This is a genomic window from Amycolatopsis bullii (assembly GCF_014654205.1).
GTDB classification, from domain to species: domain Bacteria; phylum Actinomycetota; class Actinomycetes; order Mycobacteriales; family Pseudonocardiaceae; genus Amycolatopsis; species Amycolatopsis plumensis.
This window is the reverse complement of record NZ_BNAW01000063.1, coordinates 1-50,673: the sequence shown is the minus strand read 5'-3', so window position 1 is coordinate 50,673 and position 50,673 is coordinate 1. Positions and strand designations below refer to the sequence as shown.

The following is a 50,673-nucleotide window of genomic DNA, read 5'->3' as shown; positions in this document are numbered from 1 at the left end:
CGCGATGTCTACCGGCCGCCACGGTTCTGCCCGCCACCGCGCAAGCGGCGCTGTACTGCGTTTTCGCCGGGTACGCGGCGGTGCTGCGGACACGGCGGCCGGGCGTGCCGTGCGGGTGTTTCGGCGCGGAGAAGGTGTCGTGGGTGGTGGTGTGCCGGGCGGTCGTGCTCGCCGCGGGCAGCGCCGGGTGCGCGGTGCTCGGCGCGCCGGGACCGGGCCCGGACCGCTGGGCGTGCGTGGCCGCCGGCGTGGTCCTCGCGATGGCGAACCACCTGATTCCGGCGTGGCGCGCAGCCGGCGGCCGAAAACCCGGCCGCGCTTTTCGATGATTCTTCCACGGTTCGTGGACCGCCGATTGTTCGCCGGAAAATCACCGGCGGGTGTCCTTTTCATGCCCTATCGGGGAATGCGGACGCCCGCCGCGCGCAGCTCGGCTTCGAAACGCCCCGCCGGGCAGCACCGCCGGCGAGCCGACTCACGGCGGTTCGTCCACCCGCTCCCCGCGGGCGGGCGGGCCCGGGGCCGCGCCGGCATCCGGCGGCGGCCGCGCCGATCGGGAGGCGAAGACGGCGGACGAACGCGGCGCCTTCGGTACCGGACGACCCGAACGCGACGGTGTCCGGATTGTGCCGTCCGCCACCTTGTTACTTAGGTAAGCCTGACCTTATGGTCCTCCTGTGTCCCTCGTCCCCCACCCCGCCGGCACCGGTGTCCACGCCCGTGCGGTCGACGTCGCCTACGGCACCGACGTCGTCGTGCGTGCCGCGTCCGTCTCCCTGCACGCCGGGACCGTGACCGCGCTGATCGGCCCGAACGGCAGCGGGAAGTCGACGTTGCTGCGCACGCTCGCCCGGCTGCACCCGCCGGTCGCCGGCTCGGTCGCCTTCGCCGACGGCGCCGACCTGCGCGCACTGTCCGGAAAGGACGTTGCCAAGCGGATCACCCTGCTGTCGCAGCACCGGACGGCGCCGGGCGGGGTGTGCGTCCGGGAGCTGGTGGAATACGGCAGGCACCCGCACCGGTCGCGGTGGAGCGGCCGGGACCCCGGTGGCCCCGCCGCCGTCGCTCGCGCGCTGGAGCTCACCGGCCTGTCCGCCCTCGCCGACCGGCCGGTGCAGGCCCTCTCCGGCGGGCAGGCCCAGCGGGTGTGGCTCGCCGCCTGCCTGGCCCAGGACACCGCGCTGCTGCTGCTCGACGAACCCACGACCTACCTCGACCTGCGGTACCAGGTCGAGATCCTCGACGTCGTCCGCGACCTCGCCGACCGGCACGGTGTCGGGGTCGGCGTGGTGCTGCACGACCTCGACCAGGCCGCGGCGGTCGCCGACCGGGTGCTGCTGCTCGAAGGCGGCCGGGTCACCGCCGAGGGCGCCCCCGCCGACGTGCTGACGCCGGAAAACCTCACCCGCGCCTACGGCATCCGCGTGGAGGTCGTGACCGATCCGGCCGACGGGCGGATCCACACCCGCGCGGTGGGCCGCTTCAACGACGCGCGCACCGCGTCGGTCTGATCCGAGGAAACAGGAGAAACATGCGTATCACCCGGCTGCTGCTCGGCCTGTCCGCGGCCGTCACGTTCTTCGTGGCGGGCTGCGGCACCACCGAGGCCCCCACCGGCAACGCGGCCGCCACCGGTGGCGCCGGCCCTGTCACCGTCGTCGACTCGCGCGGCAAGGAGGTGAAGCTGGCCCACCCGGCCCGGCGCGTCGCGGCGACCGAGTGGAACGCCGTCGAGCACCTCGTGTCGCTCGGCGTCATGCCGGTCGGCGTCGCCGACATCAAGGGCTACGGCCAGTGGGTCAGCGCCGAGAAGCTCGACGGCACCCCGAAGGACATCGGCACCCGCGGCGAACCGAGCCTCGACACGCTCGGCTCGCTGGGCCTGGACCTCGTGGTCGTCACCGACAGCGTGACCGAAGGAGCCCTGGACCAGATCGAGGCGAAGGTCCCGGTCATCGTCATCACCGGAGGCAACGCCAAGGACCCGATCGCCGGGATGTACGCCAACCTGGACACCATCGCCAAGGCGACCGGGACCGAATCCCGGGCCGCGCAGCTGAAATCCGCATTCGAGCAGAAGCTCACCGCCGGGCGGTCCGAAGTGGAGAAACTGGGCGCCCTGGGGCAGAAAGTCGCCTTCTCCGACGCCTACGTCACTTCCGGCGCGGTCAGCATCCGCCCGTACACCAAGGGCGCGCTGGTGTCCGCGGTGTTCGGCAGGCTCGGCCTCGAGACGGCCTGGCCGATGGACGGCGACGCGGTCTACGGTCTCGCGCAGGCCGACGTCGAAGGCCTGACCAAGCTGCCCGACGTGCGGTTCTGGTACCTCGCCAACAACGCCGAGGGCGACCCGTACTCCCAGCAGCTGGCCGGCAACGCGATCTGGCAGAACCTCCCGTTCGTCAAGAGCGGCAAGGTGCACCGCTTCCCGGACTCCCTCTGGATGTTCGGCGGGCCGAAGTCCATGGCGCAGTTCGTCGACGCCGCCGTCGACGCATTGAAGAACTAGCTGTGGTCACGCTGACCGAGCCGCCCGTGGCCGCCGTCCGGCGCCGCGGGCGGCTCGCGCTGCTCGGCGGCGGGCTCGCCGCGCTCGTCCTGCTGGGTTCGGCCGTGCACCTGACGCAGGGCACCGCGAACCTGGACACGCTGGACGTGCTGCGGCTCGTGTTCGGCGGCGGCACCGGCGACACGGCCGCGGTGGTCGTCGAATCACGGTTGCCGCGCCTGCTCGCGGCGCTGGTCGTCGGGAGCGCGCTCGGCGTGGCCGGCGCGGTGCTGCAATCGGTGTCCCGCAACACCTTGGCGTCGCCGGACACCCTGGCCGTCAACGCCGGGGCACACCTGGCTGTCGTCGCCGTGGCCGCCTTCGGCGTCTCGCTGCCCCTGCTCGGCGCGACCGGGATCGCCTTCGCGGGCGGGCTGGCCGCGGCGGCGGTCGTGCTCGCGCTGTCCGGCACCGGCGGCACCGGGATCGTGCGGCTGGTGCTGGCCGGGACGGCGATCGCACTGGCCCTCGTCTCGGTCACCCAGGTCCTGTTGCTGTTGTACTCCCAGGAAACGCGCGGTCTCTTCGCCTGGGGCGAAGGCTCGCTGGAGCAGAACGGGCTCGCCGGCGTCCGCACGCTCGGCCCGGTCGCCGGCGTCGCGCTGGCCGCGTTGCTCGGCATGGCCCGGCGGCTCGACCTGATCCACGCCGGCGACGACCACGCCAGGACGCTGGGTGTCCACATCGGACGCGTCCGCGGCACCGCGATCGCGCTGGCCGTGCTGCTGGCCGCGACGGCGGTGACCCTGGCCGGCCCGATCGGGTTCGTCGGCCTCGCCGCGCCGGCCGTGGCCCGGCTGCTGGCTTCCGCGGTGCCGGGCCTGCACCGGCACGCGGCCCTGCTGCCCTGTTCGGCGGCGCTGGGCGCGGTTCTCCTGCTGGGCGCCGACGTGCTGCTCCGCGCGATCATCGGCCCGCAACGCGCGCTGGAGGTGCCGACGGGCGTCGTCACGACGATCCTCGGCGCGCTCTTCCTGGTGGTGCTGGCCCGGACGGCCCGGATCACCACCGCGACCGCCGAACCGCCCGCGGCCGGCGCGCGGGGCGGGGTGAACGGGGGCCGGTACCGTCTCGTGCTGGGCGTGCTGGTACTCGGGGTGCTCGGCGCCGCCGTCGGGGCGGTCCTGCTCGGCGACGCGAAACTGCTGCTGGGCGACGTCGTCAACTGGGTGACCGGCCGGGCGGGCCCGATCGTCACCGGGGTGCTGGACACCCGCGTCCCCCGCGTCGCGGCCGCCCTGCTGGCGGGCGCGGCACTGGCGCTGGGCGGCGCGCTCACCCAGGCGGTCGCGCGCAATCCGCTGGCCGAGCCCGGAATGATCGGGGTCGTCGGCGGCGCGGGCCTCGGCGCGGTCGCCGTCATCACGGCCGTGTCCGGGGTCGGGTTCTGGACCCTGACCGGGTCCGCCGGCCTGGGCGCCGCCCTCGCGATGGCCCTGGTCTTCGCCGTGGCGGCCCGGGGCGGCTTCGCCAGTGAACGCCTGGTGCTGATCGGCTTCGGCGTGCACGCGGCGGCGCAGGCGCTGGTGACGCTGCTGATCACCCTGTCCGATCCGTGGAACGAGACCAAGGCGCTGACCTGGTTGGGCGGCTCGACCTACGGCCGGGCCTTCCCGCACCTGGTGCCGATGGCGCTGGCGCTGCTGCTGGTGGTGCCGGTGCTGGTCCGCCTGCGGCGGGAACTCGACCTGCTGTCGCTGGACGACGAAACACCGCGGGCGCTGGGCGTGCCCGTGGCCCGGACCCGGTTGCTGCTGCTGTCGTGCGCGGTTCTGCTGACCGGCGCGGCCGTCGCGGGTATCGGGGTGCTGACGTTCGTCGGGCTGGTCGCCCCGCACGCGGCCCGCGCGCTCGTCGGCAGCCGGCATTCCCGCCTGCTGCCCGCCGCGGCGTTGCTGGGCGCGATCGGCGTCTGCGCGGCCGACACCGCCGGCCGCACGGTCATCGCCCCGGGGCAGCTCCCGGCCGGCCTGATGACCGCGATCATCGGCGCGCCCTACTTCGTGTGGCTGCTGTACCGCCACCGCACGAAGGCCGCCCGGGGACGCTGAACCCGCTGCCCTACTCCGGCTTGAGGATCTCCGTGGGCAGCCCGAGGGTCTCGACGATCCGCGCCACGGCGTCGCCGACCCGCACGAAGTCGTCGCCCAGCGGATCCGTCACCAGCCGGCGGACCGTGGCGACGTGCGCGGGTGCCGAGGCGGCCAGGTGCGCGCGGCCGGCGTCGGTCAACGTCGCGGTCGTGAACCGGCGGCCCTGGCCGGTGCGGACCTCGCGCGTCACCCACCCGCGGTCCTCCAGGCGCGCCACGGCGTGCGAGATCCGCGGCAGCGACCCGTTGGCCATCTCCGCGATCTCGCTCATCCGCAGACTTTCCCCCGGCACGGCGGACAGGCGCGCCAGGATCATGTAGCCCAGCAGCGTCAGGTCGGCGTCGCGCAGCAGCTGGCTTTCGAGCGCGCCCGGCAGCGTGAGGAGGACCTTCGCCAGGTTGATCCACGCCCGCCGCTCGTCTTCGCCGAGCCAGCGGACCGGCTCCTCTCCACTCACGCCTTGACTTTAACACGCAACCCAACCTACCGTCTGGGTTGCGTGTTAAAGTCAAGGAGGAGCGATGACCACCATCCCCCGGCGCACCACGACCACCGCTCTGCGTCTCGGCTTCGCCTTCCTGGCGGCCGCCGCGGCGAACACCGGCATCGCCCTCGGGGCGCTGGCGCTCGACGACGGCGGGATCGCCATGGGCCTGTCCCCCGCGGTCTACCTGCCGGCCACCGCCGTCGGGCTGCTGCTGGGCACCGTCGGCTGGTTCGTGCTCGCCCGCCGGGCACCGCACGCCCTGCGCGTGGTCGTCCCCGCGGTGCTCGTGCTCACCTGGGTCCCGGACCTGCTGCTGTTCACCGCGGGCGCCACCGCCGCCAACGTCTTCGGCCTGATGCTCATGCACCTGGTCGTCACCACGGCCGTCGTCACGGCGCTGCGCCCGACCCTGGCGAACCGCTAGCCCACCGGGCCGCCGAGAGGATCGTGCGGGAGCTCAGCCTGCCCTTTTCCGGTTCCCGCCCGGCCTGCCCGGCGGCCACCGCGGCGGTCAGCGCGCCGACGGCGTCCTCGGGCCGGTAGATCGTTTCCAGCAGCGTGAACCGCTGCAGCTCGGCGACGGTGGCGGCGCCCCGCCGGTCCAGTTCCGCCAGCAGCGCCCGCCGCAGCGGCAGCAGCTGCGGGGTGAGCGAGATGTCGACCAGCGTCCCCTCGGCGTCCGCCGGGTCGCGGTACCGGATGCCCGCGAACTCGTCCGCCGCCCACAGCTCGGTTTTGAACGTCGCGAGGTGCCGGCTGTCGGCGGTCGCGAACACCAGGGCCCGCGCGGTCCCGTCGTCGGCCACGAGGTCCACGGCGACCGCGCACCCGAGCCCCGCCGCCCGCAGCCGGTCCCGGTGATCGGTGCCCGGCTCGGCCGAGAGCAGGACCTCGTGCGCCTTGCCGCGCACCAGGCCCGGCGGCCAGGGGCCGCACAGGTGCGCCAGCATCGGCCCGGACACCTCGACTTCCCGGAGATCACCCGCCGTCCGGACGGCCAGCCCCGCCGGAGCCCCGCCCGGCGCGGGCCGGCCGACGAGCACCACGGCCAGGGGGTGCTCGGCCAGCCGGTCGGCGAACTCCCCGAAGACCCGGAAGGCATCGGCGGCGAACTCGCCGCATTCGACGTAGGTTCCGCCACGCGGCGACCGCAGCACGGTCGCGGTCCAGGCGTCGAGGTACCGCACCAGCACGTCCCGTTCGACGGAACCGTGCGGGTCAGGACGCCCGACGCGCTCGGCCACGCTTCCGGTTGTACCGCACTCGCCGTCCGGTCACCAGACACGCCCTAGGTGAGGCCGAGCGCCCGCGAAAGCTGAGTGGTCCACCAGCGGAGCTGGGGGCCGCTCGTCGCGGCCGCCCGGCCGGTGACGCCGGCGCTGCGGCGGAACACGGGCCCGTAGAGCGACTCGGCGACGAGGGCCTGGTGGAGTGCGGCGACGGCGAGCCTGGTGTCCTCGACCGGGACGCGCACGGCGTCGGGCCGCAGTGCGTGCAGCGCGTCGACGACCGGGGCGAGCATCCCCGAGCCCCGGTCCCGCCACCCGGCGGCGTGCAACGCCACCGCCAGTTCGCCGTAGCCACCGCGGTAGAACGCGGCCAGGGCTTCGACGAGCTCCCCGAGATCGGCCCCGCGGCCGAGCCAGGACGCCAGCACTTCCCCGACTCCGGCGCGGATCTTCCGGCCGCCGTGCCGCAACAACGCTTCCAGGAGGTGGTCGCGGCTGCCGAAGTGGTGGTGGACCCCGGCGTCGGTCATGCCGACGCGGGTGGCGACGGCCCGGACCTGGACGGCGGCGACACCCCCTTCGGCCAGGAGCCGCTCGGCCGTGTCCAGGATCAGGCGCCGGGCCTCATCGGGAGGGCGGCGCACCCGCGAAGACGTCACACCGCACCATACCTTGACCAGCCAAGGTATGTTACCTTGACGTCACAAGGTAGGGGGGCTCATGGTCGAACTCACCGGCACCGGGGAGCGGCGCATCACGCGCCCGGACGCGGTCCTCCGCGGACAGGAGACCGGCGCCGGCCCGGCCGTTCTGCTGCTGCACGCCGGCGGCGAGCGGCGGCGGGTCTGGACGCCGGTCATCGAGGTCCTCGTCGACGCGGGGTTCCGGTGCGTGGCCTTCGATCAGCGCGGCCACGGGGACAGTGACGGCGCCCCGCGGACGCTCGCGCTCTGTGCGGACGACGTCGCCGCCATGCTCCACGCCGAACCGCCGGGGTGCGTGGTCGTCGGCGCCTCGCTGGGCGGGCTCGCGGCCATCGCCGCCTTGGACGATCCGGCGGTCCGCGCCAGGGTGGCGGGTCTGGTGCTGGTGGACGTCGTGCCCGGCCTGGATCCCGGCCGCGTTCGCGGCTTCCTCGCCGCCGGCGGCCTGCTCGGCACCCACGCGCCACTGGTCGACGACGTGCTCGACCAGGTCCCCCGGCTGCGGGAGAGCACCGCGCGGCTCGACCGGCCCCTCCTGCTGGTGCGCGGCGGCACCGGCTCACCCGTCACCGACGACGACGTCGACCGGTTGCGGCAGCTGGCTCCGCACACCGAGGTGACCCGCATCCCCGGCGCCGGGCACCTCGTCGCCCGGGACCAGCCGGTGGCGCTGGCCGAAACCATCGCCGCCGCCACCGCCGAGTGGCCGGCGCTCGCGTTCCTCCGCGATCTCGGCGCGGAGCAGGTGGGCCACCCGGGCGGAAACCTCCTCGACCACCTCCGGCGCGTGGCCGGCCAGGTGACCGAGTGGGGCGGCAGCCGGCGCGTACGCCTCGCGGCGCTGTGCCACGCCACCTACGGCACCGACGGCTTCCCGCACCCCCTCCTGCCCCCGGATCGGCGAGCCGGCCTGCGCACGGCCATCGGCCACGACGCCGAAGCCCTCGTCCACCTGTACGACGCCTGCGATCGCGGCCGGACTTACGCCCACCTGGGTGCAACCCCGCTCCCGCTCACGAACCGGTTCACCGGCGAGGTCACCCCGTTGGCGGACGAGGACCTTGCGGACTTCGCCCTGCTCACCATCGCGAACGAACTCGACGTGGCTCGGAATGCTCAGCTGACCGCCGAAGCCCGTGGTGCCATCCGGGGGCTCATTGTCGCGTTGGGGGCTTATGTTCCCGACCTCAGCAGCCGGGCCCTCGCCGATCCGTCCCTGAACTGACCGCCCGACGACAAAGGAGGCCTCCGGCGTACCGAAGGCCTCCTTCACCGCAGCAGGACTCAGCCGCGCAGGGCGCTGCCCGCCTGCCAGGCGCTCCAGCTGATGGCCCAGTCGCCGTGGCCGTTGTTGATGGCCAGCTGCGGGCCGCCCGAGTTGGTGACCTCGACGACGTCGCCGGCGTTGAAGTTGTCGAAGAACCACTTGGCGTTCTCGGTGTTCATGTTGAGGCAGCCGTTGGAGACGTTGTCGCTGCCCTGCACGCCGACCGTCTTCAGGTTCTCGTGCAGGTACTCGCCGTCGGCGGAGATGCGGACGTTCCAGTTCTCCGGCGCGCTGTAGTACCCCGGGTCGCCTTCGCACACGCCGTAGGTGCAGGAGTCCATGATCTTGTGCGCCTCCTTGCCCAGCACGACGTGCGTGCCGTTGAAGGTCGGCGTCGGACCCCGCGGCGGGGTGTCGGCGGTCTTGCCCATGCTGGTCGGCGCGGTCTTCACCAGCTGGCCGTTGTGGAACGCCTTGATCTGGTGGGTCTTGCCGTCCGCCTTGGCGATCCAGGAGTCGTGCACCTTGTAGCTGGCCGAGACGTCCTGGCCGCCGTACAGGCCACCCCCGATCGGCATGCCGAACGTCGTGGTCTCGAGCTTGACGGTCGAGCCGGCCTTCCAGTAGTCCTTGGGCCGGTAGTGCACTTCGCGCTTGTTCACCCAGTACCAGCCGCCGTCCTGCGCGGGCGAGGACGTCACCTTGAAGGACTTCTCCACGGTGGCCTTGTCGGCGATGTCGCGGTCGAACTTCAGGCCGATGATCAGGCCGACGCCGAAGTCACCGGACGCCGGCTGGAACAGCGCCGGAGTGGCGACCCCGGACGGCTTGATCGTGTGCACCTCGCCGCGCTGCTCGGTCGCCGCCCCCGCCTGGTTCACCGCGGTGGCGACCACCTGGTAGGTGGCGCCGTACCGGAGGTTGTCCTTGCTGGTCCAGGTCGTCTTGTCCGGCGAGAGCTCGCCCTTGACGCCGTTGCCGGTCTGCGGGTTCGTCACCGCGACCGCCTGCAACGTGCCCCCCGAGGCCTTCACGACGATCGGGTCCTTCGGACTCAGCTGGTCCCCGCCGGCGGGGAGGAACGCCACGGTCGCCGCCGGTACCCCGGGTGTCGTCGCCGTTCCGGCCACGCCGACCGCGCCGATCGCCTGCGCGGTACCCCCGGTCTCGGCCTGTCCACTACACGCTGCCAGCATCAAGCCCGCCAGGCCGAGCCCGGCTATGCGGATCACTCTCACGATCACCAGACGTTCCACACGGCCCGAAGTTGCGTAACGATCCGATCTCTCGAAGACGGTGAACGCCGGGCGACGGCGTTACTTCGCATCGTGCAGGACGCGGTACCGCAGGTGCGTGACGCCGCGGCCTTCGAGCCGCCGGACGAGCTCCAGCTCGACGTGGCCGAGCCCGGTCGGCTCGAACAGCCGCCGCCCGCCGCCCAGCAGCACGGGGATGAGGTGCAGTTCGATTTCGTCGAGCTGGCCCGCCGCCAGCAGCGCCTGTGCCGCGCCCGCGCCGTGGACCATCACGCCCCGGTCACCCGCCGCTTCCCGGGCCTCGTCGGCGCAGGCGTCGACGTCGGTGTAGAACTTCGCGCTGCCCGGCGGCTCGTCGCCCGGGTCGACGTGGTGGGTGAGCACGTGGATCGGCACGCCGTCGTGGTGGTCGCCGTTCCACCGGCCGGCCAGCTCGAACGTGCGGCGCCCGGAGATCAGCGCGCCCGTCGCCTCCGCCTCGGCGTAGACCTGCCCGTTGATCCCGCCGGACCTGCGGTCGTCGAGCCAGTCGAACAGCCGCCAGCCGTCCTTGCCGAGTTCCTGGCCCGTGCGGTCGTCCGGTCCGGCGATGTACCCGTCGACCGACATCGACATGTACAGCCGCACTGGCGTTCTTCCGATGTGCTGCGTCGTCATTCGCAATATCTCCTTCGCGTGCCCTGGTTCGGCGCTGAAGCTTCTCATCCCCGCGTCGAATGCGCGACGCCGGATTCGACAATCGGCTCCGGAATTCTCCTCCTTCGGATCGAGTGTCCCGATCCCGCACCTCTTGAATACGCGCGAACGATCTGGCAACCTCGAGATTGCGGTGTTCACCGTTCCCCGATGCTCCGTTCGACGCGGAAATGTTCTGCCGGCTCGATTGTTAGCGCTAACAACCTCTGTCGTCCGAAGGAGAACCACCATGAGTCCGACCGGTCAGACCCCACCCCGGGCCGCGCGCCACCACCGGCATCGCCGCCGGTGGCGCGCCGCGATCACCTTGCTCACGACCGTCCTCGCGGCCACCACGGCGGTCGCGCTCGCCCCGAACGCCGCGTGGGCGGCCACCGTCGACACGAACGCGTGGTACGTACTGGTCAACCGCAACAGCGGCAAAGCACTGGACGTTTCCGGGGCGGCCACCGCCGACGGAGCGGTGATCCAGCAGTGGTCGCGCCACGACGGAGCCAACCAGCAGTGGCAGTTCGCGGACTCCGGCAACGGCTACTACCGGCTGAAGTCGAAGAACTCCGGCAAGGTTCTCGACGTCGGCAACCGGTCGACCGCCGACGGCGCGAAAATCCAGCAGTGGACCGACCTGAACGGAACCAACCAGCAGTTCCGCCTCGCCGACTCCGACGGCGGCTATGTCCGGCTGATCAACCGTAACAGCGGGAAAGCCGCGGAGGTGACGGGCGCGTCGACCGCGGACGGCGCGGCCGTCGTCCAGTACGGCGACCGGCAGGCGACCGATCAGCAGTGGCAGCTCGTCCGGCTGGGCGACACCGGCTCGTGCGCGCTTCCGTCGGCCTACCGCTGGTCCTCGACGGGCCCGCTCGCGAACCCCAAGGCGGGCTGGGTCGCGCTCAAGGACTTCAGCAACGTCGTCTACAACGGAAAGCACCTGGTCTACGGTTCGACGACCGACGCGAACGGGTCCTACGGCTCGATGGCGTTCAGTCCCTTCACCACCTGGTCCGACATGGCCTCGGCCGGCCAGACCGGAATGACCATCGGCACCGTCGCCCCGACGCTGTTGTACTTCGCCCCGAAGAACATCTGGGTACTGGCCTACCAGTGGGGCCCGACCACCTTCTCCTACCGGACGTCGACCGACCCGGCCAACGCGAACGGCTGGTCGGCACCGCAGGAGCTGTTCACCGGCACCATTCCCGGCGGAGCCCCGCTCGACCAGACGCTCATCGGCGACGGCACGAACATGTACCTGTTCTTCGCCGGTGACAACGGCAAGATCTACCGCGCCAGCATGCCGATCGGGAATTTCCCGGGCAGTTTCGGCTCGTCGTACACGACGATCATGAGCGACACGACGGCGAACCTGTTCGAAGCGGTCGAGGTCTACAAGGTCCAGGGTCAGAACCAGTACCTGATGCTCGTCGAGGCAATGGGCGCGAACGGCCGCTTCTTCCGGTCGTTCACCGCCACCAGCCTGAACGGCACGTGGACCCCGCAGGCGGCCACCGAAGGCAACCCCTTCGCCGGGAAGGCCAACAGCGGCGCCACCTGGACCAACGACATCAGCCACGGCGACCTCGTGCGCAGCAACCCCGACCAGACCAAGACGATCGACCCCTGCAACCTGCAACTGCTCTACCAAGGCCGAGATCCCCGCTCCGACGGGACCGACTACAACCACCTGCCCTGGCGGCCGGGCGTGCTGACGCTGCAGCGCTGAGAGGTGGTGGTGCGGACCGCACTTCCCCTGCGGCCGCACCACCACCCGACGCACACTCTACCACTGATTCGAACTCGTGTTCGACCCGGAGGTCTGCCGGGGAACGGCACTGAGCCGCCGAGTCCCATCTTGACGCGGTCGCCGTTATCGTTCACAGTCCTCTGGTGCCCCCGGCCGCACCGCCGGCCGACCCCCATCCCCCATCCCTCCGTGATTTCCCCACCGCTTCGCCGCCGAAAGTGTTAACGCTAACAGTTCGCCGGCCGTCACCGTTGACGAAAGGAAAGCTGCATGTCCCTGGGATCTGCGAGCACCGCGAGCCGGCGCCGCCGGTGGCGGGCGGGTTCGGCCGCCGCGGCCGTCGTGACCGTCGTGAGCGGGCTGCTCACGGTGGCCCCCACGGCGGCGTCGGCCGCCACTGTGGACACCACCGCCTGGTACGTCCTGGTGAACCGCAACAGCGGCAAGGCCCTCGACGTCAACGGCGCGGCCACCACCGACGGCGCCGGCCTCATCCAGTGGAGCCGCACCAACGCCACCAACCAGCAATTCCAGTTCGTGGACGCCGGCGGCGGCTACTACAAGCTGCGCGCGCGGCACTCCGGCAAGCTCGCCGACGTCCAGGGTGCCTCCACCGCCGACGGCGCTCCCGTGGTGCAGTGGACCGACAACGGCGGCACCAACCAGCAGTTCAGCCTCGCCGACGCCGCCACCGGCTACGTCCGGCTGGTCAACCGCAACAGCGGCAAGGCCCTCGACGTCCAGGGCGCCTCGACCGCCGACGGCGCGGGCGTCGTGCAGCAGACCGGCACCGGCGCGAACGACCAGCAGTGGCAACTCGTCCGGGTCGACGGCGGCAGCGCCACCTGCACGCTGCCCTCGACCTACCGCTGGAGCTCGACCGGGCCGCTGGCCACCCCGAAGCAGGGCTGGGTTTCCCTCAAAGACTTCACCAACGTCGTCCACAACGGCAAGCACGTCGTCTACGCCACCACGCACGACACCGGTTCGAGCTGGAAGTCGATGAGTTTCAGCCCCTTCACGAACTGGTCGGACATGGCGTCCACCGCCCAGAACTCGATGTCCTTCAACGCCGTCGCGCCGACGCTGTTCTACTTCGCCCCGAAGAACACCTGGGTGCTCGCCTACCAGTGGGGCGGCCCGACCTTCTCCTACCGCACCTCGAGCGACCCCACCAACCCCAACGGCTGGTCCGCGCCGCAGACGCTGTTCACCGGCACCCTCCCCAGCGGAGCCCCCATCGACCAGACCATCATCGGCGACGACACGAACATGTACCTGTTCTTCGCCGACGACAACGGCAGCATCTACCGCGCCACCATGCCCATCGGGAACTTCCCGGGCAGCTTCGGCTCGAGCTACACGAAGATCATGAGCGACACCGCACTCAACCTCTTCGAAGCCCCCGAGGTCTACAAGATCCAAGGCCAGAACCAGTACCTCATGATCGTCGAGGCCCGGGGAACGAACGAGCGGCGCTTCTTCCGCTCCTTCACCGCCACCAGCCTGAACGGCACGTGGACCCCGCAAGCCGCCACCGAAAGCAACCCCTTCGCCGGCAAGGCCAACAGCGGCGCCACCTGGACCAACGACATCAGCCACGGCGACCTGGTCCGCACCAACCCCGACCAGACCAAAACCGTCGACCCCTGCAACCTGCAGTTCCTCTACCAAGGCCGCGATCCCCAATCCGACGGCACCGACTACGGCCTCCTGCCCTACAAGCCGGGCGTGCTGACCCTGCAGCGCTGAAATCGGAATGACGGAGGCGGGCCCGCCGCCCGGCCGAGCCCGCCTCCACCCATTCCCGAAATCGGAAAAGCTCGCAAGTCCCCTCACCGTGAACGGCAGCCGTTTGCTTCCGCAAGCTCATAGAGGACGAGTCGCAGTGCCACGAGTTCCTCCAGAAGCTTGAGAGCCTCCCGGAGTCCGGCCCGGCCGTGTCGCGAAGCGTGCTCGGTCGCGCGAAGTTCACCCGACTGGGGTGTTCTCGGCCGCAAGGTGTGACAAAACACCAGCGCCCCGCGATGTCCACGTCGAAGCCGAAGGGAGCGTGGTCGATGCCGGACAGGCAAGTACGGCTGCTGCACGACGTCCGGTCCGTCTCGATCGGCACCGGCCCCACCCGCGAGGAACTGCGCTACTCCGGCATCACGATCCACCGCATCGACGGGGGTGCCGTGATCGGGGAGACCTGGATCCCGTTCGGGCCCGCTCCGACGTACGCCGACGACGAGGCACTGCTCACCGCCTGGCACGCCGCCCTCGACTGGAGCCGCTCGCCGACCGACACCCCGTCGATGTGACCGTAAAGATCGCCGACCGCAGGCACTCCCCGGTCCTTCGACGTTTTCCGGATCGCCGGAGGCGTCCTTCAATAGATTTCGAAATGAACGCCTCCGCGTGCGTTGTCAACGTTGACAACGAATGTCGTCCGGACAATTTCCTGTCATAGCGCGCTATTGCGCGGCGCAGTATCATCCGGCGCGGCAACACGCGGGAAACCGCGACAGTTCCGAATTCGCAGTCCGCACCACGAGGGAAAGGGACGGAAAATGCGCAAGACCATCAAGTCGCTCGCCGCGCTGGCCGCTGCCGCCGCGCTTCCCCTGACGATGAGCGGTACGGCGTGGGCCGACATCCCCTTTGACCAGCCGGTCAACGGGCGCGCCACCTACTACAACGACGCCGGCTTCGGCGCCTGCGGCACGCAGATCAACGCCGCCACCCAGCTGCTCGTCGCGGCGCCGGCCGCCTACTGGACCACGGCCAACCCGAACAACGACCCGCTGTGCCGGGGCGTGTCCGTCCGGGTCTCCTACAACGGCCGGACCATCACCGTGCCCGTGGCCGACAAGTGCCCGAGCTGCGACAGCGCGCACATCGACCTGAGCGCTCCGGCGTTCGCCCAGCTCGCGGACCCCGCACTGGGCACCATCCCGGTGACCTGGTCGTTCGTCCGCTCGTGACCCGGCGGAACACCCGGAGGAACGGCATGAACCAGCTCAGGAAACTCCTGCTCGTCGCCACCGTCGCCGCCGCCGTCATCGCCGGAGGACCGGCCGCCCCGGCGACCGCGGCCGGCGCCAGGAAGGGCGTCAGCGCGGCCGCCTTCCCCGGCGTCACCACCGCGCTCGGCGACGTCGGCGCCCGGTGGTTCTACACCTGGGCCGCGGATCCCCAGGGCATCACCGCACCGGCCGGGACGGAGTTCGTCCCGATGATCTGGGGCCGCGGTTCGGTCACCCCGGAGCAGCTGCAGCGGGCGAAGGCGTCCGGGAGCACCCTGCTCGCGTTCAACGAACCCGACCTGGCCGGCCAAGCCGAGATGCCGGTCGAGACCGCGCTCGACCTCTGGCCGCAGCTGCAGGCGACGGGCCTGCGGCTGGGCGCGCCGGCCGTGGCCTACGGCGGGGACACCCCCGGGGGCTGGCTCGACCGGTTCATGAGCGGCGCGGCCGCGCGCGGCTACCGCGTCGACTTCATCCCGCTGCACTGGTACGGCGGCGACTTCTCGGCCGCCGCCACCGGGCAGCTGCAGTCGTACCTGCAAGCGGTGTACAACCGCTACCACCTGCCGATCTGGGTGACCGAGTACGCGCTGATCGACTTCTCCGGCCCCACCCCGCGCTACCCGTCCGCCGCGGAACAAGCCGACTTCGTCAGCCGGTCCACCGCGATGCTGAACGGGTTGCCGTTCGTCGAGCGCTACGCCTGGTTCTCGCTGTCGACGTCGACCACCCCGACCGGCCTCTACACGGGGACCACCCCGAACGCCAGCGGCGCCGCCTACCGGGCCGCCGGCTGACCCCTCACCCGCACCGGAACCGAACGGAGGTCCATCCCGCATGTTCAAGCGGCTCTTCGCCACGGCCGCGGCGCTCGTCGTCGCCCTGACCGCCGGTTCGCCGGCGAGCCCGGCCACCGCGGCGGGCAACCACACGGTGACGTTCGTCAACCACACCGGCCAGACCGTCTGGCTGGGCAGCACCGTGAACGCCGACGGGTCGGTCAACTTCGCGAGCCTGCCGACGCTGGCCGACGGGCAGTCGGCGACCGTCACGATCCCCGAAACGTCCGCGCCCGGCCACTGGCGGGGCAAGTTCTTCGCCCGCCAGGGGTGCACGGGCACCTCGGGCCGGGACTTCCACTGCCTGGTCGGCGACTGCGGCGTGTTCGCCGACCACTGTGCGACCGGCGAGCAGCCGGCCAGCCTGGCCGAGTTCAACTTCGACACCGCCGACGGCCTCGCCCCGTGGTACGACGTCAGTTACGTCAACGCTTTCTCCGTCCCGATCACGATCGAGCCGGTCAACGCGGCGGTGCCGCCGGGTTCGGCGTCGTGCGGCACCGCGGGCTGCCCCGAGAACCTGCTGCCCTACTGCCCGGCCGCGAACCGGCAGTACTCCCCGTCCGGCACGCTGATCAACTGCGTCAACCCGAACCGCGACGCGCCCACGAGCTACAGCGACGCGATCAAGTCGCACTGCCCCAAGGCGTACGCGTGGTCCAAACAGGACACCGAGCCGGGCAACCAGACGATGTACCAGTGCGCTTCCTGCACCGGCTTCACGATCACCTTCCACCGCGGTTCGTAGCAGCGACGCCGGGACACGGGCGGTGACTCCCCGCCCGTGTCCCGGCGCTGCGGTCATCGGGATCTCCTGCAGCACCGTCCCGCACGCTCGACGAGCTCCGGCTCACCCGCGGGCGAACTGCGCGTCGAGCCCCGCGCCGAGCCGGCGGAAGGCGCGCTCGGCGGCGGTCCTCGCGTCCCGGTGCGTGCGTTCGAGCGGGCGGCCGTCGAGCAGCAGCTGGGTGATGTGGGTGGCGAGACATCGTTGGGTGGCTGTGATCTGCGCGGCGATCAGCCGCGCGCTCAGCTCGTCGCCGACGGGGGTGGTTTCGAGGAGCGCGGCCGCCAGAGCGTCTTCGCCGCGGGCGAGCCAGTGGCCCAGCGCGTGCGCGAGACCCGGGGTGGTCCGGATCATGCGCGCCAGGCCCAGCACCTGGGCGTCGTCGGTCAGGCCGGTGATCGGATCGTGGCGATCGAGACCGGCGATGAAGTGCCGGCGCAGCGCTTCCTTGGCGGGGGAAGTACTTGAACAGCGTCCGCTTGGACACTTCGGCAGCGGCGGCGATCTCCACGGTGGACACCGCGTCGTAGCCGCGAGCGAGGAAGAGTTCGATCGCCGCGGCGGAGATCGCCGCTCGGGTGCGGAGCCTCTTGCGCTCGCGCAATCCGCCCCGGGACGTCTCGCGGGTTCGGCTTGGAGATCGCGCGGCAGGCGCTGGCCGCGGGCGATGCGGTGGTGGCGACCGCGCGAAACCCGGAGCGGGTCGCGGCGGCGCTCGAGGGGCACGGGCAGCGGCTGCTCGCGCTGCCGCTGGACGTGACCGACGAACACCGGGCCCAGCACGTGGCAGCGGCGGCCGTCGACCGGTTCGGGCGGATCGACGTGCTGGTCAACAACGCCGGTCGCGGGCTGTTCGGAGCGGTCGAGGAGACCACGCCCGAGGAGGCGCGAGCCGTGTTCGACACCAACGTGTTCGCGGTGCTGTCGGTGACGCGGGCGGTCCTGCCCGTCATGCGCCGCCAGCGCACCGGCCACCTGCTGGCGATCAGTTCGATGGGCGGTTTCTCCGCCGGGGCTCGGTTCGGCGCGTACGCGGCCAGCAAGTTCGCGCTCGAGGCACTGCACGAGGCGATGCACGAGGAGCTGGCGCCGTTCGGCGTCAAGGTCACCATCGTCGAGCCCGGGGTGCTGGCCACCGGTTTCGCCACGGCCGGCTCCGGCCAGGTGGCGCACCCGATCGACGACTACGCGTCCACCTTGCCGACCTACGGCGGCGAGGAAGACGACGATCCCGCCGGCGATCCCGCCGCGGCCGCCGCGGCGATCCGGGCCGTCACCGAGCTGGCAGACCCGCCGCTGCGGCTGCCGATAGGTCGCGACGCGATCGCCCGGATGCGCGCCAAGCTCGCCCACGTCGCCGCGGACCTCGACACCGCCGGATGCTCGTGAGCGGCGCACCAGCGCCACCGCGCCCGTGGCCCCGGCTCGGAGCCGGGGCCACGCGCCACGCGGAAGGACACCCGGCCACGCCGATCACGCTTGGTGGAGCGGCCGCCGCCGCTCCGGCGGTCGGCTGCGGTATGTGTGTCCGCTCCTGCCGCGGAGCCACCGTCGTGGGCAAGCTCAGCCGTGCGACGGCCCGACGCCACAGTCGAACAGCACCCCGGCCGTGGCCGCGTCCGGGCCGATCCGGGCGGGCGGCACCGGACGGCAGTGCTTCGCCTCCCAGGCGACCCGCCGGGGCAGTTCCCCCGCGTCGGCCGCCGCCGCGGTGGTCCGCTTCGCCCCGGCGCGGGCGATGTCGACGAACACCTGCGGCAGCAGCACGAACCGCAGCTTCCCGGCCGCGACCCACTGCGGAAGCTCCGCGGCCGGCGGCGCCGGGTCGAAGCCGAGGTAGCCGCCGAGCGGCGCGACGCGCGCCTCGGTGTTCAGCACGAACGGGTCCGCGCCATACGTACCGCCCTCGACGGCCAGGGTGATTTCGGTGGACGACGTCTGCGCGAACGCGAGCACCTGGCGCTGACCGGGGCTGAGCCGGTACGCGTTGTCGATGAACCGGACGTACCCGGCCGCGGCGCCCGCATCGGTGCTGACGCTGAAGACGGTGTGCGGCGCGGCCGCCGAGGACGGCCCGGCGACCGGGTCGGCGCTCTCCAGGACGCTGCCCGGCCGCACCGCGGTGTCGGCGACGAAGGCCGCGGGTCCGGCCACGACGGCGACCAAGCCGATCGCCGCCGCGACGCGGGAAGCCCGCACCAGCGCCGCGACGACCACGAGAAACGCCAGGACCAGCACGGTGTACCGCAGCCACGGCAGCCAGTCCGGCGTCCGGTCGAGCAGGACGTAGGCGAGCACCGCCGTCGCCACCACCGCGGCCGGCAGGACGAACCGGGCCCGGCCGCGGGACCAGCTCGAAGCCGTGACCAGCCCCGCGGCGGCGAGCGCCGCGACGGCCGGAGCCAGTTCGGCGGTGTAGTAGGCGTGGAAGATGCCGCCGGTGACCGAGAAGACCGTGGCGCCGGCGAGCAGCCAGCCACCCCACAGCACCCAGCCCGCCTTCGTCCGCGGTGCGGCCCCGCGAGCGCGGCACGCGGCGACGGCCAAGGACGCCACGGCGAGCGGCAGCAGCCAGGCGATCTGTCCGCCGACCTCCGCGTCGAACAGCCGCAGCGGTCCGGGGTCGCCGCCGAGCGCCGCGCCGGCCGTGGCGCTGTAGCCGCCGCCGACGCCGGTCGTGCCGCCGAGCAGCCGCGTCACGCCGTTGTAGCCGAAGGCCAGCTGCCACACCGAGCCGTCCGTGGTGCTGCCGACGAACGGCTTGGCGCCGGGCCAGGCGGTGACGGCGAGGGTCCACGCCAGCGACACGAAAAGCGTCACCGCGCCGGCCACGCCGAGCCGGGCCAGCCTCCGGCCGCGTGAGCCGGGCGCCGCGACGAAGTACGCCGACGCGAGGCCCGGGAGCACGATCCACGCGGCGAGCATCTTCGTGAGGAAACCCAGTCCGACGAAGACACCTGCCCACACCAGCCACCGGGCGTTGTCGATCGCCCGGGTGACGCTGTAGGCGGCGAGCAGCAGGAGGAGCACCAAAAGCGTGTCCGGCAGGTTGTCGCGGTTGATCGCCGCGGTGATCGGCGTCAGCGCGAAGAACGCCGCGGCGAGCAGCGCGGTCCGCGCGCCGGCCCAGCGGCGCACCACCCGATGCAGCACGAGCACGGCCGCCACGCCCTCGACGACCTGGACCAGCGCGATCGCCCACGGGTGGAACCCGAAGACGGCCACGCCGAGCGCCTGCGTCCAGAAGGCGAGCGGCGGTTTGTCGACCGTGACGACGCCCGCCGGGTCGAAGCCCGCGAAGAAGAACGCCGTGGCGTTGTGCGACATCGAATGCACGGCCGCCGCGTAGTACGGCTGCAGCGGGCGGCTCCACAGGGCCCAGCCCCACACCACAGCGGCAACGGCCGCGATCGCCGCCACCGCGATCCGCTCGCCCCGCCCGGTCCGCTCGGTCCGCCCCTCGGCCGTCACCGCCATGTCTCCCCCTCCGGTCCCTGCCGGGAACGCTAGGGCGGCAGGCCGCCGGAATCCTCAAGCTCCGGATTGAAGTGGGCGTCCACCCGTGGGTTGACCGCGGCGCGGTACGGAAGGAGCCCTATTTCAGCACGCTGACCGCACGGGCGATGACGAGCAACGACGTCAGCAGCGCCGCGACGCTCTGCACCGCCATCAGCACCTTCGCCCGCGACGACAACGGCATCGTGTCCGTGGGACTGAACGCCGTCGAGTTGGTCACCGACACGTACAGGTAGTCCAGCAGCGTCGGCACCCAGTCGGACTTGACGCTGGAGCCCTCGGCGACTTCCACGACGGTGTCGGCGTTCTCGTCCTGGGAGAACCGGAAGTCGGCCGGCGGCAGGTCGGCTCGGCCGGCCTGGGTGCGCTTGACCGGGCCGCCACGATCCAGCTCCCAGTAGGCGAGACCGAAGGCGATCACGTTGGTCAGCCACACCTGCAGCGCCCCCAGCAGCAGGGCCTGACCGCTGTCGGCCGCGCCGGCGACCAGGTCGTGGACGAGCAGCGCCAGGGCGCCCAGGTTGGTGATGCCGATGACCACGACGAGCGTCAGGGACAGCACCCGGGAGGCCCTGGTCTGCCGGGTGACCCGCCGCGGGTTGAGCGCGACCAGCGGGATCAGGAGCACGATCTCCAGCGCGGGCACCACGAACCGCGGAACGACGAGGAGCTGTTCCGGCAGCGCCAGGTAGAGCGCGATGGCCACGAGCGTCGCGACGGCGGCCGGCAGCCGGGCCTCCCCGCGGCGCTGGTGGCGGGGATGGCGGCTCCGGGCCGCGGCCCCATCGGCCGGCATGGCGGCACCTCCTCGTGCACGGCCGCGGACCGGCCCTGTTCGTCGGAACGCCAGCCTAGCCTCCGGTGGGCCGTACCCACCGCCGGTTGCCGCACGGAGCGGGCAAACCGTCCATTCCGGACCATCCGGCGGCCGGAAAACCATCGGCACGGCGTCGCGGCGATCGGCTACGACAGGTGCCGCACGAACCAGTCGCGCGCCGCCTGCGAGGCCACGGCGAAGCCCTCGCCGGTGTAGGCGTCGAAGTGACCACCGGGCAGGAAGACGATGTCCTTCGGCCCGCCGCGCTCGTGTAGGCGACGGCCGCGAGGTTGCCGCCGGTCAGGCCGTCTTCGCTGCCGACGATCATCAACAGCGGTGTCGGCGTGACCTCCGGCAGGTACTTCGCCGGCTCGTAGCAGTAGTAGTTGTCCAAGCTGCGCAGCGTCACTTCGTTGGGCCAGCCGGGATCGAGCTCTTCCCGCGCCCTGCTGAACCACGCGTGGGAGTCGCGGGTCGGCAGCCCCACCAGCCGGCCGGGGCCGGTCCCGATCACCGGGATGATCGCGGCGGCCGCACCCCGGGCACGGGCCCGGCGGTCGGCCGTGAACACGTCCGGGCCGACGACCTGGTTGTCCACCCGGGCCAGGTTGGCGTAGGTCGCCCGGCCGCTGATGAACGGTGCCTGGGTGACCACGGCCTTCACCCGCCGGTCCATCGCCGCGACGACGTAGGCGTGCGCGCCCGAGAAGCTGGTTCCCCACACGCCGATGCGCTCAGGGTCCACTTCGGACCGGTTCTGGGCGCAGGTGATGGCGTGCCGGTAGTCGCCGACCTGAACCCACGGGTCGATCTCGTGCCGCGGCTGTCCCGGCGCCGGCTCGGAGTCGCCCCAGCCGCGGTTGTCGTACACCAGCACGGCCAGCCCGGCCGCGGCGAACACCTCCGCGAACCGGTCGAGGTACATCCGCCGCGTCGAGCTCCAGCCGTGGGCCATCACCACACACGGCGCCGGCTCCGTGGTCCCTTCGGCCTCGTAGAACCACCCTCGCAGCAACGCTCCTTCGGCATCGAATTCGATGTCGTGACGCATCATTTCTCCTCGGGAACCCGTTGACGGATTTGCTTGCCCACGAAGCCGGCGACGTCGTCGATCTCCCGCCCGCGGACGTCGTGCCCGAGTCCGGAGTGGACTCGCACCTCGGCGGTGGCGTGGCGAGCGAGCCACCGTTCGGTCCGGACGAGCGCCCCGGCCGGGATGACCCGGTCCTCCCGCCCGCGTCCCCAGTAGACGGGCGGCCGCGTGACGCTCAGCGATGCGTCGCCGGGCTGCTCGTCCCGCACGACGAACCCCGCCAGGTTCACGCAGTAGGCGAACCGGTGCGGCGCCAGCCGCATGAGCTGGTGCACCATCGCTGCGCCTTGCGAAAAGCCGAGCAGCCCGATCGACGGTGCCTCGACGGTCTCCAGCCACGAGAGCACGTCCAGCGCCGCCGCGTTCGCCACCGCCGGCCGAGGATCACCGATCGGGTTGCCCGCACTGGGGAACCACGCGTACCCACCGGCTTCGGGAATCCGCGCCCGCACCGAGGCGACCACGACCTCGTCCGGCAGGCGCGGGGTGATCAGCCGGTACAGGTGCGTCTCGTCGTAGCTCCAGCCGTGCAGCATCACCAGCAGCGGCCGTGATCCGCGAACACGCTCCTCTTCGGACCACAGCACGGCCTCGCGGTCCATTCCCGGTTGCTGGTTCATCGTGCGGTGAACTCGGTCAGCGGGTCGGTGTGCACCGGGGCCCACCCGAGCTCACGCTGCGCCTTGGCCGAGGTCAGCTGCTGGTCGAGCGCGAAGGCGTCGGCGATCGGGCCCATCCGCTCGCGGGCCTCGTCCAGGGACAGGGAAACGGTCTTCCCGTCGAGCCCGGCGGCGTGGGCGCACGCCTCGGCGACCTCCTTGGCCGTCGGGTTGACCCCGCCCACCCCGAGGTACACCGAGCCCGCCGGCGCGGACAGCGCCGCCACGTAGAGCCGGGCGAGGTCGTCGAGGTGGATCAGGGCCCAGTGGTTGCCGCCGTCGCCGAGGTACGGGATCGCGCCGCTTTCCTTGCCCGGCTGGACGAAGAAGATGTCGATCAGGCGGTTGTCGCCGCCGTAGAGGAGGCCGGGCTGGACGATGACGGGCCGTCCGCCGTCGGCGGCCCGGGCCAGCACCGCGTCTTCGACGGCCCGCCGCCAGGCCACGATCGCCGGCGGGTTCCACGGCGCGCTCTCGTCCCGGACCCCGTCGGTGTCGCCGTAGACCCAGCTGCCGCCGGTGTGCACGTAGGTGCCGCCTCCGACGCCGTCCTGCATCGCGGTGGCGGCCGCCAGGTCCTCCTCGCCGCTGGTGGCCTGGGCGAGGTGGATCACGGCTTCCGCCCGCGCCGCCGCCTGGTTGAGCACGTCGAGGTCGGTCAGGCCACCGCGGACCGCGCTCGCGCCGGCGGCGACCACGGCGGTCTCGGCGCGCTCGCTGCGCGCGAGCGCCTCGACGGTGTGCCCCTGCCGGACCAGCTCGCCGATCGTCGCGCGGCCGATGTAGCCCGAGCCGCCCGTGAGGAAGATCTTCATCACTGTCCCTTCACCCGTGTTTTCGTTCCTCCTCCACGGTGGCCGGTGCCCCCGCGGTGCGTCCAAGACCCGTTCCGCGCGCTGTGATGCCGCGACGGCATCACGAAACTGCGATGATGGGCGGCGACGGGAGCGGGAGGTGCGCCGAGGTGGACTTCGACCTGCGGAAGCTGCGGTACTTCGTCGCGGTGGCCGAAGAGCTGCACTTCGGGCGGGCCGCCGCGCGGCTGCACATCGCCCAGCCGGCGTTGTCGCGCCAGATCCGTGCCCTCGAGAACGAGCTGAAGACACCCTTGTTCGTCCGCGACCGCCGGACCACGGTCCTCACCGCGGCGGGTGAACAGCTCCTCGCCGACGCCCGGGACCTGCTGGCGGCGGCCGAAGCCGTGCACCGGCGGGTCTCGGCCGCGGCCGAGGCGAAGCCGGTGCTCACGGTCGGGTTCATGCCGGGCATCGTGGTCACCCCGGCGGTCCGGGCGCTGGCCCGGCGGCGGCCGGACGCCGGCGTCCGGCTGCTGCGCACCAGCTGGCACGACCAGGTGGAGGTCCTGCACGACGGCCGGGTGGACGTCAGCATCATCAGGCTGCCGGCCGACCAGCGCGGGCTGACCGTGCGGCCGCTGTTCACCGAACCCCGCGTCGTGATGGTGCCCGCCGGGCACCGGCTGGCCGGGAAGGAGTCCGTGTCGGTCGCCGAACTCGCCGACGAGCACCTGCTGCAGGACCCCGACGCCGTCCCGGAGTGGCGGGACATCGCACTCGAACTGCGCAAACCCGACCGTCCCGAAGTCCCGCGCATCCACAGCGTCGAAGAGAAACTGGAACTGGTCGCCGCCGGGGCGGGAATCAGCGTCATCCCGTTGTCGACGGCGACGTTCTACACCCGCCCGGACGTCCTCGGCATCCCGGTCGAAGACATCGGGCCGAACCAGGTGTCCCTGGCTTGGCTCGCGACGCGCCGGTCACCCCTGATCGACGCCTTCCTCGACGCCGCGGCAAGCCTGGTGCCCTAGTCCGGCCGGCAGGACAAAGCGCCCGCTTACAATGGGACGACCGGGCCGGCCGTCGTGGCCACCGCCCGGGCGCGAGCGGGAGGACCACCGGATGACGATGTCGCTGTCGGCCGAGCTCTGGCCGGACGTGCAGCCGGAGACCGCCCGGCGGCTGATGCTGGCCGGGGTGGAGGCGTTCGCCCAGCGCGGCTACCACGCCACCACCACGCGGGACATCGCCGGTGCCGCGGGGATGTCGCCCGCCGCGCTCTACGTGCACTTCCCCTCCAAGGCCGCGCTGCTGTTCGCCATCAGCCGGTACGGCCACGAACAGACCCTCGCGCTGGTCGAAAACGTCATCGCGAAGGAGGCCGACCCCGTCGAACGGATCCGGCTGATCGTCGAGGACTTCGTGGCCTGGCACGCCCGGCGCCACACCGTCGCCCGGGTCGTCCAGTACGAGCTGCAGGCGCTGCCCGAGCAGGAGTTCGAGGTGGTCGCCGCGCTGCGGCGCCGGATCGAGCGGATCGTGCGCGAGGTGATCGCCGAGGGCGTCGACAGCGGCGTGTTCACGGTGTCCGACCCGCACGTCGCCGCCCGGGCCGTGCTCTCGCTCGGCGTCGACGTCGCCCGCTGGTACAGCGAGCGCGCCCGCCAGACGCCGGCCGCGCTGGGCAAGGAGTACGGCGGCCTGGTCCTGCGCATGCTCGGAGTAGCGGACACAATCTGACCGCTATGTGCGGCAAGGTGGTCTCGTGCACCACGTCCTCGACGCGCGGGCCCTGAACCGCGCCACCCTCGCCCGTCAGCTGCTCCTGGAACGCGCCGACCTGCCCGTTCTCGACGCCGTCGCCCACCTCGGCGGCCTGCAGGCCCAGGAACCACAGGAGCCGTTCACCGGGCTGTGGTCACGGCTGCGCGCGTTCGACCCGGCCGCGCTGGACACGCTGCTGACCGGACGGCGGGTCGTCCGCACCCACCTCATGCGCCGCACCGTGCACCTGCTCACCGCCGACGACGTCCTCGCGTGGCGCAGCCGCTTCGACTCCATGCTGCGGCAGCGGGTCGTCACCACCTACCGCCGTGAACTCGAGGGCGTGGACTTCACCGAGCTCGCCGCGGCGGGCCGGGCGGTGCTCGCCGACGGCGAGCCGCGGTCGATGGGCGAGCTCGCGCGGGCGGTCGCCGACCGGTGGCCCGATCCGGGGCCGCGTCCGCTCGGCGAGCTGCTGATCGCGGCGCTCATCCCGTCGGTGCAGCTGCCGCCGCGCGGGCTGTGGCGCACCAAGGCGGGCGTGCGGAACCTCCCGCTGGCCGCGTGGCTCGGCCGCGACGCCGACCCGCTCGACCCCGCCGACGGCGTCGGGCAGGCGCTGGTGCGGCGCTACCTCGCGGCCTACGGCCCGGCGGCGACGGCGGACCTGCGCGCGTGGTCGGGCCTGACCGGCCTGCCGGCCGCGGTGAAGGCGGTGCGCGGGGAACTGGTGACCTTCCGCGACGAGCGGGGGCGCGAGCTGCTCGACGTGCCCGAAGCACCGCGTCCCGACCCGGACACGCCCGCGCCGGTCCGGTTCCTGCCGGCGTTCGACAACGCGATCCTCGGCTACGACGACCGCACCCGCATCATCGACGACGCCCACCGCGGGCTCTCGGTCGCGGGCGAGCGGGTGGTGCTGGTCGACGGCCGGGTTTCGGCGACGTGGACGGTGGCGCAGGCCACGGTCGTGGTGCGCCCCCTGCGGCGGTTGACGAAGGCCGAACACGGCGAGGTCGCCGCCGAAGGAAGCGAGGTGGCCGCCTTCTTGACCGACGGCGAAACCGATGCCGTCTCGATCGAGACTCGTTAGCGCTTGCTGCTCAGCCGACCGCCCGCGTGAACCGTTCCGCCACCTCCCGCAGCCGCTCGACCAGCCCCGGCGGGGCCTCCTCCACCACGAAGTCGTACCCCAGCCGGGCCAGGTGGTACGGCACCGCGTCCAAATCGGCCGCCCCGGTCCGGACCCGGCAGTTGTCCGCGTCGATCTCCTCCACCACGCCCGCCGTCGGGGGGACGCGCCGGGCCAGCACCGCCGCCGGCGCCGCCACCCGCAGGACCAGCTGGTACGGGTAGGGCGCCGTCGAAATCTGGCGCGAGACGTATTCCGCCAGGTCCGGCGCCGGGGGCTCGCGCGGCGTGAAGCGGAACCCCGGCACCGGCACCCCCGCGATCCGGTCCACCCGGAACGTGCGCCAGTCCGCGCGGTCGACGTCGAAGGCGACCAGGTACCAGCGCCGCCCCGTGCAGACCAGGCGCAGCGGCTCGACCGACCGCTGCGTCGAGGTGCCGGACCGGTCGCCGTAGCCGAAGCGCAGCCGCTCGTGGTCGCGGCAGGCCGTGGCGATCGTCGTCAGCACCGAGGCGTCCACCGTCGGGCCGGTTCCGGGCAGCGACACCGTCGCCGCCTGCAGCGCCCCCACCCGGGGCCGCAGCCGCGCGGGCAGCACCTGCTCCAGCTTCGCCAGCGCCCGCACCGACGTCTCCTCGATGCCGCCGACCGTGCCGCTCGCCGCCGTGCGCAGGCCGACCGCGACCGCGACGGCCTCGTCGTCGTCCAGCAGCAGCGGCGGCAGCGCCGCGCCCGCCCCCAGCCGGTAGCCGCCCGCCACGCCCGGCGTCGCGTGCACCGGGTAGCCGAGGGACCGCAGCCGCTCGACGTCGCGGCGGACCGTGCGGACGTCCACCTCCAGCCGGGCCGCGAGGTCCCCACCCGGCCAGTCCCGGCGCGCCTGCAGCAGCGAGAGCAGCTTGAGCAGCCGTTCCGAAGTGCCGTACATGGCACGCAGTGTGCCAGACATCGCGGACAGTTTCTGTCCGCGATCCACCGGAACGTGCCGAACACTTGCCAGGCACCGCCCGGGCCGGAAAGAGTGACGCATGCCGATCGATCCGCACGCCCTGCTGGCCGTCGCCCGTGAAGAAGCCGAACGGGGCAAAGCCGAAGGAGGCGTCCCGATCGGGGCCGCGCTGTTCGACTCCGCGGGCACGCTGCTGGGCCGCGGGCACAACCGGCGCGTGCAGGACGGCGACCCGTCGATGCACGCCGAGACCGCGGCCTTCCGCAACGCCGGCCGCCGCCCGCACTACCGCGACACGATCATGGTCACCACGCTCTCGCCGTGCTGGTACTGCTCGGGGCTCGTCCGTCAGTTCGGTATCGGGCGCGTCGTCATCGGTGAAGCCGAGACGTTCCACGGCGGTCACGACTGGCTCGCCGGGCTCGGGGTCGAAATCACCCTGCTCGGCGATCCCGGCTGCACCGCGCTGATGACGGAGTTCATCGCCGCGCGCCCGGACCTGTGGTTCGAGGACATCGGGGTCGAGAAGTCCGAATAGGACAGTTCTGGCGAGGAGCCGGTATGCCGTCATCCGTTCCGCTCGTGGACCTTTCGCCGTGGTTCGCGGGCACGTCCGAGGGCCGGGCCGAAGTGGCGGGCCGGATCGACCAGGCCCTGCGGGAGTCCGGCTTCCTGCTGGTCACCGGGCACGGCGTCCCGGACGACCTGCGCCACCGGACGCGCGAGCTGGCGCGGGAGTTCTTCGCGCTGCCCGAGGACGTCAAGCAGCGCTACGCCGTCACGGTCGGCGGCCGCGGCTGGCTGCCGCCCGGCGTCGAGGCCAACGGCCACGCCGAGGGCACCGAGACCCCGCCGGACCTCAAGGAGTCCTACTCGGCGGGCGCGGACACCCGGACCGGGGTCGCCGAGGTCGACGGGTTCTGGTTCCAGCCCAACGTCTGGCCGCACGAGGTGCCCGGGCTGGGCGAGGCCGCGACGGAGTACATGCGCCGGATGCGGGCACTGTCCGACCACCTGCTGGAGATCTTCGCCGCCGCGCTCGGCCTCGCCCAGAGCCACTTCACCCGCCACACCGGACACCCGACGTACACGTTCAACATCAACTGGTACCCGCCGATGACCCGCGTCGGCCCGCCGGCCCCGGACCAGTTCCGGATCGGCCCGCACACCGACTTCGGCACGGTCACCGTGCTCGACCGCCAGGCCGGCGTCGGCGGCCTGCAGGTCTGCACGGCCGACGGCGAGTGGGAGGACGCGCCGTTCCACCCGGAGGCGTTCACGGTGAACATCGGCGACCTGATGGCCCGCTGGACGGGCGACCGCTGGCGCTCGACCCGCCACCGCGTGCTTCCCCCGGCGGCGACGGCACCGGACGAGGACCTCGTGTCGCTGATCTTCTTCTACGAGACCGATCACGACGCGCGGATCACGTCACTGGCGCCGCCGCTGGGCATCCGGACCTACCCCGAAGTGATCGCGTCGCAGTACCTGAAGGAGAAACTGGACGCGATCACGATCAGCTGAGCTCGCCGCAGATCTGCCGTTCGATCGCGGCCGGAAGAGCGGCCGGTCCGACGGGAAGGTCACGACTCCGGTTCGGCGCAGACGGTCCGGTTGCGGCCGGCCGCCTTCGCGCGCAGCAGGGCCGCCTCCGCCGCCGGCAGGGCGTCGTCGAGGAGGCCGTCCGAGCAGCCGGCCACGCCGATCGACACCGTCACCCCGACGAACTGCGGGCCGTCGCCCGAGGCCTTCAGCGCCACGAGCGTCGAGGCGATCCGCAGCCGGATGCGCTCGGCGATCGCCATCGCGTCGAAGGGACGCGTGCCGGGCAGCAGCACGGCGAACTCCTCGCCGCCGGAGCGGCCGACCAGATCGGCCGCGCGGACCTCGTCGCGCAGGGTGCCGGCCACCGCGCGCAGGACGGCGTCGCCGATGCGGGCGCCGTAGCGGTCGTTGAGCAGGCGAAAGTGGTCGAGGTCGAGCAGCAGGACGGCCGCGCCGGGATCGCCGGGGCGGTCCAGCCGGGCCTCGGCGGCGCCGCGCCAGGACGCGGCGGTCAGCACCCCGGTGCCCGGGTCGAGGGTGACGTGGTCGCGGCGGCCGGCCCCCAGCCCGCCGCGGTGCAGCACGACGGTGGCGCCGGCCAGTACCGGGACCAGCAGCGGCGCGGCGACCGCGGCCCAGGCGAGCGGAAGGCCGAACGCGGTCATCGCGGCGTCGAAGGCGTGCCCGGGTGCGGCTTCGCGCGGACGGCGGGGTCCGTCGGCACCGGTCACGAGCGCGGCGTTGACCGCGAGGAACACCAGCCCGGCGACGGTGAGCAGCAGGACGGTCCGCGTGTCGAGCACCGCGCCGAGCGGCCGGACGCCGGTCGCGGTGAGGAAGGCACCGGCGACGAGGCCCGCCAGCGCCGTCGCCGCGGCGCCGAACACCTGCCGGTGAACCGGTTTTCTGCGGACCCGGAACCACTGGTGCAGTGCGGAGAGCACGACCAGCGCGACGGCCAGGCCGGGCCGGAGCACGAGCACCCCGGCGAAGATCCACGGCGTGTCGACGCCGGGCCCGAGCAGGGTGTCCTCGCGGTGGCGCTCGACCGGACGCGCGAGCTCCGCGGACCCGAGCATCCCGCCCGCGAGCAGCGCGAACGGCGTCAGCATCGCGGCGACCGGCGGGTAGCGGAGGGCGGCGAGCACGACGGCGGCGGCGGCGAGGGCGTCGACCCCGACCAGGTACCAGACCTGGCCGCGACGCGGCAGCCGCCACAGCGCCCACCGTCGCGGGGCGAAGCGCTGCGGGACGAGAGCGGGCAGGAACCGGCCCGGGCGGCGTTCCCCGCCGGCGGCGACCGTGGAATCCCCCACCATTTCGGCAAAGTAGCCGGAATGCGGGCCGGTGTCGATCCGCCTTCAGGGGAATTTGACATCGTCGGCCACCGGTGGCGCCGTGGGTCATTTTCCGACCGACGGAGGGTTGACACGCAACATTGGTCTAGTCCACTGTGTGGTGGCACACAGCACTCCTCCCGGGTTGATCCCGCCGCCTCAAACCGGAGGTGCTCCACCTGCGCGTTCCGGAGGACCCCCATGAAATCAGTGCGCCGTCTGCTCACCCTCGCCGCCGCGGCTTCGGCCGCGCTGGCCACGGCGGTCGGGCTCGCCCCGCAGGCCATGGCCGCGGTCGACCCCGTGCTCGCCTCCCCGTACCTGTACCAGTGGGGCGGGCAGACGAGCCCGACCGCCGCGATGTCCGCGACGGGCGTGAAAGCGTTTACGCTCGCCTTCGTCCTCTCCGACGGGAGCTGCAACCCCAAGTGGGACGGCAGCCGGTCGCTGACCGGCTCGGACAAGACGATGATCCAGAACATCCGCAACGCGGGCGGGGACGTGATCCCCTCCTTCGGCGGCTGGTCCGGCACCAAGCTGGGCTCGAAGTGCACGTCGGCCTCCGCGCTGGCGGGTGCCTACCAGAAGGTGATCGACGCCTACGCGCTCAAGGCGATCGACCTCGACATCGAGAACACCGACGAGTTCCAGAACGCGACGGTCCAGGACCGCATTCTCAACGCGGTCAAGCTGACCAAGCAGAAGAACCCGGACCTGCGCGTGGTGATCACGATCGGCACCACCACGACCGGCCCCGACACCTGGGGCAAGCGCCTGATCAACCAGGCCAAGGCGATCGGCGCGGGCGTCGACGTCTGGTCGGTCATGCCGTTCGACTTCTCCAGCGGCGGTGACATGGCGGCGCTGACGAAGTCGGCGGTCGACGGGCTGAAGAACCAGCTCAAGACCACGTTCGGCTGGAACGACGACACCGCCTACCGGCACAGCGGCCTCTCCTCGATGAACGGCAAGACCGACAACGCGGGCGAGACGGTGACGGTGGCGAACTTCAGCTCCATCCGCGGTTACGCGGCCAGCCACCACCTGGCCCGCTTCACGTTCTGGGCCACCAACCGCGACTGCAGCGGTGGCGGCGAGTGCAGCGGCATCAGCCAGGACAAGTACGCGTTCACGAAGATCGTCGCCGGCTACACCGGCTGACCCATCGAACCCGTAGTGGGGCTGTCGGGGGCCCTCTCACCGGCATCGGGGCCGGTGAGGGGGCCTTCGCGGGTCAGCGCCGCGGGCCGCCGGAATAGGGCCCGCAGTAGTACGGGTAGCACTGGTACGGGTTCCAGCCCGGGTTCCGGGTGGGCGGCGGGCTCGTCTTCGTCGTCGCCGGGGACGGCGGCGGCAGTTCGACCGTGACCGTCGGGGCCGGGGTCGGCGTCCGGCGCGCGTGCATCACCACCGGGGACGGCGTGGTCGTCTCGGCCGGGACGGCGAGCGCGGTCGACGCCGGGACGGCACTGGCCGGCTGCAGCTGCGGGAACTGCGTGGAGCCCGGCACGGAGTCCGGCCGCGTCGCCAGCACGACCACGAGCCCGCCCAGCACGACGACCACCGCCGACGCCAGCGCCATCCGCGCCACCCCGCGCGGCCCGGCTTCGGGCCCGGCGTCCCGGCGCGCCGCCAGCTCGGCCGCCCGCGAGCCCGGTTTGCGTGGCCGCACGCCGGTCTGCCTGAGCAGCTCGTCGACCGTGACCCGGTCCCGTCGTCTGCGCGTCATGCACGGCCTCCACCCGATGCCCCCGCCGCTCGCGCTCGCCCGCGGCGGCCTGATCCGGGGTGGATAGTAGAAACCCTTGCGGCAATTGTAAACGCGCTGATCGCCGCGGTCTCGTTATCGTTTCGAGACAACCGGACCGCGCTCCCGGCCGTAGCCGTCAACGAGCCGCGAACCGCCGCCGCAGCCCGGCCACCCGGCGGGTCACCGGGGTGAACTCGGGCAGCTTCAGCAACGCCAGCAACCCGAACGGCACGGCCATCCCGAGCAGGCCCTGCACCGGCAGCTTCACCCACGCCCCCGGGATCACCCCGAGCGACGCGGGCACGGCCCGCCCGGCGAGCACCGCGGCCACCACGCCGAGCCCGCTCACCGAGAGGGTGATCAGCCCGACCCGCAGCGACCGCTTGCTGCGCAGGTGGCCGAGCCGCACCCACAGCCAGACCTGGCCGAGCACGGCCCCGACCACGAACCCGGCGCCGTTGACGAGCATGACGCCGTAGACGACGTGCTCGCCGTCGAGCAACCCGCGGCACAGCAGCAGCAGCGGGATCTTCACCGCGGTCATCACGAGCATGATCAGCGTGGGCGTGCGGGCGTCCTTCATCGCGTAGAAGACCCGCAGCTGCAGCATGACCAGGGCGAAGGGCAGCAGCCCGACGGCGGAGACGGCCAGGGTCTGGCCGAGCCGCTCGGCGTCGTCGAGGCTGCCGCGGCCCCAGGTGAAGATGGCGATGCCGATCGGCGTGCCGACCACGGCCAGCACCGCCGAGATGGGCACGAAGAGCACGGTCGACATGCGGGAGGCGAGCGAGAGGTCGCCGACGAGCGAGACCGTGTCGCCGTCCGCGGCGGCGCGGCTCATCCGCGGCATCAGCGCGGTCAGCAGCGAAACGCCGAGGATGCCGTAGGGCAGCTGGAACAGCAGTGAGGCGTAGCTGTACGCCGTGACGCCGCCGCTGTTGCCGCCGGTCAGCACCCGGGTGGTGATGACGAACCCGACGTGGCTGACCACGACGTAGCCGAGGATCCAGGCGGCGAGCCCGCCGAACTCCTTGATCCGCGGATCGAAGCCCCAGCGCCAGCGGAAGCGGAACCCGGTGCGCAGCAACGCCGGGATGAGCACGACCGCCTGCGCGACGATGCCGAGCGTGGTGCCGAGGCCGAGCACGAGCAGCTTCGGATCGCTCATGTGGACCGGGTCGAGGGTCAGCTCCCCCGGCACGACGGCGAACACGACGAGCGTGCCGGTGACGACGACGTTGTTGAGCACCGGCGCCCAGGCCGGCGGGCCGAAGACGTTCTGCGCGTTGAGGATGGCCGACAGCAGCGCGAACAAGCCGTAGAACAGGATCTGCGGCAGCAGCAGGTACGCCAGCGCGGTGGTCAGCCCCGGGTTGGCGGTCGCGGACGATTTGTCGACGTAGAGCGCGGTGAACAGCGGGGCGATCGCCACCGCGACGGCCGTGCCGACGGCGAGCAGCACCAGCGCCATCGTGATGAGCCGCTGGGTGTAGGCGCGGCCGCCGTCCGGGTCGTCGTGGGAGCGGACCAGCAGCGGCACCACGACGCTGGCCAGGACACCGCCGAAGAGCAGTTCGAAGACGATGTTGGGCAACGTGTTCGCGACGGTGAAGGAGTCGTTGACGACCCCGGCACCGACCACGGCGGCGAGCAGCAGCTTCGCGACGAACCCGGTGACCCGGCTGACGGCCGAGGCGACCGCCATCCGGCCGCTGGAGCGGGCCAGCGACGAGCCGGCACCCGCCCCGCGGCCGGCGCTGACCGGCGACGCGGGCGGCCGCGCGACGATCTGGCCGGCGAACTCGTCGTAGGCGCGCCGGGAGACGTCGGGGTCACGGGTCGGCCAGTGCGGGCCCCGCAGCCCGCTCGGGAGGAAGACCGTAGCCTCGTCGTCCACCGGTGGTGGGTGCTCCGCCATGGGGACAAGCCTGCCAGGTCAGGGACACGAACGGGAGACCGAACACTTGTTCGGGAGCGACGCTGCGTGACGCTCAGGCGGCGACGGTGATCTCCAGCGCGGCCCGCCCGGCCTCGGTCAGCGCGGCGGCCACGCGCCCGGTACCGCCTTCGACGGCCGGCCGCAGGTAGCCACCGTGGGCGAGGGCGTGCGCGGTGATCTGATCGCAGCAGGCGAATCCGTCGATGAAGAGGTCCGGCTCGCAGCTGCACGACATCTGTGCACGACCCGCGGCGACCGCCTTCAGCATCGCCATCGCGCGGTGGGTGAGCTCGACTCCTGAACCGGACACCGGACTGCCTTTCTCTCTCGTCACTACAAGGGGTTATTCGCCCATTGAGCCGATTGTGTTACTTACGGCACTAGGACGTTCGAGGTGCGGGTGAGGTTCCACGGGCGGAAAGTCTGTCCTGCGGCAGACGCGCCCGGCCTCGCCGGCTGCTCGAATCGGAGGCAGGAAAGCACTGCTCACGCAGGTGACGGCGGCCGCCGCGCTGCTCGTGACGGCGGCGGGAACCGCCACGGCCGCCGAGGGCCCGGAGTGCGGGATGACCTTGCCGCTCCTTCGGCTGGTTGCTCAGGACAGCCGCAGCTCCAAAGTTCGGGCCCACTCTCGCACTATCTGGCGACGCCTGCGTGTGTCGTCCGTCAGGAGGTTGGCCAGGCCCAGTCCTCGGGCCAAGTCCAAAGTGGCCTGGACCAGCTCTCGCACGCCCGGCCGGGACTCGTCCACCCCCAGGAGCTCCACCGTCACCCGGTGTGCCTCGCGGCCGACCCTTGCCTCCAACGGCACCAGCACGTCCCGCAGGGCGTCGTCGGTTGCCGCCACCGACCACAGCTGCAGGGCCGCTCGGAACAATGGGCCCGTGTAGAGGTTCAGGACCATCTCCACGACGCGCTCGATGCGGGATGCGCCGCTCGGCAGGTCGGCCGCCTGGGCTCGGAGCTCGTCGATCTGGGCTTCCCCGAGCAGGTCGACCGCCGCCACCACGAGGTCCTCGCGCGCCGGGAAGTGGTGCTGGGCCGCGCCGCGGGAGACGCCCGCGCGTTCGGCGATCCCGGCCACCGTCACGCCGTGCCAGCCTCGCTCGCCGAAGCTGTCGAGGGCGGCCTCGATCAGGCGCCGCCGCGTGGTGCGGCTGCGTTCCTGCTGGGGTTCGCGGATGCCCGTCAAGCCGGTTCCACCCAGAAGTCGAGCTGGAGGTCCTCTTCGGAATCGCCGACGCGGTACTTCGCGAAGTCCGTCACGCCGGCAGCACGCAGGACTTCGTCGTCGAGGAAGAAGTTGCCGGTTGCCGCGCGGCTCGGCTTCGTCAGGATCGCGTACGCCGCGTCGGCCATGATCTCCGGTGTCCGGCTGCGCGACGCCAGTTCCGCGCCGACGACGTTGCGGATCGCCGCGGTGTCGATCGTCGTGCGCGGCCACAGGGAGTTGACCGCGATGCCGTCCTGCTTCAGTTCGGCCGCGAGTCCGACGGTCACCAGGCTCATCGAGTACTTCGCGATGCTGTAGGCGAGGTGACCGGCGGTGAACCACTTCTCGTCGAGGCTGATCGGCGGGGACAGCGTCAGGATGTGCGGGTTCGCGGACCGGCGCAGGTGCGGAATGGCCAGTTTGGACAGCAGGAACGTCCCGCGCGCGTTGATGTCCTGCATCAGGTCGTAGCGTTTCATGCTGACCTGCTCGGTCGGCGTCAGGTCGATCGCGCTGGCGTTGTTCACCACGATGTCGATGCCGCCGAACTGCTCGACGGTCTTCGCCACCGCGGCGGCGACACCGTCGTCGTCGCGGACGTCGCCGAGGATCGGCAGCGCGTGCCCGCCCGCCTTCTCGATCGCTTCGGCCGCCGTGTGGATGGTGCCCGGCAAGTTCGGGTGCGGCTCGGCCGTCTTCGCCAGCAGGGCGACGTTCGCGCCGTCCTTCGCGGCCCGCAGCGCGATCGCCTCGCCGATGCCCCGGCTGCCGCCGGACATCAGGATCGTCCTGCCTTCCAAAGTGGACATGGCGACGCTCCTAGTAGGACTTCGGGAGACCGAGACTGTGCTGGCCGACGAAGTTGAGCACCATTTCGCGGCTGACCGGCGCGATCCGGCCCAGCCGCACCGCCGTCACCAGGGTGCCGAGGCCGTACTCGGTGGCCAGGCCGTTGCCGCCGTGGGTCTGCACGGCCTGGTCGGTCGCGCGGATCGCGACCTCGGCGGCGGCGTACTTCGCCATGTTGGCCGACTCCCCCGCGCCGAAGTCGTCGCCGGAGTCGTAGAGCGACGCCGCCTTCTGCGTCATCAGCTTCGCGAGTTCCAGCTCGATCTTGATCTCGGCCAGGGGGTGCGCGAGACCCTGGTGGGTGCCGATCGGGGCGCCCCAGACCTGCCGCTGGTTCGCGTACCCGACGGCCTTGGCCAGCGCGTACCGCGCGATGCCGAGGGAGAACGACGCGCCCATGATGCGTTCGGGGTTGAGGCCCGCGAACAGCTGCGCGATCGCCGCGTCCTCCTCGCCGACCAGCGCCTCGGCCGGCAGCTTGACGTCGTCGAGGAACAGCGAGAACTGGTTCTCCGGCGCGACGATGTCCATCGGGATCTTCGTGTACTCGAAGCCCTCGGTGCCGGTCGGCAGGATGAGCAGCGCGGGCTTGAGCCGGCCGGTCTTCGCGTCCTCGGTGCGGCCGACGACGAGCACGGCGTCGGCCTCGTCGACGCCGGAGATGTAGACCTTGCGTCCACTGAGGACCCAGCCGTCGCCGTCGCGCTTGGCGGTGGTGGTGATCTTGTGGGAGTTCGACCCGGCGTCCGGCTCGGTGATCGCGAAGACCATCCGCTTGGTGCCGTCGGCGATGCCGGGCAGCCACTGCTTCTTCTGCTCTTCGGTACCGAACCGGGAGATCACGGTCCCGCAGATGGCCGGTGAGACGACCATGAGCAGCAACGGCGACCCCGCGGCGGCCAGCTCTTCGAGGACGGCCGCGAGATCGGCGATGCCCGCACCGCCGCCGCCGTACTCCTCGGGGATGTTGACGCCGAGGTAGCCCAGGCGCCCAGCCTCGTCCCACAGCTCGTGCGTCTTCTCGTCCGCGCGGGCCTTGCGGGCGTAGTACTCGTGCCCGTACTTGGCGCCCAGCTCGGCGACGGCCTTGCGAAGCGCGATCCGCTCCTCCGGCTCGATGAAGTTCATCGCGTTCATTCTGCTTCTCCCACCACGGTGTCCGACTGCGCGTCTCCGACGACGGCGAGGATCGTGCCCACTTCGACCTGCTGTCCGACCGTCACCGGCAGCTCGCTCACCACGCCATCGGCGGGGGCGGCGATCCGGTGCTCCATCTTCATCGCCTCCAGCCACAGCAGCGGGTCGCCCGCCTTGACCGGGTCCCCGGCCTGGACCGCCAGCCGGACGACGGTGCCCGGCATCGGCGCGACCAGCGATCCCGCCGCGAGCGCGGCGTCCGGGTCGGCGAACCGAGGTTCGGCCTTGAGCGCCACCGAGCCCAACGCCGAGTCCACATAGGACACGTCGGCGTGGCGGGCGATGTCGAACGCGCGTCGCACCCCGGCGACGTCCAGGACGACCCGGCCCGGCTCGGCCGACACCAGCTCGGCTTCGAAACCGTCGGCCACGAGACCATCCCGGGTCAGCGAATAGACCACTGTGTACTCGCGGTCGCCGACGGAGAAGACCTTGCGCTGCCCGGTCGAGCGGACGTTGCGCCAGCCGCTGGGCAGCCTGCTCTGCGTGGTCGCGGACGCCCGGTTGGCCGCCGCGTCCGCCAAAGCCGCGGCGAGAGCGGACAGCCGTTCGGTGTCCTCGGTGGCCAGCGGCGCGGCGAGGGTGTCGAGGCCGTGGCGGTCGAAGAACGCCGTGTCGGTCTCCCCCGCGAGGAAGGCTTCGTGGCGCAGGATGTTCACCAGCAGGTCGCGGTTGGTGACGACGCCGTGGATCTTCGTCGCGGCCAGGGCTTTCGCCAGCCGCCGGGCGGCTTCGGCGCGGGTCGGCGCCCAGGTGATCACCTTGGCGAGCATCGGGTCGTAGTGGACACCGACCACGGACCCGGTCTCGAAGCCGGAATCCAGCCGGAGGCCGGGTCCGTGTTCGAATCGCCGGTCCACATCGGGCACGTCCAGGGTGTGGAGCGTGCCGCTCTGCGGCTGCCAGTTCGCCGCCGGGTCTTCGGCGTAGAGCCGGACCTCGATGGAGTGGCCCACGGTCGGCGGCGGGTCGGCCGGGAGCCGTTCGCCTTCCGCGATCCGCAGCTGAAGCGCGACCAGGTCCAGGCCGGTGACGTTCTCGGTGACCGGGTGCTCGACCTGCAGCCGGGTGTTCATCTCGAGGAAGTAGAACCGCCCGTCGGGTCCGGCGAGGAACTCGACCGTGCCCGCGCCGACGTAGTCGATCGCCTTGGCGGCCTTGCGCGCGGCCTCGAACAATTCCTCACGCATGGCGGCGTCCACGAACGGCGACGGCGCCTCCTCGACGACCTTCTGGTGCCGGCGCTGGATCGAGCACTCCCGCTCCCCCACCGCCCACACCGTGCCGTGCCGGTCGGCGAGCACCTGGACCTCGATGTGCCGCCCGGTCTCCAGGTACCGCTCGCAGAAGACGGTCGGGTCGCCGAAGGCGGACCCGGCCTCGGCACTGGCGCCTTCGACCGCCTCGGCCAGCTCGTCGAGCGAACGGACCACGCGCATCCCGCGGCCCCCGCCGCCGGCGGACGCCTTGACCAGCAACGGCAGGTCGCCCGCGGTCACCGAAGCCGGGTCCAGTTCGGACAGCACCGGCACCCCGGCCGCGGCCATCAGCCGTTTGGACTCCACTTTGGAGCCCATGGTCTCGATGGCCTCCGGCGGCGGTCCCACCCAGGTGAGCCCGGCGTCGAGGACGGCCCGCGCGAAGGCGGCGTTCTCCGACAGGAAGCCGTACCCGGGGTGCACGGCGTCGGCGCCGGCCTCGGCCGCGGCCTTCACCAGCAGATCCGCGCGCAGGTACGTCTCCGAGGGCGCATTGCCGGGCAACCGGACGGCCGCGTCGGCCTCCCGGGTGTGCGGCGCGGCGGCATCGGCGTCGGAGAACACCGCGACCGTGCCGATCCCGGCGTCGCGGCAGCTGCGGAAGACGCGGCGGGCGATCTCGCCGCGGTTGGCGACCAGCAGGTTCTGGATCATCGCTCGCTCACATCCGGAAGACGCCGAAGCCCTCGGCGCCCTTCACTGGTCCATTGTGGATCGCGGACAGGCTCAGGCCCAGCACGGTGCGGGTGTCGCGCGGGTCGATGATGCCGTCGTCGTAGAGCATGCCGGAGAGGAACATCGGCATCGACTCCGCCTCGATCTGACCCTCGACCATCGCGCGCATGGCCTTGTCGTGCTCCTCGTTGTACTCCTGGCCGCGGCTTTCGGCCGCCGCGCGCGCCACGATGGACAGCACGCCGGCCAGCTGCGCCGGGCCCATCACCGCGGACTTCGCGCTCGGCCACGCGAACAGGAACCGGGGGTCGTAGGCGCGGCCGCACATCCCGTAGTGGCCGGCGCCGTAGGACGCTCCCATGAGGACGGACAGGTGCGGCACCTTCGAGTTCGACACGGCGTTGATCATCATCGCGCCGTGCTTGATGATGCCGCTCTGCTCGTACTCCTTACCGACCATGTAGCCGGTCGTGTTGTGCAGGAAGACCAGCGGGGTGTGGATCTGGTTGGCCAGCTGGATGAACTGCGCCGCCTTCTGCGACTCCTCGCCGAACAGCACGCCCTGGGCGTTGGCGAGGACGCCGACCGGGTAGCCGTGGATGCTCGCCCAGCCCGTGACGAGCGAAGACCCGTACAGGGGCTTGAACTCGTCGAAATCGGAGCCGTCGACGACCCGGGCGATGACCTCACGCGGGTCGAAGGGCACCTTGAGGTCGGTCGGCACGATGCCGAGCAGGTCCTCGGCGTCGTACAGCGGCTCGTCGTAGTCCGGCTTCGGCGAAGGCCCCTGCTTGGTCCAGTTGAGCCGCTTGACGATGTTCCGCCCGAGCCGGATCGCGTCCTGCTCGTCGGCGGCCAGGTAGTCGGCCAGGCCCGAGGTCCGCGCGTGCATCTCGGCGCCGCCGAGCGATTCGTCGTCGGACTCCTCGCCGGTGGCCATCTTGACCAGCGGCGGCCCGCCGAGGAACACCTTCGCGCGTTCCTTGACCATGACGACGTAGTCGGACATGCCCGGCAGGTACGCGCCACCCGCGGTGGAGTTGCCGAAGACGAGGGCGATCGTCGGGCAGCCCGCGGCCGAGGCCCGCGTGAGATCGCGGAAGATCCGGCCGCCCGGGATGAAGATCTCCTTCTGTGTCGGCAGGTCCGCGCCGCCGGACTCGACGAGGTTGATCGACGGCAACCGGTTCTGCGCGGCGATGTCCGCGGCCCGGAAGCTCTTCTTGGTCGTCCACGGGTTGCTCGCGCCGCCCTTGACCGTCGGGTCGCTGGCCGAGATCAGGCACTCGACGCCTTCGACGACACCGATCCCGGTGACGAGGCTCGCGCCGACGCGGTAGTCGGTGCCCCACGCCGCCAGGGGCGAGAGCTCCAGGAACGGCGAATCCTCGTCGAGCAGCAGCTCGATCCGTTCCCGGGCCAGGAGCTTGCCGCGCTTGCGGTGCCGCTCGACGTACTTCTCGCCGCCGCCGGCGACGGCCTTGGCGTGTTCGGCGTCGATCTCGGCGAGCTTCTCCAGCATCGCCTCGCGGTTCGCCCCGAACTCGGCGGCCCGCGTGTCCACTGTGGACCTCAAAGTAGTCACGAGGTGTATCCCAATCGCTTCGCGGCCAGGCCGGTGAGGATCTCCGTGGTGCCGCCGCCGATGCCGAGGATCCGGACGTCGCGGTAGTGGCGCTCCACTTCGGACTCGCGCATGTAGCCGAGCCCGCCGTGCAGCTGGACGGCCTCGTTGACCACCCATTCGGCGGCCTCGACGGCGGTGTTCTTGGCGAAACAGGCTTCGGCGATGACTTCTTCGCCCGAGACGTGCCGGATCGCGGCCTGCCGGGTGTAGGTGCGGGCCACGTCGATCTTCCGGGCCATCTCGGTGAGTTTGTGCTGGACGACCTGCCGCGAGATGAGCGGACGGCCGAAGGTCTCCCGCAGCCGGCACCAGTCCAGGGTCAGGTCGAGGGCGCGCTGGGCGTGGGCGTACGCCTGCACCGCCAGTGACAGCCGTTCGGTGACGAACTGGGTGGCCACCTGGGCGAACCCGCTGTTCTCGGCGCCGACCAGGTGTTCCACCGGCACCCGCACGTCCACGTAGGACAGTTCGGCGGTGTCGGAGCAGAGCCAGCCCATCTTCTCCAGCTTGCGGCTCACCGTGAACCCCGGCGTCCCGCGTTCGACGACGATCAGGGAGAGCCCGTGCGCGCCGTCACCGCCGGTGCGCACCACCGTCGTCACGAAGTCCGCGCGGCAGCCGGAAGTGATGAACGTCTTGGCGCCGTTGATGACGTACTCGTCACCCTCGCGCACGGCCGTGGTCCGGATCCCGGCCACGTCCGAGCCGCCGTCCGGCTCGGTGACCGCCAGTGCACCGATCTTGGCCCCTTCGAGGGTGGGCCGCACCCAGCGCTCGATCTGGACCGGGTCACCCGCTTCGGCGATGTGCGGGACGGCGATGCCGCAGGTGAACAGCGACGCGAACAGCCCGCCGGAGCCGCCCGCGTAGTGCATTTCCTCCGCGACGACCAGCGCGTCGAGGTAATTGCCGTCGCCCCCGCCGATCTCCTCGGGGAAGGCGACACCCAGCAAGCCGAGGTCCCCGGCCTTGCGGTGCAGGTCGCGCGGCAGTTCCCCGGCGCGCTCCCAGTCGTCGAGGTGCGGCAGGACCTCCTGCTCGACGAACCTGCGGACGGTCTTGCGCAGCTCGGCCCGCTCGGGCGTCCGGAAGGGATCGGTCACAGCAGGACCTCCGGGACGTCGATTTCCCGCGACCGCAGCCACTCCCCGAGCGCCTTGGCCTGGGGATCGAACCGAGCCTGCGACGCGACACCCTCGCCGAGGAGGCCTTCGACGACGAAGTTCATCGCCCACAGGTTGGGCAGCAGGTAGCGCGTCACCGGCAGGCCGGTGGTCTCGGGCAGCAGCAGCTTGAACTCGGCCACGGTCAGCCGGTGCACCAGCCACCGCCAGGCTTCTTCGGACCGCACCCAGACGCCGAGGTTGGCGTTGCCGCCCTTGTCGCCGCTGCGCGCGCCGGCGATCGTGCCCAGGGGCACCCGCCGCACCGGCCCGTGGTCGAGGGGTTGGGGCAGCGCCGGTTCATCCACTTCGGACAGGTCGTGAGTGGACACCGAAGGCGCTATGTCGACACGCATCCCGTCCGGCAGCACAGCGACGTGCGGCACCTTCTCCGCAGGCAGATAGGCCGCAGTATAGACACCGTACGGCGAAGCGTCCGAAGGCGGCGCGGTGACGTGAAATCCGGGGTAGCTGGCCAAAGCGAGCTCGACGGCGGCGCCGGTGAACGCGCGCCCGGCCACCTTCGGGTCGGCGTCCTTGACGGCGACGTGCAGCAGCGCGCTGGCCGTCTGCTCGGTGTCGGCGTCGGCGTGGTCGGTGCGGGCGAGGGTCCACCGGACGTCGGCGGGCGGCCGGTCCTTCATGGACGCTTCGAGCTGTTCCCGCACCAGCGCGGCTTTCGCCTCGATGTCGAGTCCGGTGAGGACGAACGTCGTCTCGTTCCGGAACCCGCCGAGGGTGTTCAGCGCGACCTTCAGCGTCGGCGGCGGCGCTTCCCCGCGGACGCCGGAGATGCGGACGCGGTCGGGCCCGTCTTCGGCCAGCGTCAGCGTGTCGAACCGGGTCGTCACATCGGGTCCGGCGTACCGCGCGCCGGTGATCTCGTAGAGCAGCTGGGCGGTGACCGTGCCGGTGTTCACCACCCCGCCGGTCCCCGGGTGCTTGGTGATGACGCTGGACCCGTCGGCCTCGATCTCGGCGATCGGGAAGCCCGGCACGCCCAGGGAGTGCTCGGTGAAGAAGGCGTAGTTGCCGCCGGTGGCCTGGGCGCCGCATTCGATGACGTGCCCGGCGGCGACCGCGCCGGCGAGGGCGTCGAAGTCGTCGCGGGCCCACCCGTAGTGCGCGGCGGCCGGGCCGACGATCACGGAAGCGTCGGTGACGCGCCCGGTGACGACGACATCCGCACCGGCGTTCAGGCACTCGACGATGCCCCAGGCACCGAGATAGGCGTTGGCGGTCAACGGTTTCCCGAGGCCCAGCTCGTCCGCCCGGGCCACGAGGTCGTCCCCCTCGACGTGCGCGATCTTGACGTCGAGGCCGAGTTTTTCCGCCAGTTCCCGGAGCGCGCGGGCCAGCCCGGCGGGGTTGAGCCCACCGGCGTTGGCGACGATCTTGACACCCTTTTCCCGCGCCAGGCCGAGGTTTTCCTCCATCTGGCGCAGGAACGTCTTGGCGTAGCCGCGGTTGGCGTCCTTCATCCGGTCGCGGCCGAGGATGAGCATGGTCAGCTCGGCCAGGTAGTCGCCGGTCAGCACGTCCAGCGGCCCGCCGGTGAGCATCTCGCGCACGGCGGAGAACCGGTCGCCGTAGAACCCGGACGCGTTGCCGATGCGATAGGTCATGCGAACTGCCCTGGCTTCCGGCCTCCCCCGGGCGGCCCGGCGAAGGCCTGCGCGATGCCGAGCCACTCCTCGACGTCGGCGCCGTGCGCGACCAGATCGGTGTCGGCCGGGTGCCGCCGCTGGGTGACGACCAGGCAGAAGTCCAGCGCGGTGCCGGTGAGCTTCTGCTCGGCGTCCTCCGGCCCGAACGCCCAGGTGGAGCGATCCGGCGCGGTCAGCTCGACGCGGAACTCCTCGACCGGCGGGGCGAGCGAGTGGAGCTTGTAGGCGAAGTCGCGGGTGCGGGTGCCGAAGCGGGCGATGTGCCACAGCCGCGCGGTCGGCTCGCGGGTCAGGCCGAGGGCGTCGAAGATGTCCTGGCCGTGCGCCCAGGTTTCCATCATCCGCGCGGTCGCCATCGAGGCGGCGCTCATCGGCGGCCCGTACCAGGGCAGCTTCTGCCCGTCCGGCACCGCGGCGAGCGCTTCGGCGAGCTGCCGGCGGCCCGCGCGCCAGTCGTCGAGGATTTCCGCGGGCGGCCGTTGCGCCCCGGCGGCGGCACCGTCGTCGACGTAGGTCTCCCCGGCTTTCAGGAGTTCTTCGACCTCGGCCTGCCAGTCTTCGGGGTGCGCGGCCGCGATCAGGGCCTTCCGGTCGGTCCACGCCAGGTGCGCGATCTGGTGCGCGATGGTCCACCCCTCGGCGGGTGTCGCGCGCCCCCAGTCGGCGGTGGGCAGCTTCGCCACCACGTCGTCGATCGTCCGTGTCTCCGCGTCGAGATCCCCGAGGATCACGCCGAGGTCCGCCATCGCCCGCCTCCTTGCGTCCGGTGGCCAGCGTGGCACCGGGGCGCAGAAAAATCAAGCACGCCTGATTGTTTCGCCCCGAACGCTGCGGACCCACTATTGACACCTTGCCAGTAGCACCCGGCTGCAATACTTTCCTCACCATGGCCGACTACGCCGAGATCACCTACGCCGTCGAGGGACGGATCGCCACGATCACCCTCAACCGCCCCGAAGCGCGCAACGGCTACACGATCCGGATGGCCGACGAGCTCGGTGCCGCCATGGACCGCGCCGATCGTGACGAGGATGTCCGTGTGGTCGTGCTGACCGGCGCCGGCCAGGACTTCTGCGTCGGTGCCGACCTCTCGCAGGGCGGCTTCGACTTCGATCCCGACGAGGGGCCCGGCGACGCATGGCAAGAGCCAGCCGGGCGGTGCTCGAAGCGGATCTTCACCATGAACAAGCCCGTGATCGCCGCCCTGCAGGGGGCCGCCGTCGGAGGCGGGCTCACCATCACGCTCTCCTGCGACTACCGGCTCGCCTCGGAGGACTCGCGGTTCGGGTTCGTCTTCACCCGCCGGGGCATCTACCCCGAAGGCGCGTCCGCGTGGTTCCTCCCCCGGCTCGTCGGAATGGGCACCGCGCTCGACTGGATGATCAGCGGGCGCGTCTTCGCTGCGACCGAGGCAAAAGAAAAAGGCCTGGTGCACAACGTCTTTCCCACCGGGACCGTGCTGGACGAAGCGAAGAGACTCGCGAAGGAGATCGTCGAGAAGACCGCGCCGGTGTCGGTCGCCGTCACCCGGCAGCTGCTCTACCGGATGGCCAGCGCCGCGTCGCCGTTCCCGGTGCACGAACTCGACTCCAAGCTGATCGGCGGGCTCGGCGCGAACCCGGACGCCGTCGAAGGGGTCCTGTCGTTCCTGCAGAAACGGCCGCCGTCGTTCGGCCTGCGCGTCGAGCAGGACCTGCCCGCCTACCTGCCCTGGCTGGAGAAATGACCGCCTACCCGCCGCAGCCCTGGAACCTGGTCGCCGACGCCCACGTCTCGATCTGGCGGGTGCCCGCGCGCGACGTGCACCCGCGCGCGCTGTCCGTCGCCGGGTACACCTCCGTCTTCACCGCCTGGATCGCCTACCGCGAACCCGGGCAGCTCAGCTACCACGAGCTGCTCGCCGCCGTCCCGGTCCGCGGGAAGCGGACCACGTGCACGATCACGCAGATCTGGGTCGACTCCGAAGTCTCGCTGAACGGCGGCCGCGAGCTGTGGGCGATCCCGAAGGACCTCGCCGCCCTGCAGTTCACCGACCGCACGTTCACCGCGGCCACCGGTGACGACTGGATCGCCACCGCGGCCTTCACGCCGAGGCCGGGCTCGCCGCTCGCCCTGCCGAGCCGGTTCGACGTCCTCCAGGACCGTGACGGCACCCCGGTGCGGACGCCCGTCGGCGCGAAGATCCGGCCCGCCCTCGCCGCGGCCGACTGGACGATCAACCCGGCCGGTCCGCTCGGCTACCTGGCCGGCCGGCGGCCGTTCCTGAGCCTCGCTCTCCCGGGCAGCGAGCTGCGTTTCGGGGCTTGAGCAGCACCTCTGGGTGATCACGCAACCTCGCCAGAGTGAACTCCCGACACGCCATCTGGGGTCGCGCGCGCACCCCCACCCCAACATGTAGTCTCTCAACACCGGCAGCCCCCAGCGACGGGGAGACCGCTGCGGAGGGTCGCCGGGCAGCTTTGGAGAAACCGCAGCGCACGGCCTCATGAGGCCGTGTGGCGATCGAACGCGCCCGAAAACTTGGAGACACGCATGTCAGTCGAAACCGGTCAGCGGCCGTCCGCTGCCGACTCACCCACCGCGATCCGGGTCATCCGGCGGGACGGCAGCGTGTCGCCGTTCGACGCCGGGAAGATCTCGGTCGCGCTGACCAAGGCGTTCCTCGCGGTCGAGGGCGGCGACGCCGCCGCGTCCTCCCGCGTGCACCACGTCGTCGCCGAGCTGACCGAGCAGGTCGAGGCGTCCCTGCTGCGCCACGCCGGCCCCGAGACCGCCCTGCACATCGAGCAGATCCAGGACCTGGTCGAGCTCGCGCTGATGCGCGGTGAGCACCACAAGGTCGCCCGCGCCTACGTCCTCTACCGCGAGGAGCGCGCGAAGGCCCGCGAAGCCGCGAAGCCCGCCACCACCGAAGCCACCCTCAACGTCAAGGGCACCGACGGCGTCCTGCGTCCGCTCGACTGGGCCCGCGTGTCCCACGTCGTGGGCGAGGCCGTCGCCGGCCTGGACGACGTCAGCGCCGAGCCGGTGCTGGCCGAGGCCAAGCGCAACCTCTACGACGGCATCAGCGCCGACGAGCTGGCCCTGGCCCAGGTCCTGGCCGCCCGCGTGCTGGTCGAGCAGGAGCCGAACTACTCCTACGTCTCGGCTCGCCTGCTGCTGGACAAGCTGCGCGGCGAGGCGCTGAGCTACCTCGCGCAGAAGCCGCGGCAGGCCAGCCAGGACGAGATGGCGACCGAGTACCCCGCGTACTTCCGCGCCTACCTGCGCCGCGCGATCGAACTGGAGCTGGTCGACGCCGAGCTGCAGCGCTTCGACCTGGACAAGATCACCGCCGCGATCCGGCCGGAGCGCGACCTCGACTTCGGCTTCCTCGGCCTGCAGACGCTGTACGACCGGTACTTCCAGCACCACGACGGCACCCGCTTCGAGCTCCCGCAGGCGTTCTTCATGCGCGTCGCCATGGGTCTCGCCATCCGGGAAGACGACCGCGAAGCCCGTGCCATCGAGTTCTACGAGCTGCTGTCGAGCTTCCACTTCATGGCCTCGACGCCGACGCTGTTCAACTCGGGCACCACGCGCCCGCAGCTGTCGTCCTGCTTCCTGACCACGGTGGACGACGACCTGGACTCCATCTTCCAGGCGTACAAGAACAACGCGCTGCTGGCCAAGTACTCGGGCGGCCTCGGCAACGACTGGACCCCGGTCCGCGGCCTCGGCGCGCACATCAAGGGCACCAACGGCCAGTCGCAGGGTGTCGTGCCGTTCCTCAAGATCGCCAACGACACCGCCGTCGCGGTCAACCAGGGCGGCAAGCGCAAGGGCGCGGCGTGCGCGTACCTCGAGACGTGGCACGTCGACATCGAGGAGTTCCTCGACCTGCGCAAGAACACCGGTGACGACCGCCGCCGCACCCACGACATGAACACCGCGAACTGGGTGCCGGACGAGTTCCTCCGCCGCGTCGAGGCCGACGCGCAGTGGACGCTGTTCTCGCCGAACGAGACGCCGGACCTGCACGACCTCTACGGCAACGAGTTCTCGCAGCGCTACCGCGAGTACGAGGCCGCCGCCGACCGCGGCGAGATCAAGGTGTTCCGGCGCGTCCGCGCGGTCGACCTGTGGCGCCGCATGCTGACCATGCTGTTCGAGACCGGTCACCCGTGGATCACCTTCAAGGACCCATGCAACCTGCGCTCGCCGCAGCAGCACGTCGGCGTCGTGCACTCGTCCAACCTGTGCACCGAGATCACGCTGAACACGAACAGCGAAGAGGTCGCGGTCTGCAACCTCGGCTCGGTGAACCTGCTCAAGCACGTCACCCCCGAGGGCCTGGACACGAAGCGCCTCGAGAAGACCGTTCGCACCGCCGTCCGCATGTTGGACAACGTGATCGACATCAACTTCTACACGATCCCGGAGGCGCGCCGCTCCAACCTGCGCCACCGCCCGGTCGGGCTGGGGCTGATGGGCTTCCAGGACGCGCTGTTCGAGCTGGGCCTGCCGCTGTCGTCGGACGCCGCCGTGCAGTTCGCCGACACGAGCATGGAGCACATCTCTTACTACGCGATCTCGGCCTCGACCGACCTCGCCGAGGAGCGCGGCCAGTACCAGTCGTTCGAGGGTTCGCTGTGGAGCAAGGGCATCCTGCCGATCGACTCGATGCAGCTGCTCATCGACGCGCGCCAGGGTGACAACCTCGACGTCGACACCTCCACCACGCTGGACTGGGCGCCGCTGCGCGAGCGCGTCAAGACCGTCGGCATGCGCAACTCCAACGTGATGGCGATCGCGCCGACCGCGACGATCTCCAACATCTGCGGCGTCGGCCAGTCGATCGAGCCGCTGTTCCAGAACCTGTACGTCAAGTCGAACATGTCCGGCGACTTCACCGTGGTGAACCCGCACCTGGTCCGGTCGCTGAAGGCGCGCGGGCTGTGGGACGAGGTCATGGTCAGCGACCTGAAGTACTTCGACGGCAGCCTCGGCCAGATCGACCGCGTCCCGGACGACCTCAAGGCGCTGTACGCGACGGCGTTCGAGATCGAGTCGAAGTGGCTGGTGGACGCGGGTTCGCGGCGCCAGAAGTGGATCGACCAGGCGCAGTCGCTGAACCTGTACATCGCGGCGCCGAGCGGCCGCAAGCTCGACCAGCTCTACCGCTACGCGTGGCACAAGGGCCTCAAGACCACGTACTACCTGCGGGCGCAGTCCGCGACGCACGTGGAGAAGTCCACCCTGCGCGGCACCGATGGCAAGCTGAACGCCGTCTCGGCCACCCCGGCTCCCGCGGCCGCCCCGGCTCCCGCGCCCGCCCCGGCCCCGGCTCCGACTCCTGCTCCGGCGCCGTCGCCCAAGCCCGAGCCGGACGTCGACTTCGTGGCCACCGAAGGCGCCGCCTGCCGCATCGACGACCCCGACTGCGAAGCCTGCCAGTAAAGGAACCCCTGCACAGATGACCAACGTGGAGACGACGGACGCGACCGGCCTCGGGGAGATCGAGGTCGGCGCCGCCCGGATCAACGTCGACGACAAGCGCATGATCAACGCGCGCGCCGACGTCAACCAGCTGCTGCCCATGAAGTACAAGTGGGCGTGGGAGAAGTACCTGGCCGGCTGCAACAACCACTGGATGCCGACCGAGGTCGCCATGCAGGCCGACATCGCGCTGTGGAAGTCGCCGGACGGCCTCACCGAGGACGAGCGGCAGATGCTCAAGCGCAACCTGGGCTTCTTCGCGACGGCGGAGTCCTTGGTGGCCAACAACATCGTGCTCGCGGTGTACCGGCAGATCACCAACCCCGAGTGCCGCCAGTACCTGCTGCGCCAGGCGTTCGAGGAGGCCGTGCACACGCACACCTTCCAGTACATCTGCGAAAGCCTCGGCCTGGTCGAGGGCGAGCTGTTCAACATGTACCGCGAAGTTCCGTCCATTTCGGACAAGGACGCGTGGGCGCTGAAGTACACGCAGAACCTGGAGAACCCGGACTTCGAGACCGGGACGCCGGAGGCCGACCAGGCGTTCCTGCGTGACCTCGTCGCGTTCTACGTGATCTTCGAGGGCATGTGGTTCTACACCGGCTTCGCGCAGATCCTGTCGCTGGGCCGCCGGAACAAGATGGTCGGCATCGCCGAGCAGTACCAGTACATCCTGCGCGACGAGTCGATCCACCTGAACTTCGGCATCGACTGCATCAACCAGATCAAGATCGAGAACCCGCACCTGTGGACGGAAGAGTTCCAGGCCGAGGTGCGCGGGATGCTGCAGGAGGCCTGCGAGCTGGAGGTCGCGTACGCACGCGACACGATGCCGCGCGGCATGCTCGGCCTGTCGGCGCAGCTGTGCGAGCAGTACATGCACTTCATCACCGACCGCCGCGCGCAGCAGATCGGCCTCCAGCCGATCTTCGGCGAGACCGAGAACCCGTTCCCGTGGATGTCCGAGGCGATGGACCTGAAGAAGGAGAAGAACTTCTTCGAGACCCGCGTGATCGAGTACCAGTCGGGCGGCGCCCTCGACTGGGACTGATCTCCCGCCGCAGCCGGCCCCGCTCCTGGTCCCCCAGGGGCGGGGCCGTTTTCGATTACCCCATCCGGGCCCCTCGCTGCCTGCATCCGGAGTGGCACGGCTGCCCGCGCGGCTGCCCGTACGGCCCCTTCTTCACGGCCGGGCGCGGGGCACGATGGAGCGGTGCGCCGGGACAAGGCTGAAGCGGAGACCGGCGAGCCCGCCGAGCACGCCCGGGCCCGGACCGCCGACCCGGCCGGTCCGGTCACCGCCGCCGGTTCCGACCGGTCCGGCCGTCCGCGCGTGCTCACCAGCAGTCCGCGCGCCATCCTCGCCCTGCAGAGCGCGGCCGGGCAGAGCGCGGTGGCCCGGCTGCTGCAGCCTGCGTCCGGCGAAACCGTCAGTGTGCAACGGCAGGAAGAAACGGCGCCGGCCCCCGGGCAGACCGCGGTGGCCACCCCGGCGCCGGCCGCCCCCGCCGCTCCGGCCGCGCCACCACCGGCGCCCGTCGATCCTCCTGCACCGCAGACCGCCACCGCGACGGCCGAAGCGCCGG

Annotated in this window: 48 protein-coding genes; 24 read left to right on the top strand and 24 right to left on the bottom strand. The window is 71.6% G+C overall.

Annotated elements, in window-relative coordinates; genetic code table 11:
• The 4 genes from IE317_RS39880 to IE317_RS39865 form a co-directional block, all read left to right on the top strand.
• The coding region (locus IE317_RS39880) for a MauE/DoxX family redox-associated membrane protein (protein WP_373309231.1) at positions 1 to 329 on the top strand (329 nt) is incomplete at its 5' end.
• A gap of 348 nt (positions 330 to 677) precedes the next feature.
• On the top strand, positions 678 to 1,511 hold the full coding sequence (locus tag IE317_RS39875; protein ID WP_191316551.1) for an ABC transporter ATP-binding protein: 834 nt from the start codon (positions 678 to 680) through the stop codon (positions 1,509 to 1,511).
• Positions 1,512 to 1,531: 20 nt separating this feature from the next.
• Positions 1,532 to 2,509: an ABC transporter substrate-binding protein gene (locus IE317_RS39870; protein ID WP_191316550.1), complete on the top strand. Its 978-nt coding sequence runs from the start codon at positions 1,532 to 1,534 to the stop codon at positions 2,507 to 2,509.
• A gap of 2 nt (positions 2,510 to 2,511) precedes the next feature.
• Positions 2,512 to 4,599, top strand: a complete 2,088-nt coding sequence (locus tag IE317_RS39865; protein ID WP_308443423.1) for an iron ABC transporter permease — start codon at positions 2,512 to 2,514, stop codon at positions 4,597 to 4,599.
• A gap of 10 nt (positions 4,600 to 4,609) precedes the next feature.
• Here IE317_RS39865 and IE317_RS39860 read toward each other — a convergent pair whose 3' ends face one another.
• Positions 4,610 to 5,098, bottom strand: coding sequence for a MarR family winged helix-turn-helix transcriptional regulator (locus IE317_RS39860; protein ID WP_191316549.1), 489 nt, complete (start codon positions 5,096 to 5,098; stop codon positions 4,610 to 4,612).
• 64 nt (positions 5,099 to 5,162) lie between these two features.
• Between IE317_RS39860 and IE317_RS39855 the strand changes: the two genes are divergently transcribed.
• On the top strand, positions 5,163 to 5,552 hold the full coding sequence (locus tag IE317_RS39855; protein ID WP_191316548.1) for a DUF6069 family protein: 390 nt from the start codon (positions 5,163 to 5,165) through the stop codon (positions 5,550 to 5,552).
• Here the strand turns inward: IE317_RS39855 and IE317_RS39850 are convergent.
• A complete protein-coding gene (locus tag IE317_RS39850; protein ID WP_191316547.1) occupies positions 5,518 to 6,372 on the bottom strand; it encodes a hypothetical protein in 855 nt (284 codons plus the stop codon). The two genes, IE317_RS39855 and IE317_RS39850, sit on opposite strands and share 35 nt — an antisense overlap.
• Positions 6,373 to 6,416: 44 nt before the next feature.
• Positions 6,417 to 7,016 (bottom strand): TetR/AcrR family transcriptional regulator, encoded by a 600-nt coding sequence (locus IE317_RS39845; protein WP_229903167.1) that lies wholly within the window; start codon positions 7,014 to 7,016, stop codon positions 6,417 to 6,419.
• Positions 7,017 to 7,077: 61 nt separating this feature from the next.
• Here IE317_RS39845 and IE317_RS39840 point away from each other — a divergent pair, with 61 nt between their 5' ends.
• A complete protein-coding gene (locus IE317_RS39840) occupies positions 7,078 to 8,286 on the top strand; it encodes an alpha/beta fold hydrolase (RefSeq protein WP_191316546.1) in 1,209 nt (402 codons plus the stop codon).
• Positions 8,287 to 8,345: 59 nt separating this feature from the next.
• Here the strand turns inward: IE317_RS39840 and IE317_RS39835 are convergent, their stop codons facing one another.
• A complete protein-coding gene (locus IE317_RS39835) occupies positions 8,346 to 9,560 on the bottom strand; it encodes a L,D-transpeptidase (protein ID WP_191316555.1) in 1,215 nt (404 codons plus the stop codon).
• Positions 9,561 to 9,644: 84 nt separating this feature from the next.
• Complete coding sequence (locus IE317_RS39830; protein ID WP_191316545.1) at positions 9,645 to 10,241, bottom strand: dihydrofolate reductase family protein; 597 nt, start codon at positions 10,239 to 10,241, stop codon at positions 9,645 to 9,647.
• Between the two features lie 268 nt (positions 10,242 to 10,509).
• Here IE317_RS39830 and IE317_RS39825 point away from each other — a divergent pair, with 268 nt between their 5' ends.
• From IE317_RS39825 to IE317_RS39800, 6 genes are all read left to right on the top strand, one after another.
• Positions 10,510 to 12,003, top strand: a complete 1,494-nt coding sequence (locus IE317_RS39825) for a non-reducing end alpha-L-arabinofuranosidase family hydrolase (RefSeq protein WP_191316544.1) — start codon at positions 10,510 to 10,512, stop codon at positions 12,001 to 12,003.
• A gap of 291 nt (positions 12,004 to 12,294) precedes the next feature.
• The gene (locus IE317_RS39820) at positions 12,295 to 13,776 is read left to right on the top strand and encodes a non-reducing end alpha-L-arabinofuranosidase family hydrolase (RefSeq protein ID WP_191316543.1); all 1,482 of its coding nucleotides are present in this window, start codon (positions 12,295 to 12,297) and stop codon (positions 13,774 to 13,776) included.
• 308 nt (positions 13,777 to 14,084) lie between these two features.
• Positions 14,085 to 14,330 carry a hypothetical protein gene (locus IE317_RS39815; protein ID WP_229903166.1) on the top strand — a complete coding sequence of 82 codons (246 nt, stop codon included), beginning with the start codon at positions 14,085 to 14,087 and terminating at the stop codon, positions 14,328 to 14,330.
• A gap of 249 nt (positions 14,331 to 14,579) precedes the next feature.
• Entirely contained in the window at positions 14,580 to 14,993 is a 414-nt protein-coding gene (locus IE317_RS39810) for a cysteine/serine endopeptidase inhibitor (RefSeq protein WP_191316542.1), read from the top strand.
• A gap of 26 nt (positions 14,994 to 15,019) precedes the next feature.
• Positions 15,020 to 15,832, top strand: a complete 813-nt coding sequence (locus tag IE317_RS39805) for a glycoside hydrolase family protein (RefSeq protein WP_191316541.1) — start codon at positions 15,020 to 15,022, stop codon at positions 15,830 to 15,832.
• Between the two features lie 40 nt (positions 15,833 to 15,872).
• Complete coding sequence (locus IE317_RS39800) at positions 15,873 to 16,622, top strand: thaumatin family protein (protein ID WP_191316540.1); 750 nt, start codon at positions 15,873 to 15,875, stop codon at positions 16,620 to 16,622.
• Between the two features lie 102 nt (positions 16,623 to 16,724).
• Here the strand turns inward: IE317_RS39800 and IE317_RS44910 are convergent, their stop codons facing one another.
• Positions 16,725 to 17,015 (bottom strand): hypothetical protein, encoded by a 291-nt coding sequence (locus IE317_RS44910; protein ID WP_229903170.1) that lies wholly within the window; start codon positions 17,013 to 17,015, stop codon positions 16,725 to 16,727.
• 279 nt (positions 17,016 to 17,294) lie between these two features.
• Between IE317_RS44910 and IE317_RS39790 the strand changes: the two genes are divergently transcribed.
• Positions 17,295 to 18,050, top strand: coding sequence for an SDR family NAD(P)-dependent oxidoreductase (locus IE317_RS39790; protein ID WP_229903165.1), 756 nt, complete (start codon positions 17,295 to 17,297; stop codon positions 18,048 to 18,050).
• Positions 18,051 to 18,224: 174 nt separating this feature from the next.
• Here IE317_RS39790 and IE317_RS39785 read toward each other — a convergent pair whose 3' ends face one another.
• From IE317_RS39785 to IE317_RS39765, 5 genes are all read right to left on the bottom strand, one after another.
• A complete protein-coding gene (locus IE317_RS39785) occupies positions 18,225 to 20,138 on the bottom strand; it encodes an ArnT family glycosyltransferase (RefSeq protein ID WP_191316539.1) in 1,914 nt (637 codons plus the stop codon).
• 118 nt (positions 20,139 to 20,256) lie between these two features.
• Positions 20,257 to 20,973 (bottom strand): DUF1345 domain-containing protein, encoded by a 717-nt coding sequence (locus IE317_RS39780; RefSeq protein ID WP_191316538.1) that lies wholly within the window; start codon positions 20,971 to 20,973, stop codon positions 20,257 to 20,259.
• Between the two features lie 55 nt (positions 20,974 to 21,028).
• On the bottom strand, positions 21,029 to 22,045 hold the full coding sequence (locus IE317_RS39775; RefSeq protein ID WP_229903164.1) for an alpha/beta hydrolase: 1,017 nt from the start codon (positions 22,043 to 22,045) through the stop codon (positions 21,029 to 21,031).
• Positions 22,045 to 22,689, bottom strand: coding sequence for an alpha/beta hydrolase (locus IE317_RS39770; protein ID WP_191316537.1), 645 nt, complete (start codon positions 22,687 to 22,689; stop codon positions 22,045 to 22,047). Before IE317_RS39770 ends, IE317_RS39775 begins: the two co-directional genes overlap by 1 nt.
• A 14-nt stretch (positions 22,690 to 22,703) precedes the next feature.
• Entirely contained in the window at positions 22,704 to 23,561 is an 858-nt protein-coding gene (locus IE317_RS39765; RefSeq protein WP_191316536.1) for an NAD-dependent epimerase/dehydratase family protein, read from the bottom strand.
• A gap of 149 nt (positions 23,562 to 23,710) precedes the next feature.
• Here IE317_RS39765 and IE317_RS39760 point away from each other — a divergent pair, with 149 nt between their 5' ends.
• From IE317_RS39760 to IE317_RS39750, 3 genes are all read left to right on the top strand, one after another.
• Positions 23,711 to 24,574 (top strand): LysR family transcriptional regulator, encoded by an 864-nt coding sequence (locus IE317_RS39760; protein ID WP_191316535.1) that lies wholly within the window; start codon positions 23,711 to 23,713, stop codon positions 24,572 to 24,574.
• Positions 24,575 to 24,665: 91 nt separating this feature from the next.
• Positions 24,666 to 25,283, top strand: a complete 618-nt coding sequence (locus IE317_RS39755; protein WP_191316534.1) for a TetR/AcrR family transcriptional regulator — start codon at positions 24,666 to 24,668, stop codon at positions 25,281 to 25,283.
• 25 nt (positions 25,284 to 25,308) lie between these two features.
• Entirely contained in the window at positions 25,309 to 26,400 is a 1,092-nt protein-coding gene (locus IE317_RS39750; RefSeq protein WP_191316533.1) for a winged helix DNA-binding domain-containing protein, read from the top strand.
• Positions 26,401 to 26,410: 10 nt separating this feature from the next.
• Here IE317_RS39750 and IE317_RS39745 read toward each other — a convergent pair whose 3' ends face one another.
• Complete coding sequence (locus IE317_RS39745) at positions 26,411 to 27,367, bottom strand: helix-turn-helix transcriptional regulator (RefSeq protein WP_191316532.1); 957 nt, start codon at positions 27,365 to 27,367, stop codon at positions 26,411 to 26,413.
• A gap of 100 nt (positions 27,368 to 27,467) precedes the next feature.
• On the opposite strand from IE317_RS39745, the gene IE317_RS39740 reads away from it, so the two are divergent.
• Positions 27,468 to 27,926, top strand: a complete 459-nt coding sequence (locus IE317_RS39740) for a nucleoside deaminase (RefSeq protein WP_191316531.1) — start codon at positions 27,468 to 27,470, stop codon at positions 27,924 to 27,926.
• A 23-nt stretch (positions 27,927 to 27,949) separates the two neighbouring features.
• Positions 27,950 to 28,912, top strand: coding sequence for an isopenicillin N synthase family dioxygenase (locus IE317_RS39735; RefSeq protein ID WP_191316530.1), 963 nt, complete (start codon positions 27,950 to 27,952; stop codon positions 28,910 to 28,912).
• Between the two features lie 59 nt (positions 28,913 to 28,971).
• Here the strand turns inward: IE317_RS39735 and IE317_RS39730 are convergent, their stop codons facing one another.
• The gene (locus tag IE317_RS39730; protein WP_191316529.1) at positions 28,972 to 30,252 is read right to left on the bottom strand and encodes a GGDEF domain-containing protein; all 1,281 of its coding nucleotides are present in this window, start codon (positions 30,250 to 30,252) and stop codon (positions 28,972 to 28,974) included.
• 219 nt (positions 30,253 to 30,471) lie between these two features.
• Here IE317_RS39730 and IE317_RS39725 point away from each other — a divergent pair, with 219 nt between their 5' ends.
• Positions 30,472 to 31,431 carry a chitinase gene (locus IE317_RS39725; RefSeq protein WP_191316528.1) on the top strand — a complete coding sequence of 320 codons (960 nt, stop codon included), beginning with the start codon at positions 30,472 to 30,474 and terminating at the stop codon, positions 31,429 to 31,431.
• 73 nt (positions 31,432 to 31,504) lie between these two features.
• On the opposite strand, the gene IE317_RS39720 is transcribed toward IE317_RS39725, so the two are convergent.
• The 11 genes from IE317_RS39720 to IE317_RS39670 all read right to left on the bottom strand — a co-directional run bounded on the left by IE317_RS39720 (position 31,505) and on the right by IE317_RS39670 (position 44,355).
• Complete coding sequence (locus IE317_RS39720) at positions 31,505 to 31,999, bottom strand: hypothetical protein (protein WP_191316527.1); 495 nt, start codon at positions 31,997 to 31,999, stop codon at positions 31,505 to 31,507.
• A gap of 157 nt (positions 32,000 to 32,156) precedes the next feature.
• Positions 32,157 to 33,917 carry a murein biosynthesis integral membrane protein MurJ gene (gene murJ / locus IE317_RS39715; RefSeq protein ID WP_191316552.1) on the bottom strand — a complete coding sequence of 587 codons (1,761 nt, stop codon included), beginning with the start codon at positions 33,915 to 33,917 and terminating at the stop codon, positions 32,157 to 32,159.
• Between the two features lie 94 nt (positions 33,918 to 34,011).
• Positions 34,012 to 34,269, bottom strand: a complete 258-nt coding sequence (locus IE317_RS39710; protein WP_191316526.1) for a hypothetical protein — start codon at positions 34,267 to 34,269, stop codon at positions 34,012 to 34,014.
• A gap of 285 nt (positions 34,270 to 34,554) precedes the next feature.
• Positions 34,555 to 35,151 (bottom strand): TetR/AcrR family transcriptional regulator, encoded by a 597-nt coding sequence (locus IE317_RS39705; protein WP_191316525.1) that lies wholly within the window; start codon positions 35,149 to 35,151, stop codon positions 34,555 to 34,557.
• A complete protein-coding gene (locus IE317_RS39700) occupies positions 35,148 to 35,981 on the bottom strand; it encodes an SDR family oxidoreductase (protein WP_191316524.1) in 834 nt (277 codons plus the stop codon). The genes IE317_RS39705 and IE317_RS39700 overlap by 4 nt, the downstream gene beginning before the upstream one ends.
• Positions 35,982 to 35,991: 10 nt before the next feature.
• A complete protein-coding gene (locus IE317_RS39695; protein WP_191316523.1) occupies positions 35,992 to 37,158 on the bottom strand; it encodes an acyl-CoA dehydrogenase family protein in 1,167 nt (388 codons plus the stop codon).
• Entirely contained in the window at positions 37,155 to 39,131 is a 1,977-nt protein-coding gene (locus tag IE317_RS39690; RefSeq protein WP_191316522.1) for an acetyl/propionyl/methylcrotonyl-CoA carboxylase subunit alpha, read from the bottom strand. The genes IE317_RS39695 and IE317_RS39690 overlap by 4 nt, the downstream gene beginning before the upstream one ends.
• 7 nt (positions 39,132 to 39,138) lie before the next feature.
• Positions 39,139 to 40,737 (bottom strand): acyl-CoA carboxylase subunit beta, encoded by a 1,599-nt coding sequence (locus tag IE317_RS39685; protein ID WP_191316521.1) that lies wholly within the window; start codon positions 40,735 to 40,737, stop codon positions 39,139 to 39,141.
• On the bottom strand, positions 40,734 to 41,882 hold the full coding sequence (locus IE317_RS39680) for an acyl-CoA dehydrogenase family protein (protein ID WP_191316520.1): 1,149 nt from the start codon (positions 41,880 to 41,882) through the stop codon (positions 40,734 to 40,736). The genes IE317_RS39685 and IE317_RS39680 overlap by 4 nt, the downstream gene beginning before the upstream one ends.
• Entirely contained in the window at positions 41,879 to 43,567 is a 1,689-nt protein-coding gene (locus IE317_RS39675) for an acyclic terpene utilization AtuA family protein (RefSeq protein ID WP_191316519.1), read from the bottom strand. Before IE317_RS39675 ends, IE317_RS39680 begins: the two co-directional genes overlap by 4 nt.
• Positions 43,564 to 44,355 (bottom strand): TIGR03084 family metal-binding protein, encoded by a 792-nt coding sequence (locus tag IE317_RS39670; protein WP_191316518.1) that lies wholly within the window; start codon positions 44,353 to 44,355, stop codon positions 43,564 to 43,566. The genes IE317_RS39675 and IE317_RS39670 overlap by 4 nt, the downstream gene beginning before the upstream one ends.
• Positions 44,356 to 44,495: 140 nt before the next feature.
• Here IE317_RS39670 and IE317_RS39665 point away from each other — a divergent pair, with 140 nt between their 5' ends.
• The 5 genes from IE317_RS39665 to IE317_RS39645 all read left to right on the top strand — a co-directional run.
• A complete protein-coding gene (locus tag IE317_RS39665; protein WP_191316517.1) occupies positions 44,496 to 45,335 on the top strand; it encodes an enoyl-CoA hydratase-related protein in 840 nt (279 codons plus the stop codon).
• Complete coding sequence (locus tag IE317_RS39660) at positions 45,332 to 45,916, top strand: acetoacetate decarboxylase family protein (protein WP_191316516.1); 585 nt, start codon at positions 45,332 to 45,334, stop codon at positions 45,914 to 45,916. The genes IE317_RS39665 and IE317_RS39660 overlap by 4 nt, the downstream gene beginning before the upstream one ends.
• Before the next feature lie 225 nt (positions 45,917 to 46,141).
• Positions 46,142 to 49,048, top strand: coding sequence for a ribonucleoside-diphosphate reductase subunit alpha (locus IE317_RS39655; RefSeq protein ID WP_191316515.1), 2,907 nt, complete (start codon positions 46,142 to 46,144; stop codon positions 49,046 to 49,048).
• Complete coding sequence (locus IE317_RS39650) at positions 48,945 to 50,138, top strand: ribonucleotide-diphosphate reductase subunit beta (protein ID WP_268246963.1); 1,194 nt, start codon at positions 48,945 to 48,947, stop codon at positions 50,136 to 50,138. Before IE317_RS39655 ends, IE317_RS39650 begins: the two co-directional genes overlap by 104 nt.
• Positions 50,139 to 50,300: 162 nt before the next feature.
• Positions 50,301 to 50,673, top strand: a 373-nt coding sequence (locus IE317_RS39645; protein WP_229903163.1) for a hypothetical protein, incomplete at its 3' end; no start/stop codon positions are given.

What these genes read in the sequence shown, in the direction of transcription:
- IE317_RS39830 (WP_191316545.1), bottom strand. Translation starts at nt 10,241, where the DNA reads ATGACGACGCAGCACATCGGAAGAACGCCAGTGCGGCTGTACATGTCG.
- IE317_RS39735 (WP_191316530.1), top strand. Translation starts at nt 27,950, where the DNA reads ATGCCGTCATCCGTTCCGCTCGTGGACCTTTCGCCGTGGTTCGCGGGC.
- IE317_RS39785 (WP_191316539.1), bottom strand. Translation starts at nt 20,138, where the DNA reads ATGGCGGTGACGGCCGAGGGGCGGACCGAGCGGACCGGGCGGGGCGAG.
- IE317_RS39755 (WP_191316534.1), top strand. Translation starts at nt 24,666, where the DNA reads ATGACGATGTCGCTGTCGGCCGAGCTCTGGCCGGACGTGCAGCCGGAG.
- IE317_RS39855 (WP_191316548.1), top strand. Translation starts at nt 5,163, where the DNA reads ATGACCACCATCCCCCGGCGCACCACGACCACCGCTCTGCGTCTCGGC.
- IE317_RS39665 (WP_191316517.1), top strand. Translation starts at nt 44,496, where the DNA reads ATGGCCGACTACGCCGAGATCACCTACGCCGTCGAGGGACGGATCGCC.
- IE317_RS39745 (WP_191316532.1), bottom strand. Translation starts at nt 27,367, where the DNA reads ATGTACGGCACTTCGGAACGGCTGCTCAAGCTGCTCTCGCTGCTGCAG.
- IE317_RS39690 (WP_191316522.1), bottom strand. Translation starts at nt 39,131, where the DNA reads ATGATCCAGAACCTGCTGGTCGCCAACCGCGGCGAGATCGCCCGCCGC.
- IE317_RS39670 (WP_191316518.1), bottom strand. Translation starts at nt 44,355, where the DNA reads ATGGCGGACCTCGGCGTGATCCTCGGGGATCTCGACGCGGAGACACGG.
- IE317_RS39775 (WP_229903164.1), bottom strand. Translation starts at nt 22,045, where the DNA reads ATGCGTCACGACATCGAATTCGATGCCGAAGGAGCGTTGCTGCGAGGG.
- IE317_RS39840 (WP_191316546.1), top strand. Translation starts at nt 7,078, where the DNA reads ATGGTCGAACTCACCGGCACCGGGGAGCGGCGCATCACGCGCCCGGAC.
- IE317_RS39720 (WP_191316527.1), bottom strand. Translation starts at nt 31,999, where the DNA reads ATGACGCGCAGACGACGGGACCGGGTCACGGTCGACGAGCTGCTCAGG.
- IE317_RS44910 (WP_229903170.1), bottom strand. Translation starts at nt 17,015, where the DNA reads ATGATCCGGACCACCCCGGGTCTCGCGCACGCGCTGGGCCACTGGCTC.
- IE317_RS39740 (WP_191316531.1), top strand. Translation starts at nt 27,468, where the DNA reads ATGCCGATCGATCCGCACGCCCTGCTGGCCGTCGCCCGTGAAGAAGCC.
- IE317_RS39700 (WP_191316524.1), bottom strand. Translation starts at nt 35,981, where the DNA reads ATGTCCACTTTGGAAGGCAGGACGATCCTGATGTCCGGCGGCAGCCGG.
- IE317_RS39805 (WP_191316541.1), top strand. Translation starts at nt 15,020, where the DNA reads ATGAACCAGCTCAGGAAACTCCTGCTCGTCGCCACCGTCGCCGCCGCC.
- IE317_RS39820 (WP_191316543.1), top strand. Translation starts at nt 12,295, where the DNA reads ATGTCCCTGGGATCTGCGAGCACCGCGAGCCGGCGCCGCCGGTGGCGG.
- IE317_RS39660 (WP_191316516.1), top strand. Translation starts at nt 45,332, where the DNA reads ATGACCGCCTACCCGCCGCAGCCCTGGAACCTGGTCGCCGACGCCCAC.
- IE317_RS39675 (WP_191316519.1), bottom strand. Translation starts at nt 43,567, where the DNA reads ATGACCTATCGCATCGGCAACGCGTCCGGGTTCTACGGCGACCGGTTC.
- IE317_RS39770 (WP_191316537.1), bottom strand. Translation starts at nt 22,689, where the DNA reads ATGGACCGCGAGGCCGTGCTGTGGTCCGAAGAGGAGCGTGTTCGCGGA.
- IE317_RS39815 (WP_229903166.1), top strand. Translation starts at nt 14,085, where the DNA reads ATGCCGGACAGGCAAGTACGGCTGCTGCACGACGTCCGGTCCGTCTCG.
- IE317_RS39730 (WP_191316529.1), bottom strand. Translation starts at nt 30,252, where the DNA reads ATGGTGGGGGATTCCACGGTCGCCGCCGGCGGGGAACGCCGCCCGGGC.
- IE317_RS39825 (WP_191316544.1), top strand. Translation starts at nt 10,510, where the DNA reads ATGAGTCCGACCGGTCAGACCCCACCCCGGGCCGCGCGCCACCACCGG.
- IE317_RS39765 (WP_191316536.1), bottom strand. Translation starts at nt 23,561, where the DNA reads ATGAAGATCTTCCTCACGGGCGGCTCGGGCTACATCGGCCGCGCGACG.
- IE317_RS39800 (WP_191316540.1), top strand. Translation starts at nt 15,873, where the DNA reads ATGTTCAAGCGGCTCTTCGCCACGGCCGCGGCGCTCGTCGTCGCCCTG.
- IE317_RS39870 (WP_191316550.1), top strand. Translation starts at nt 1,532, where the DNA reads ATGCGTATCACCCGGCTGCTGCTCGGCCTGTCCGCGGCCGTCACGTTC.
- IE317_RS39695 (WP_191316523.1), bottom strand. Translation starts at nt 37,158, where the DNA reads ATGAACGCGATGAACTTCATCGAGCCGGAGGAGCGGATCGCGCTTCGC.
- IE317_RS39725 (WP_191316528.1), top strand. Translation starts at nt 30,472, where the DNA reads ATGAAATCAGTGCGCCGTCTGCTCACCCTCGCCGCCGCGGCTTCGGCC.
- IE317_RS39655 (WP_191316515.1), top strand. Translation starts at nt 46,142, where the DNA reads ATGTCAGTCGAAACCGGTCAGCGGCCGTCCGCTGCCGACTCACCCACC.
- IE317_RS39780 (WP_191316538.1), bottom strand. Translation starts at nt 20,973, where the DNA reads ATGCCGGCCGATGGGGCCGCGGCCCGGAGCCGCCATCCCCGCCACCAG.
- IE317_RS39810 (WP_191316542.1), top strand. Translation starts at nt 14,580, where the DNA reads ATGCGCAAGACCATCAAGTCGCTCGCCGCGCTGGCCGCTGCCGCCGCG.